Here is a 56,306-nt window from a genome sequence, read left to right on the forward strand (position 1 = left end):
CACCACGGTCACGCTGCGCGCGCTGTAAGATCGAACGGAAAGGGCGGGGCAACCCGCCCTTTTTCGATCGGATTGGAAGAGAATAAAGGGTGCGAGGCATCGGCGCATCTGGGTTGCGAACATCGGTGCAAACGCAAGGTTCATCGGACCATTCAGAAGAGGAAATGTTATCATGAAGACCGCACTCTACCTCGCTGCCGCCTCGGCCGCCCTGATCGCCACCGGCGCCCAGGCCCAGACGCACCAGACGACCAACGTCGCCGAGTACGCCAGCGTTGCGCCAATCAACGGATCGCCGACGACCTATAACGCTGCTCCCGGCGCCGATCGCGCTGCTGCCGATGCCGTCCTGGCGGAGGGTAACAACCCCACCGTCGCGCTCGGCACCCGCATCACGCTGACCTCGACTGCCGCCGACGACACGGAAGCTGCCACTCCGACCGTCGCCAATACCTTCACGCTGACCGGCACCGTGAGCCGCGACTGCTCGTTCTACGCCGGCAACACCGCTGCCGCGCGCACGATCGACTTCGGTACGATCGGCGTTCGCACCGGCAACAACGAGAACGTGAATGCCGCGTTCGAGATGGCCGGTAATGCCACCGCTACCGTTCAGACGCTGACCGCGGGCTGCAACACCAACAACGCCGTCGAACTTAGCAAGGACGACATCCGTGGCATGGTGAACGCCAATCCGGGCGGCTACGATACCGACGAGTTCCAGGCGAACATCCCTTACGCGGTGTATGCCACCTGGACCGGCGTCGGCCTCAATGCCGTGACTACCGGCACGCAGCAGGCCGTGTATGTCGCTCCGCAGGCCAATGCCGCCACCCTGCAGCAAGGTGCCTGGCGCTCGGCAATGCGCATCGACTTCAACGCGCCGGCAATCTCCGACCGCGGCCTGGTCGCCGGCACCTACACCGGCACCACCACGGTCACGCTGCGCGCGCTGTGAGGCACAAGGGAGAGGGCGAATTCGCCCTCTCCCTTTCACCCTTTCTTGATAATGCTGGTTGCGTGGCACCGTCGCGACCCGCGTCGTAAATGCTCGGTGCATTTTTCGGGCTCCAACGAGAGCCTTGCAACGGAGGGAAAATCATCATGAAGACTGCTCTTTACATCGCTGCCGCTGCGGCCGCGCTCGTCGCGACCGGCGCACAGGCGCAGACCCATCAGACGACCAACCAGCGTCATTACAGCGGTAACGTTTATCACGCACCTGCGACGAACCCTGGCCCGAACGACACCTACTTCGGCCAGAACCTTGCCGATCATCTCGATGCTGACATCACGTTCCTCCAAATCGGCACCCGTTACACCGCTACGTCTATCGCCGCCGATGACACCGAATTGGCCACGCCGACCGTCGCCAACACCTTCACGCTGACCGGCACCGTAAGCCGCGACTGCTCGTTCTACGCCGGCAACACCGCCGCCGCGCGCACGATCGACTTCGGCACCATCGGCGTTCGCACCGGCAACAACGAGAACGTGAACGCCGCGTTCGAGATGGCCGGTCCGGCCAATGCCACCGTCCAGACGCTGACCGCGGGCTGCAACACGAACAATGCCGTCGAAGTCGCCAAGAATGACATCCGCGGCATGGTGAACGCCAACCCGGGCGGCTACGACACCGACGAGTTCCAGGCGAACATCCCCTACTCGGTCACCGCGAGCTGGACCGGCGTCGGCCTCAACGCCGTGACCACCGGCACGCCGCAAAGCTTCACCGTGCCCACCACCGGCAATGCCGGCTCGCTGCAGCAGGGTGCCTGGCGTTCGGCCATGGAAATCGCCTTCAACGCGCCCGCCATCACCGATCGCGGCCTGGTCGCCGGTTCCTATACCGGCACCACCACGGTCACGCTGCGCGCGCTGTAAGCCGACTGACTGGAGAAAGGGGAAAGTGGGATCTTTCCCCTTTCTTCACGTCTGACGGGTATCTAATTTTACAATCGACGGACGGGGTTGCAGATGCTGGTTAAACTATGGCGCCGAGGCGTAGCGACGCTGGGAGCACTCGCGCTGGTCATGGGGCCCACACCGGCTTCTGCAATGCGTGTTTCCCCGATGGTCGTCGAAATGGAATCGCAATCCGGCGCCGCTGTCGCTCGGATCGAAGTCCAGAATATAAATCAGGGCAGCCTTGCGTTCGAAACGCGCATCTATCGCATGACGCTGGATGCGGATGGCAATATCGTCGAGGAGCCTGCCGACGAGGATTTCCTCGTTTTTCCGCCGCAAGGCGTTCTATCGCCCGGCGCGCGCCAGGTGGTGCGGCTGCAATGGGCCGGTGCGCCGGACATCGCGGCCTCGCAGGCTTACTATGTCTCCGTCAACCAGTTGCCGATTGCCTTTGCGCCAGCCGATAGCGAGAACGTCGCGGCGCAGGTGCAAGTGGTTTACAACATGCGTGCGCTTGTCGTTGTCGCGCCCCCAGGGGCCACCCCAAACGTCAGTGCCCAGTCTGTCCGCCCGGTGACCTACACGCCCGATAGCCCTCCCGGTTCAACCGAAGTTGCGCAGAGCGTGCGGGGTCTGGAAATCACCTTGGCAAATACAGGTCGGCGTCATGCCATGATGTCCGGTTTCAATTGGCGCTTCGAAGGAACGGACACCGAAGGCCAGCCCCTGCGTGTCGACGTGTCGAGCGAGGAGCTCAACCGCGCGGTCGGGACGGGATACGTGCCCGCACTGGGCCAGCGTACATTCCGAATTCCCGTGCTCGGATTTTCGGATCAACCCGTCCGCCTCACCTTCTTCCAGTGAAGCGCCTGCTGCTGTCAACGGCAGCGCTGCCTGTAATCCTCGCGTCCGGCGCCGGGGCGCAGGTCGTCGTGCCGTTGCCGCAGCAAAATCCGGCGCCGACTACCGACCGCGAAGTCCCTACGCAGCAGACACAACCTCCCGGCGGTATCGTGGTACCCTTGCCCGGGACGACCCCTTCCGAAGAGGCTTTGCAACCTGCAGTGCCGATCGGCGTGCACGGGCGCCCGGACATCAACCCTTACGAGCGCGACATCGACATGACGGTGCCGCTTACCTTTCTCTCCCGCTCGCTCGGCGACATCCCAATGCGACTGACGGCGGACGACAGGTTCCTGCTCGATTCGCCAGCTTTTCTTCGACTGATGCGCACAGTCCTGAATGCCGAAGCGCATTCGGAGCTTTCGGCAACCCTTGCCCCGTTCGCGGTCTTCGGGCCGGAGGACCTGGCCGAAACAGGGGTCGCATTGACCTACGATCCTGCCTCACTGGCGGTCGTGGTCGTTCAGGTAAGGCCGGATCAGCGTGCGGTGGAGGACCTTTTTGCGCCCCCGCGCGATGACCTGAACGACGTGAATCTCGCGCCCGCCGCGCTGTCTGCGTATCTCAATCTCAACGCCTCGCAAACCTACGTTTGGGGTGCGGACGATCAACAACGCCCGACGATCAACATCGATGGTGCCGTTCGTTTCGGACGGGTCGTGTTCGAGGGGGACGCATCTCTCGGCGAGGAGTTCGGGCTGACGGATACGACCTACCGATTTGCGCGCAACTATGCCCGCTTCGTTTACGACCAACCTGAGGATTACCGCCGCTGGTTCCTGGGCGATCTCGACCCCGAGGTGCGCGGACAGCAGTCTTTCGTGCAGATGGGCGGCATCGGTGTCGCGCGCCAGCAGCGCCGTTTCAACACGTTCCGTGCCGCCGTGCTACAGGGCAACCGACAACTGGTCCTGCAGCGACAAGCGACGGTCAGATTTTTTCGCAACGGCAGCCTGTATCGGGAATTGCGCCTGCAACCCGGACGCTACGATTACAGCTCGCTACCACTCCTTGCTGGCAGCAACGATGTTCGGGTCGAGGTGCAGGATATTACCGGTGCTGTGCAGGACTTGTCCTATTCGCAATATCTCGATCCGATCGACCTAGATCCGGGCGATTACGAATACGGGGCTTATCTGGGCGCGACGAGCCGGCAACTCGGCCGAGCTCCGGACTACCGCGGTCCTCTGGCTTTCACGGGGTTCTTCCGAAAGGCATTTTTCGGTCGACCCGCCATCGGGATAGGCGTTCAGGCGAGCGCGAAGGTTCAAAGTCTCACAGGCCAGACCCAGTTTGTCCTGCCGAACGGCGCACGGTTGCTGCTGGATGCCGGCGCAAGTCGCTCGAACCTGGCCGGCGCGGGGTATGCCGCGGGTATTGCCTATGACCAGTTTTTCGATCGCGGAGGTCTTGCGGACAATTTTTCGCTCAGGGCCGACTACGTATCTCCCGATTTTGCCAATCTCTCCAATCCTGAGGGGTTCAACCTTACCGCTCTCTCCGTGACGGGGCAGTATACCCGGCAATTCAGCCAGAGCCTCCTTGCGACGGTCAGCGGGTCGTATCTGAAAGGCCGAGAAGAAACCGGCGATACATATCGTATAGGCGCCACGGCTTTTTACCGCATCAACGAACGCTGGACCGTGCGAGCCGGTGTCGATTACGCTGGCTTCCCCCGCGAATTTGCCATTGGCAGCGGGTTCAGTGCCAATATCGGCCTTGTTTTCCAGCCCGATTACCGCCGCCGCGCCGAAGCTCGATACGAATCGCGCGATAATCTTGCAGAACTGTCTTACACCCAGAGCGGTCTCAACGAACTCAACAGCGTCGGCTTCGGCGGTGTTCTCACGCATCGCGAAGATTCTGTACAAGCGCAGGGTTTCGCCAGCTACGCAGGCAATCGGTTCGACGCATCGGTCAGTCACGCGGCATTCGGCCCATCCCTGTCGTCGATCGATCAATTGCAGGCCACATCTGTCCGGGTAGGAACGACCATCGCCTTTGCCGATGGTGTCGTCGGCATGGGGCGGCGGATCAATGACAGTTTCGCTCTCGTGTACCCGCACGAGACCCTAGGAGACCGCTCGGTCGTCGCGGGCGCTTCGCTGGCACAGAACAACTACCTCGGCAAAAGTGGAGGGCTCGGCGCCGCGGTTAACAATTTTCTCGCTTCCTACGTCACGCAATCGGTGCAGTATGATGTCGAGAATCCCCCAACTGGATATGACATCGGGCCCGGCGTGGTTCGGGTAAGGCCCCCCTACCGCAGCGGCTATGCAGTGCGTGTGGGCACGGAAGCCTTTATCAGCGCGACCGGAACTCTTGTAAGGGGCGGGAGCCCGGTTTCCCTTGCTGGGGGGCGAACAACTCTCCTCGATCTGCGTGATGGCGAAAACCCGCAGCCCATGCCCTTCTTCACGAATACGGTCGGGCGTTTCGCGATTTCCTCGCTACTACCGGGGCGTCGTTATCTCGTTGAAACCTACGGCAACAACGGGACCACGGAGCGCAGTTTCGAGTTTACCGTTCCCGCAGATAATGATGGGCTTGTCGACCTCGGCACCGTGGTTGCAGGCGTGGCCAGATAAAAGGATTCTTGATCGTGCGTCTTGCCCCTTTCCCTGTCGCATCCGCTCTTGCGCTGGTTTGCTCGTTAATGTCGGCCCCCGCAAGCGCTCAGGGCGTGCCATCAGGATCTGCGTCCGGCGGAGCGCAGACATCCCCTCTTGCCAATTGCCAACTCCGGATAAACGCGACGCCGACGGCTTGGATTATCAGTGGTTACGATGCATACGAAACGGCTCCGCCCGAAGCAGTATTCAGCGCCACCTTCGTCAACGATGGTTCTGCCGAGTGCCGGTTCACGCCGACGTTCGAACTGGGTCGGCCTCCCTTCGGGCTCTCTTCGGGAATGGGCCGCCCGATCGGCTATGCCCTTATCAACCTTTCCGATTCGCAGGACGTCACCCCGCGAACCGGAAGAACGGTGCGTAACTCTTCCGAGCAGCGCACGCTCGTTTTGGCGGCCAACGAACAGCGCACGATCACCTATCGCCTCGTCGCGTCGCCCGATGAAGTGAGCGGTTCTGGGACCTTTACGCAGGATGTGACGCTCGAGGCACAGGATCAGGCAATGCGCGTGCTCGGCGGTGCGCGTATCGTCCTGGGGCTAGAGGTCCTTCCCTCTGCCAGGATCGGCTTGGCCGGTGCATATCGCATTTCCGACGGGCAAGCACTCGTCAGCCTCGGGGAGCTGCGCGAAGGGCCTGCACCTGTTCCGCTGCAACTGCGCGTCAGCAGCACGGGTCGGTACGATCTTGATGTAACGTCCCTCAACGCCGGCAACCTTCGCCTAGCCGGTACGGAATGGACGGTTCCCTACTCGCTGACCATTGGCGGCAGCCGCGTGAATCTGTCGGGAATGGACCGTGTCTCAGGCCCGGTAGAAACCGGAATGTATCGTGCCGCTCTCCCGATCCAGTTTTACATAGGCGATGTCTCACGCAGGCGAGCAGGAACCTATTCGGACCTCATTTCGATCTCGGTCACGGCACGCTAGGACCGACTTAACCAAACGCCAAACTTTCGCCGCTATCCACTCCCCTCGCAATCGAAGCGATGTGTGGGGTGACAATTATGCGTGTGGCAGCGGCAATCTGTATCATGGCCTTAGCGCTCTCGTCGGTTCCGGCTGCTGGAACGGACGCATCCTTTTCGCTTCGCGCGGTTGTCCCGGTCTATTGCGAGGTGCAGTACCGGGGTACAGGCAGCATCGGCACCGGCGGCCAATCCGTATCGCTCGGTTCTTTCCGCGAATACTGCAATGCGCCAGGCGGGTATTCCTTGGTCGTCCGCTATGCCCCCGGTACACTCACAGGGACGGTGATCTCCGCAGACGCGGACATGGTGGTGCTCGACGGCTCCGGTGAAGCCGTGCTGAGTCGAACTCAAGGCCCCCGATTTCGGAGCCGAACATTCATCGCAACTCCCGGCGCACGCGGCTTCGATACCGATCGCGTATATTTCGACCTGCGGCCGATCATTTCAGCTTGATGAAATGTAATTTTTCTTCGCGACGGCATTTTGCTGCAAGGATCTACAATACTTCCTCGAGTTGGCCGGGGCGGGCCGCTTTGCCGGGGGCGTGGATTCGCTCAGCTATGTTCCGGCCATGCGCGGCGAGGCCTTTGCCCCGCAGCGGCCGGTCTACTGGTACAGCTCGCGCCCGCGCCCAAGTCAGACGGGCGACACCGCCGGTCTCGCCTTGCGCGACGGCGACTGGAAGTTCATCCGCCGCTTCGACCCGCAAGAGGCGGACGAACTATTCAACCTCGCCGCCGACCCATACGAAACCACCAACCTTGCCCAGCGGGAACCCCAACGTGCCAGCGCAATGCGCGCACGCATCGAGGCTTGGATGACCGAGATCGACGCGGTGGCCCCGCAGTTTCAGCGCGGTAACCGGCGCAAGCGTGGAGAACGAGACCGGGATCGTAGGCGTGATCGGAATAACGGAAGGGAGCGCAACCGCGATCGGAGCCAGTAGCAGCCGATAATGTTTTATGGCGGAGTTTGAAAACGATATGCCTTCGAATGCGCAGGCCTATCGACTAGAAGGCTGACGCCTGTCAGACTTTCACGGGTTTTCGAAAACAACGCCCCCTGCCCTCGCCAGCCGCCCGTCGGTCACTCGCATGAGATTTTCCTGCGCGACGCTCGCCACCAGCGCGCCGTCTGCGGCGAAAAAGTGACCGCGGCTCAGGCCGCGGGCGTGGCCCGCCCAAGGGCTCTCTCCGGCGTAGAGGTGCCACCGACCGAAGTCGGGCTCCTCGTGAAACCACATGGCATGGTCGAGGCTGGCGATCTGGATGCCCGGCTCGCCCGGCCGCACGCCGTGGGGCAGCAGCGCGTTCCTGAGGAACAGCATGTCCGAGGCGTAGGCCATGGCGGAGCGCTGCATGGCGATGGTCATCCCTTCAGGCTTGCGCACGCGCATCCAGCAGGCAGAACGCGGCGGGCGCGGGGTGTCGCCGAAGGTCGCGGCGACATCGATGGGCACAACGTCGACGGGGCGCGCGGTGAGGCGGCCGATGATCGGCAGCGTCTCGAAATCGGCCTGCGCGCGCTGCCAGTCCTCCAGCGCGCGGCGGGCGGCGGCGAGATCGGCCACCTGCGGCATTTGCGCGGCATGGGCGAACCCTTCTTCCGCCACCTGTGCGGAGACGGTCATGGTCAGCACGGTGCGCTCGCCCTGCAAGGCATCGATGCGCAGGGTGCTGAAGCTGCGCCCTTCGCGCAAGGTTGCGACACGGTAGAGCGTCGCCGCGTCCGCCCCGCCGGGTGCGAGGAAATTGACGTGCAGCGAATGCGGATGGCGGTCCTCAGGCAAGCTCAGGCCCGCCGCCATCAGCGCCTGCGCCAGCGCGTGACCGCCGAACATGCGCGGGCCGATGCCGGGTCCGGGCATGCCGGTGAACGTTTTCTCGTCCACTCGCTCCAGGGCGAGCAGGGCGGGAAAGGCGATCGGTTCGCGCGCGGTCATGCGTCACACGCGAAAAGGGCCGGGGCATCGGCCCCGACCCTTCGCGTCCCCTCCCGTGGACGTATCAGAAGCGGCCGCGCACGGTCAGGCCGTAGGTTCGCGGCTCGGCCAGGAAGGTCGAGAACGTCTGCTGCGGCGCCACGAACGGCGTGTTGAAAGCGACCTGGGTGTAGTCGACATCGAACAGATTGGCCGCCCATGCCTCGATCGACCAGGCATCGTCCGGTCCGACCAGTCCGACGCGCCCGTTTACCAGGATGTATGCGTCCTGTTCCTTGCCGTAGAGCAGGTCCGAACCGGTGTTGTAGCTGTCCGTCACGCGGGTGTTGACGAAGAACAGACCCGACAGGCCGGAATTGCCGAGCGGCGGGGTCCAGCTGAACGAGGCGGTGTAGGTCAGTTCCGGCGCGTTCGAGAGGTTGTCGCCCGGCAGCAGGCGCAGCGCCGGATCGAGCGGGGCACCGCTGTCGTTGCCGATCAGGTTGTCCTCGTACTTGGTGTCGGCATAGGTCAGGCCGACGGTCGCGACGATGTCGCGGATGGGCGAGATCGTGGTTTCCAGCTCGATGCCCTGCGCGATCACGCCGGGCCGCACGTCGTCGGGACTGCACGATCCGGTCGTTGCGCTCGCATCCCTGTCCGCACCGTTTAGGTCGGTGCCGCAGGAATTGATATTCTGCACCAGGAAGACCGAGCCGTTGAAGGTGTTGAGCTGGAAATTCTCGAACTCCTGCCGGAACGCCGCCACGCTGACCGAGAAGGGCCGGGTGGAATACTTGGCACCGATCTCGAAGGCATCGACCGTCTCTTCCTCGAACTGCAGCGCGGCGGGGTTGAGCGCGTTGACGTTGAAGAGCACTGGATTGGCCAGCGCCGAGCGGTCGAGGTTGAAGCCGCCCGCCTTGTAGCCGCGCGAATAGCTGGCGTAGAACAGCAGGTCCGGGTTGGGCTGGTAGCTGAGCACCGCGGTACCGGTGAACTCGTCCTCGTCGCGGGTATCCGACAGGCTGACGCCGTCGAGCTCCGAGGTCGAGTTGCCCTGGCACGAAAGCGCCAGCAGGCCGCCCGCGAGACCCGCCAGCGCGGCATTGCCGAGCAGCGGCGAGAGCAGCGCCCTGTTGCGCGGACAGAACACGTTGTCGTTGCCGAAGGTGGCGTCGAGATCCTTGGTCTCGGTGGTGTAGCGCAGGCCCAGCGTCAGATCGAGCTGATCGGTCAGGTGGACGATGTTGTGCGTGAACAGCGCGAAGTTCTCGCTCTGCTGGTTGTACACGTCGCCCGTGCTGCCGCGGTCGCGCACCTGCGCCAGGTTGCCGATGGCACCGATAATCAGCGGTGTGGCCGGACCGAAGGCACCCGCGCCGCCGTTGGCAAAGCGTAGTGCATTGATGTTGGCGCCGAAGCAGTCGCTGGCCGCCGGATTGGCGAGCGCCGGATTGATGGCGAGGGCGATGCGGCAGTTGGCAAAGGTTCCGTATTGGGTGCCGAAGCGCAGGTTATCCTGCACCCGGAGGTCCTCGTTGGCGTAGTAGCCGCCCACCAGCCAGTCGAGCCGGTCATTGAACAGCGTGCCGTTGAAGCGGATTTCCTGGGTGAAGGTCTCGAAGTAGCGGGCGAGGCCGAATTCGTTGGGGGCGCGGTAGAGAAGGTCGACCGTGGTGTAGTCGGTGTCCGAACCCTGGAAGTTGCCGTACTCCCGGTAGCCGGTGATCGAGGTCAGGGTGACGTTGCCGAAGTCCCAGTTGAGCTCACCCGAAATGCCGTAGTCCTCGGTCTCGCCCTCGTAGGAGCGGCCCGCGGTGGGATAGATGTCGCGGTCGAAGGTGCTCTGCGTCAGGCCGTCGGGGTTCTGGCCGAGCGCGCGCAGGATCGGGATAATCGGATTCGCATTGCTGGTCAGCGAAGGCGAGCCGGGCAGCGGTCGGCGGAAGGAATCGAGGCCCGGGCTGACGCGCGAGAGCGGCGCGAAGTCGGCCTGCACGAAGGTTGCCGCGCAGCACGCCTCCTCCTTCTTCGAATAGTCGCCGACAAGGCGGAAGCTGATGTCGGGCGTCGGCTCGAACAAGGCCTGCGCGCGGACCAGGAAGCGATCGCGATTGTTGACATCGGTGCCGTTGACGAGGTCGTTGTAGAAGCCGTCGCGCTGGAAATAGACGCCGTCCACGCGCGCCGCCACGGTGTCGCCGAAAGGCACGTTGACGCCGCCCTCCACGCGGATCGCGTCGTAATTGCCGTAGGTAAAGGCGCCGTAGCCGCTGAAGTCGAATTCCGGCGGCGCGGTGTAGATGTTGATGAGGCCGGCCGACGAGTTGCGACCGCCGAGCGTGCCCTGCGGCCCGCGCAGGATCTCTACCCGATCGATCGGGCCGAGTTCGGAGAGCGCGTTGCCCGAGCGCGAGCGATAGACGCCGTCGACGAAGACCGCGACCGAGCTTTCCAGGCCCGGATTGTCGCCCACCGTGCCGATGCCGCGGATACGCGCCGAGCCGTTGGCCTCATTGCCGGTCGAGGACACCAGCAGCGAGGGAACGACCTGATTGAGGTCGCGGATGTCGTTGGTGCCGGACTGCTGCAGGGCCTCACCGGAAACGGCCGAAACCGCGATCGGCACGTCGGCCAGCGACTGCTGGCGGCCCTGCGCGGTGACGATGATGGTGTAGGGATCGTCCTCGGGAGAGGCGGGCTCCTGCGCCTCGCCATTCACGTCGCCGCCTTCGGCCAGGCTGTCCTGGCCCACGGGCGCCTGCTGCGCCGCGGCGAGCGAGGGGGTGCAGACAAGGGCGCATGCCAGCGCACCGCGAGCGATCGTATTGTGCAACACCGACTTCATAGCTCTCTCCCAGCTAACGGTTATTCCTGCCGAGAGTATGCCCTGCGCCGCGCGCGGTGCGTCGGAGCGGTCAGCGTCTTGCGCGCTGCCTTGCGCCCCTTGTGCGGCAATCTCCCTGCCTTGTTGCCTGTCATACCGTTCGCGCGGCCTCGTGCAAGCAATTTGAACATTGGGTATCCTCGTGTGCCCAATTGGCACCAGCTTCAGCCACGGCTCTCTTCCAGCGCGGCATAGATCATGGTCTTTAGCTGGCGACGGATGGGGTAGGCGCTGGACGGGTAGAGCTGGGTCATGAAGACCATCGACACGCCCTCGACCGGGTCGATGAAGAAGGCAGTGGAGTAGGCGCCGCCCCAGTAGAACTCGCCGCGGCTCGCCGGCATCAGCGTGCGCGCCGGGTCGATGACGACCGCGAAGCCCAGGCCGAAGCCGGTGCCGGCATTGCTCGCTTCGGAGAACAGCGCGTCGCTCGTCTGCGCCAAGTCCGCGCCGCCGGGCAGGTGGTTGGCGGTCATCAGCGCCAACGTCTTGGGCGAGACGATTCGCGCATCGCCCAAGCGTCCACGCCCGATCAGCATGGCGCAGAAGCGGTGATAGTCGGCCAGCGTCCCCACCAGTCCGCCCCCGCCGCCGTGAAAGGCAGCGGGGGTGAAATGCACGCTATCCGCCCCGCGCTCTATCCGCATGGGCTTGCTGCCGGGCACGAAGGCGTAGCTGTCGGCGAGGCGGCCGCGCGCGCTGTCGTCCAGGTCGAAACCGGTGTCGTCCATGCCTAGCGGGGCGAAGATGTGTTCGCGGAAATAGTCGCCCAGCCGCTGGCCGCTGAGGCGTTCGACCGCGACGCCCAGCACGTCGGTGGCGACCGAATAGGTCCAGCGCTCGCCCGGCGCGTGCTGCAACGGGATCTTGGCCAGAGCTTCGAGATATTCCTCCGGCGAGTGCGAGCGCGACAAGTCGAGCTTGCCTTCGCGGTAGGCGGCATCGACGTTGGTGCGGTTCTGCAACCCGTAGGTCAGCCCGCTCATGTGCGTCATCAGGTCGACGAAGCGGATTGGCGGCGCGGCCCTGCCCGGAAAGAACGGCATGCCGCCGCCCCCGCCGGCGAAAACGCGCATCTCCGCAAGTTCCGGCAACACGCGAGCAATCGGGTCATCGAGCGCCACCTTGCCCTGCTCGACCAACTGCATGAAGGCGATCGAGGTAACCGGCTTGGTCATCGAGGCGATGCGAAAGAGCGCGTCGTCCACCAGCTCCGCGCCCTCCTGCGTCAGCGTCCCCGCCTTGGCGTGGTAGACCGGAGTGCCGTCGCGCGCGACGAGCAGCTGCGTATTCGGCAGGCGGCCCGGCTTGACGTAGCTGTCTTCGAGGAAGGCACCGATGCGCGCGAGCCGCTCGGGGTTGAAGCCCAGGGTGGCCGGGTCGGCGCAGTCGATCATTCGTATGTCTCCCATTTTGGCATACCAGTCGTTTGACGCCTATCCATACCGTCAACCGTGCCGCGTGCAAACGCGTCATACCCGACTTTCAGTTTTCTGCCTCGACCCTTGCGCGTTCCAAGCGTGTGGGTATTCTGCGCGGCAGGAGAGAAAGCCGATGGCCGAGAATCACGACGTCGAAAGCGCGCCTGCGCGCTGGACCCCGCCACCGGGATGGCCCGCAATGACGCGCGATCAGGTTCGCGCCGCGCTAACCGCGCCGGGCATGCCGTTTGAGATGGAGACGGTCGTCATCGACGGCCGCCCCACGCGCACCTGGAAGAATGCGCCAGCCAGTTTGCGCGCGATCATCGAGGCGAGCCGTGCGCACGGCCACGCCACCTGCGTCGTCTACGAGGACGAGCGCGTCAGCTACGATGCCGTGCATCGCGCCACCGCCGCTCTGGCGCATCACCTGAAGGCGCAGGGCGTGGGCAAGGGCGACCGCGTGGCGCTGGCCATGCGCAACCTGCCCGAATGGCCCGTCGCTTTCTTCGCCATCACCGCGCTCGGCGCGATCTGCGTGCCCCTCAATGCCTGGTGGACGGCGGACGAGCTGGCCTTTGCGCTCGCCGATTCGGGCAGCCGCGCGCTGATCTGCGACGGCGAGCGCTGGGCGCGGGTGGCGAGCGTGCGGGGCGACCTGCCCGCGCTCGAGGCCTGCATCGTCTCGCGCATCGACACAGCGCCCGATGGAGCCGAGCGGCTGGAGGACCTGATCGGCCCCAGCGCCGCGTGGAAGAATCTGCCCGAGCGCGACCTGCCGCCCGCCGACATCGTGCCCGAGGACGAGGCGACCATCTTCTACACCAGCGGCACGACGGGCAGGCCCAAGGGCTCGCTCGGCACGCACCGCAACATCTGCACCAACGTGCTCTCCAGCACCTACAACCTCGCCAGCGCCCCCCTGCGGCGCGGGGAGATGCCGCCCGAGCCGAGCCGCAAGGTCATCCTGCTCGTCATCCCGCTGTTCCACGTCACCGCCTGCTCGGCGGCCATGGCGGGCTACTTCGTCTCCGGCCACACGATGGTCTTCATGCACCACTGGAATGCGGGGGAGGCCTTGGCACTGATCGAGCGCGAGGGCGTGAACCTGACGGGCGGGGTGCCGACCATCGCCTGGCAGCTACTCGACCACCCGGAGGCGGAGAAGCACGATCTCTCCAGCCTCGAGCTCGTCAGCTACGGCGGCGCGCCCGCCGCGCCCGAGCTGGTGCGCCGCATCGACAAGGGCCTCGGCGCCGCGCCCGGCAGCGGCTGGGGCATGACCGAGACCATGGCCACCGTCACCGGCCACGTCGCCGAGGACTACTTGAACCGCCCCGACAGCTGCGGCCCGCCCGTGGCTGTGGCGGACCTCAAGATCATGGACGCGGACGGCACGCGCGAACTGCCGGTGGGCGAGGTGGGCGAGCTCTACGCCTTCGGACCGATGGTCGCCAAGGGCTACTGGAACCGCCCGGAAGAGAGCGCTGCCACCTTCGTCGACGGCTGGGTCCGCACCGGCGATCTCGCCCGGCTGGACGAGGAAGGCTTCTGCTACATCGTCGACCGCGCCAAGGACATGGTCATCCGCGGCGGCGAGAACATCTATTCCAGCGAGGTCGAGAACGTCCTCTACGAACACCCCGCCGTCACCGACGCCGCCGTGATCGGCCTGCCGCACAAGCAACTGGGCGAGGAACCCGCCGCCGTGGTCCACCTTGCCGAGGGGCAGGAGGCGAGCGAGGCGGAACTGCAGGCCTGGGTGGCCGAGCGGCTGGCGCACTTCAAGGTGCCGGTGCGGGTGGTGTTCACGCCGGGGATGCTGCCGAGGAACGCGAACGGGAAGATTTTGAAGAAGGAGCTGGGGGCGTTGTTCGGCTGAGGATTCCGCCGTGCAAGGCCTTTGAGCGTGCTCTGATTAAATCCGATTGAACCGTTGATCGGTAAGCGCATCGGCATTTGCGATCAACGCATACACCAAAATCGGTTGGTGCGATTACCGACCTGGTGGTAGTCGCAATGGCATGGCGCAAGTCTCCACATGTCAGACGACTTGGCCGCGCCGCAATCGACCAGACGGCGTCTGCATTCCGAAGGCGAAAGCAAGATGATGAAACGAAAAGTAGAGGCGATGCGTGAGTTTCGCCGGACGATGGCGTGGATCATAATTCTCGCTGTAATTGTTGTGATAGGCGCGCTTGTGTTCCTCGGATCGATGGGCGAATTGCATCTACACATGGTTGTCGCCACGATCTTGGGCGTTTTCATCTCGATGCTGCTAGGCTGCGGTCTTTTCGCACTCGCGTTCTTCAGCGACAAAAGTGGGCATGACGATGTCGTCACGGACGCATCGAACAGCAGAGATTTGTCGCGCAACGGGACCGATTAAAACGGCTCTGGCGCGCATCGAGCAAGCACGACCTGTAGACATCGCGCTACTCGAAAGTGATAACCGACCGCGCGATCTGGCCCTTCTTCATCTCGGCAAACGCCTCGTTGACCTCGTCCAGCCGAATGCGGCGGCTGATGAGTTCGTCGAGTTTGAGCCGTCCGTTCATGTAGAAATCGACGAGGCGCGGGATGTCGAGGGGGAACTGGTTGGAGCCCATCATCGAGCCGCGCAGCTGCTTTTCCTGCAAGAGCTCGTAGCCGTTCAATGTCACCTTCTGACCGACCGGGATCATGCCGATGACCGTGGCTATGCCGCGGCGGCGGAGCATGCGGAAGGCGTCGCTGGCGGTATCGGCAAGGCCGATCGCCTCGAAGGCGTGGTCCACGCCGCCGTCGGTCAGGCCGAGCACTTTCTTCCACACGTCACCCTCTGAGGCGTCAATGAAGTCGGTGGCGCCGAAGTCGCGCGCCAGCGCCTCTTTTTCCGCCACCCGGTCGATGGCCACGATGCGCCCCGCGCCGGCGATCTGCGCGGCGTTGAGGGTGGCAAGGCCCACGCCGCCGCAGCCGATGACCGCCACGCTCTGCCCGGGCCGCACCTCGGCGGTGCGCACGACCGAGCCGTAGGCGGTGATGGTCGCGCAGCCGAGCAGGGCGGCGCGGTCCAGCGGCATGTCGCGGCGAATCTTCACGCAGGCGTTCTCGTGCACCAGCAGCTGCTCGGCAAAGGCGGAGAGGTTGAGGAACTGCGCCATGGGAGCCTCGGCGGTGCCGAGGCGCGGCTCGGCTTCCTTTGCGCGGCGGGTGTCGGGCTCGTTGCACAGCGACAGGTGGCCGCCGACGCAGAACTCGCAGTGGCCGCAAAAGGCGGAAAGGCAGGTGACGACGTGGTCGCCCGGCGCCAGCCCGTGCACCTCGCTGCCGACCTGCTCCACCACGCCCGCGCACTCGTGGCCGAGCACGGTGGGCATGGGGGTGGGGTAGTGACCTTCCACGAAATGCAGGTCCGAATGGCACACGCCGGTGGCCGCAGCGCGGATGAGCACCTCGCGCGGGCCGGGCTTGCCGATGGCGACGTTTTCGATCTCGAGAGGGCGGCCCACTTCGCGCAGGACGGCTGCTTTCACGTTACTTGCTCCGGCTGACTGCTGATGTGCGCGCAGGGTCGCGAAAAATGCACCGCTTGCCAAGCGGCATTTTGCTCTTTTAGAAAAATGCGTATGGTGACGGCGGCTCGAAAAGCGGCCACTGCATTACGAGAATCGAACGCGCGGTGAGGATGAGTACATGAATTTCGACCTGAGCGACCGCCAGCGCGCCATGCGTGACCGGGTCAAGGCCTTCATCGACGAGAAGATGCGCCCCCGCGCAGGCGATTACAAGGCGGCGGCCAAGGCGCAGGACGCGGCCGGCAATCGCTGGCAGCCGAACCCGGTGATCGAGGAACTCAAGCCCGTCGCGCGGGCCGAGGGGCTGTGGAACCTCTTCATGCCGCCGCACTCCGGCCAAGACCACGTGGACGACAGTTTCGAATTCGACGGGACACAACTTTCGAACCTCGAGTATGCTCTGTGCGCAGAGGAAATGGGCCGCGTCTACTGGGCCAGCGAGGTGTTCAACTGCTCGGCGCCCGATACCGGGAATATGGAGGTCATCCATCGCTACGGCACGCGCGAGCAGAAGGACCGCTGGCTCGCCCCGCTGATGAACGGCGAGATCCGCAGCGCCTTCCTGATGACCGAACCCGATGTCGCCTCGTCCGATGCGACCAATATCGAGGCGAGCATCATCAAGGACGGCAACGGCTGGCTTATTAACGGCCGCAAGTGGTGGAGTAGCGGCGCGGGCGATCCGCGGTGCAAGGTCGCCATCCTCATGGGCAAGTCCGATCCCGAGGGCTCGCGCCACGGCAGCCAGTCGATGATCCTGCTGCCGATGGATACCGACGGCGTGACGGTCGAGCGGATGCTGAGCGTCTACGGTTACGATCACGCGCCGCATGGCCATGCGGAAATCAGTTTGACGAACGTGCGCCTGCCCGCCGATGCCATACTGCTGGGCGAAGGGCGCGGGTTCGAGATCGCGCAGGGGCGACTCGGGCCGGGGCGCATCCACCACTGCATGCGAACCATCGGCGTCGCGGAAGAGGCGCTGGAGGCCATGTGCCGCCGCCTCACGGCCCGCGTGGCCTTCGGCAAGTACATCTACCAGCAGAGCGTGTGGGAGGAGCGCGTCGCGCGCGCCCGCATCGACATCGAGATGAGCCGCCTCCTGTGCCTCAAGGCCGCCGACATGATGGACCGCGCGGGCAACAAGGCGGCCAGGAACGAGATCGCCATGATCAAGGTGCAGGCCCCCAACATGGCGCTCGCCATCCTCGACGACGCGATCCAGGCACACGGCGGCGGCGGGGTGAGCAGCGACCACGAACTTGCCGCGACTTGGGCGAGCGTTCGCACCCTGCGCTTCGCCGACGGTCCGGACGAGGTCCACAACCGCGCCATCGCCCGCAACGAATTCGCCAAGTACACCGACCTGAAGGCGAAACCCGGAGAGCCGCGTGGGGCCGTTCCCACCGGCGCAGGAGCCAACATATGACCCGCGAAGCCGCCATCGTTTCCACCGCCCGCACGCCCATCGGCAAGGCCCACCGCGGCGCCTTCAACGCCACCATGCCCGACCGGCTCAACGCCCATGTCATTGACGCGGCGCTGGAGCGAGCGGGCGTCGACCCCGAAAGGATCGAGGACGTCTATTGGGGCTGCGGCAACCAGTACGGGCCGCAGTTCTACAACGTGGGCCGAATGAGCGTGCTCTGCAGCAGCCTGCCGCAGAGCGTTCCGGCCATGAGCCTCGACCGCAAGTGCGCCTCCGGCCTCACGACCGTGGCCATGGCCGCGCGCGCCATCATGGCGGGCGATGCCGACGTGCTGCTGGCGGGCGGGGGCGAGTCGGTGTCGCTGACGCTCGTGCCCGGAATGGTCGGCGACGACTGGCGCTCGCCTAACGTGCTCGAGCACGAACCCGACGCCTACATGGCGATGATCGAGACCGCCGAGATCGTGGCCGATCGTTACAATGTTTCGCGCGAGGTGCAGGACCGCTTCGCCGCCGAAAGCCAGCAGCGCGCCGCCGCCGCGACCGCAGCCGGGCGGCTGGCCGAGGAGATCGTGCCGCTCGAAACCGAAAAAGTCATTCGCGCCAGGGACGGTACCGTCCAGGGCCACGAGACCGTCACGCTCCAGCATGACGAGGGCATTCGCGGCGATACAACCTACGAGGCGCTGGCCGGTCTTAAACCCGTCTTCCGCGACGGTGCGAAGGTGAAGGAAGGCCGGCACATCACCGCCGGCAACGCCAGCCAGCTATCCGACGGCGCGGCAGCACAGGTGCTGATGGACCGCGCCACGGCCGAGGCGGAAGGGCTTGAGGTGCTGGGCGTGTTCCGCGGCTTCCAGGCGGCGGGCTGCGCGCCGGACGAGATGGGCATCGGCCCAGTCTTCGCGATCCCCAAACTGCTCGAGCGCGCTGGGCTATCGGTCGCTGATATCGGGCTGTGGGAGATCAACGAGGCCTTCGCCAGCCAGGCGCTCTACTGCCGCGACACGCTCGGCATCGATCCCGAGAAGCTCAACGTCAACGGCGGCGCCATCGCCATCGGCCACCCCTTCGGCATGACCGGCTCGCGCCTCGTCGGCGCGGCGCTGCTGGAGGCGCGGCGACGCGGCGAGCGGTACGCAGTCGTCTCCATGTGCGTGGCGGGCGGCATGGGCGCCGCCGGCCTGTTCGAAATCGTTTCCTGAGGAGCTCCACCATGAACCTCGACTACACCGCCGAAGAAGAAGCCTTTCGCGAGGAAGTGCGCGCCTTCCTGCGCGACAAGCTGCCGAAACGCCTCTCGGACAAGGTGCGCCAGGGCAAGAACCTGACCAAGGCCGATATGGAGGAATGGCACGCCATTCTCAACGAGAAGGGCTGGCTCGCCCCCCACTGGCCGGAGAAATATGGCGGCACCGGCTGGTCCGTGATGCAGAAGTTCATTTTCGAGACCGAGGCCGCCGAGGCGCACGCCCCGCGCATCATTCCCTTCGGCCTTTCCATGCTCGCGCCCGTGCTGATCAAGTACGGCACCGAGGAGCAGCGCCAGCACTACCTGCCGCGCATTCTCGACGGCACGGACTGGTGGTGCCAGGGTTACTCGGAGCCGGGCGCGGGGTCGGACCTCGCCAGCCTGAAGACCAGCGCGGTGCGCGAGGGCGACCACTACGTGGTCAACGGGCAGAAGACCTGGACGACGCTGGGCCAGCACGCCGACTGGATTTTCTGCCTCGTGCGAACGGACAACACTGGCAAGAAGCAGGAGGGCATTTCCTTCCTGCTGATCGACATGAAATCACCCGGCATCGAGGTGCGTCCGATCAAGCTGCTCGACGGTGATTACGAGGTGAACGAGGTCTTCTTCACCGACGTGAAGGTGCCCGTCGAGAACCTCGTGGGCGAGGAGAACAAGGGCTGGACCTACGCCAAGTACCTACTGACCTACGAACGTACGAACATCGCCGGGGTGGGCGCGAGCATGGCGGCGCTCGACGAGCTCAAGCGGATTGCCCGCACAACCAAGCGGAACGGCAAGCTGCTGATCGAGGATCCGCTGTTTGCCCAGCGCCTTGCCCGGCTGGAGATCGACCTCGAGAACATGAAGACGACCAACCTGCGCGTGCTCGACGCGGCGGGCAAGGGCGGGGCGCCGGTGGCCGAAAGCTCCATGCTGAAAATCCGCGGCACCGAGATCCGCCAGCAGATCGGCGACCTGATGCGCCGCGCGGCGGGCCGCTATGCCCAGCCCTTCGTCGAGGAATCGTTCGAGGAAGGCTACAACGGCGCGCCCATCGGGCCGCAGTGGTCGGGCACGACCTCCTCCGAGTACTTCAACATGCGCAAGCTCTCGATCTTCGGCGGGTCGAACGAGGTGCAGCGCGAGATCATCACCAAGGCCATCCTGGAGCTCTGACATGGATTTTTCGATCGGCGAAGACCGGCAGATGCTGGCCGACACGCTCCGGCGCTTCCTCTCGAACGAGGCGGACTGGGAAAAGCGGCTGAAGGTGATCGAGACCGAACCCGGCTTCGACCGCGAGACCTGGCGCTCCATGGCGGAACTCGGCGTGCTGGGCGCGCTGTTCGGCGAGGAGGCGGGCGGCTTCGGCGGCACGGCCTTCGACGTGGCGGCGGTGTTCGGCGAGGTCGGACGATCCATCGCCACCGGGCCGTGGCTCGCCACGCTGATGGCCGGGCGGCTGCTGGCGGCGGCGGGAGAGAGCGACGCGCTCGGCGCCGTGATCGCTGGCGACAAGGTGGTGACATGGGCGCACCTGCCCGCGCACGATTCCGACAGCGGCGAGGAGCACGATGTCACCGCGTCGCAGGACGGCGACGGATGGACGCTCACCGGCGCCAAGGGCGTGGTCGACTATCTCGGCGCAGCGGATTTGGTCGTGGTGACCGCGGGCGAGCGGGCCTTTCTCGTCGAGGCGGACGCCGCGGGCGTGGCGCGCGCCGGGTACAAGATGGTCGACGGCGGATCGGGCGGCGAGCTGCGCCTGTCGAACACGCCGGCGCGCGAGCTGTCGGGCGTGGGCGCGGAGGACATCGCCGCAGCCGAGGCCATGGGCGTCGTCGCGCTCGCTTGGGAGGGCGTGGCGGTCATGGACCAGTTGCGCGACCAGACGCTCGAATACATGCGCACCCGCAAGCAGTTCGGCGTGCCCATCGGCAAGTTCCAGGCGCTGCAGCACCGCATGGCGACGCTCGCGCTGGAGATCGAGCAGGCCCGCAGCGCCGCGATCAACGTCGCCGCCCGCTTCGACAGCGCCGAGCGCGCGAAGAGCGTGGCGGCGGCCAAGTACACCCTTGCGCGCGTCGGCTCGCTGGCGGCGGAGGAGGCAATCCAGATCCACGGCGGCATCGGCATGACCTGGGAACTGCCGCTCTCGCACTATGCCAAGCGCATGGTGATGCTGGGCCACGTGCTGGGCGACGAGGACGAACATCTCGCCCGGTATATCGAACTGATGCGCGAAGGGGACTAGGGCCGGCCTAGTATCCCTCCATCCGCGCCAACAGGTCCGCGTGGTAATCCGTGTCGCCGAACATCTCGGCGAGCACGCGCTGGCGCTTCATGAAGAAGCCGACGTCGTATTCGTCGGTCATGCCGATGCCGCCGTGCATCTGCACCGCCTCGCGCACCGCGAGCCCGCTCGCCATGCCGGCCATGGCCTTGGCGACGCTGGCGTCGCGGTCGGCGGTGTCGCTGCCGGCATCGAGCGACTGCTGCGCCTTAAGGGTCGCGGCGCGGGCGACCTCCAGTTCGGAATAGAGGTGCGCGGCGCGGTGTTGCAGCGCCTGGTAGCTGCCGATGACGCGGCCGAACTGCTTGCGCTGCTTGAGGTAGTCGAGCGTCATGGCGCTTGCCCCCTCGGCCACGCCCTGCAATTCCGACGCCGCCCCGGCGCGCACGCAGGAAAGGACGCGGTTCAGCACCGCCCGCCCGCCATCGACCTCGCCGATCACTGCGCTGCCGTCGAGCTCCACTCCGTCGAGTTCGACGCGCGCGGCCATGCTGACGTCGGCCAGCCGCTCGGCGCTGACTGTGACGCCGGCCTGCGTGCGCGGGAGGGCGAAAAGCGTCACCCCGTCCTCGTCCGCCGCGCCGCCCGACGTGCGGGCGGAGACCACCAGCAGGTCTGCCTCGTGGCCGAAGGCGACGAACTGCTTGGCGCCCGAGAGGCGGAAGCCGTTGCCGTGCCGCTCGGCTTTGAGTGCTACCCGTTCGGGCCGATGCCGCGCGCTCTCGTCGAGCGCCAGTGCCGCGACCACCTCGCCGCTCACGATCCGCGGCAGCCAAGAGCCTTGCATCGCCTCGTCCGCATGCCGCAGCGCCTCGACCGCGCCGACCGCGGTGCCGAGGAAGGGCGAAGGCGTCAGGTTGCGGCCAATCTCTTCCAGCACGATGCCCGCCTCGACCTGGCCGAGGCCGAGCCCGCCATGCGCCTCGTCCACCAATACGCCGGTGAAGCCCATCCCGGCAAAGGCGCGCCAGACCTTGCGGGAGAAGCCCGCCGGGTCGTCTGCATCGCGAAGCGCGCGTAGGTGCGCGACCGGCGCGGTCTCGGCGATGAAGGGGCGCACGGTGTCGGCGAGCATTTCCTGCTCGGCGTCGAGGAACAGCGGCATGTCAGGCCTCCGGCAGTTCGAGGATGCGCTTGGCGACGATATTGAGCTGAATCTCGCTCGTTCCGCCCTCGATGGAATTGGCCTTGGTCCGCAGCCAGGCCCGCGCCGCCGCGCCGCCGTGCGAGGCCTCGCTGTCCCATTCCAGCGCCTCACTGCCGCCCGCCGCCATTAGCAGCTCGTGGCGGTCCTTGTTGAGCTCGGTGCCAAGATATTTCATCATCGAGGCCTGCGCCGGGTGGACGCTGCCCGCCTTCAGCCTGTCGAGAAAGCGTTCGCTCATCGCGGCAAAGGCGTGGCTCCTCACCTCGAACAGCGCGATGCGCGCGCGCAGGACGGGATCGTCGAGCCTGCCATGTTCGTCCCGCCCCGCGCGCCGCAGCGCCAGTTCGGGGAGCGAGGGGCCGAGCGAGCGCCCGCCCATGCCCGAGATCATCTCGCGCTCGTGCCCGAGCAGGTACTTGGCGACGCTCCAGCCATCGTTGACCGCGCCCAGCACCTGGTCCTTCGGCACCACGACGTCGTCGAAGAAGGTCTCGCAGAAGGGCGAATTGCCGCTGATGAGCAGGATCGGCTTGGTCGAAACGCCGGGCGTTTCCATGTCGAACAGCAGGAAGGAGATGCCGCCCTGCTTGGCCGCCGGATCCGTCCGCACAAGGCAGAAAATCCAGTCGGCCTGGTCGGCGTAGCTGGTCCAGACCTTCTGGCCGTTGACGAGGAAGTGGTCGCCCTTGTCCTCCGCCCGCGTGGCGAGGCTGGCGAGGTCGGACCCGGCGTTGGGCTCGCTGTAGCCCTGGCACCAGCGGATTTCGCCGCGGGCGATCTTCGGCAGGTGTTCCTGCTTCTGCTCTTCCGTGCCATATTTCAGCAGCGCCGGGCCGAGCATGGAGATGCCGAAGCTCTCGAGCGGCTTGCGGCAGCCGAGCGAGGCCATCTCCTGCCGCAGCACCTTGGCCTCGGCCGGCGAGAGGCCGCCGCCGCCGTATTCGCGCGGCCAGTCGGGCACGGTCCAGCCGCGCTCCGCCATGATCTCCAGCCAGCGCCGCTGCGCCTCGCTCTGGAACGTCCACTTGCGCCCGCCCCAGCAGATGTCCTTTTCGCTGCGGACGGGTTCGCGCATCTCGGGCGGGCAGTTGGCCTCCAGCCAGGCGCGGGTGTCGCGGCGGAACTGCTCCAGATCGTCAGCCATTAAAGCGCCCGCCGCTCGCCGCCTTGTCGCGCAGCAGCTGGCTGATCTTGACGTCCGGCATCCGCTCGGCATGGCGCTCCAGTCCGGCGAGAACCTTGTCCAGCCCGATGGTGTCGGCCCAGAACATCGGCCCGCCGGTGTGCGGCGGCCAGCCGTATCCGTTGACCCAGACCGTATCGATATCGCCCGCGCGCTGGGCAATGCCTTCCTCCAGGATCAGAGCGCCCTCGTTGACCATGGGGTAAAGCAGCCGCTCCCGGATCTCGTCGTCGGTTATGTCGCGCTGCTCGTTGCCCGATCGCGCGGCGAAGTCCCTGATGACGGCGTTCGCCGCCTCCGACGGGGTGCGCTGGCGATCCTCGCCGTAGTCGTAGAAGCCCCCGCCGGTCTTCTGCCCGCGCCGACCCTGCTCGCACAGCACTTCGCGCACGGTGGAGCTGCTGGTCTTGTCCGGGTCCCAGCCGATGTCGAGCCCGGCGAGGTCGGCCATCTGGAACGGGCCCATCGGGAAACCGAAGTCGAGCAGCACCTGGTCCACCTGCGCGGGCAGCGCGCCCTCCATCAGCAGGGCATTGGCCTGATCCTGCCGCGCGCCGAGCATGCGGTTGCCGATGAAGCCGTGGCAGACGCCGGAAACTACCGCGACCTTGCCGATCTTGCGCGCGAGATCCATCGCCGTCGCCAGCACCTGCGGGCTCGTCTTGTCGCCGCGCACGACCTCCAGCAGGCGCATGATGTTGGCGGGCGAGAAGAAGTGCAGGCCCAGCACCTGTTCGGGCCGGCTGGTGCAGGCGGCGATTGCGTTCACGTCGAGGTAGCTGGTGTTGGAGGCGAGGATGGCCTCCGGCTTGCAGATAGTATCGAGCTGGCCGAACACGTCCTTCTTGATCTCCATCAGCTCGAACACCGCCTCGATCACCAGATCGCAGTCGGCCAGCGCCTGCATGTCGAGCACGGGAGTGAGGCGGCCCATCGCGGCCTCTACCTGTTCACCGGTCATCCGACCCTTGCGCGCGGTCGCCTCGTAGTTCTTGCGCATGATCGCCGTGCCGCGATCGAGCGCGTCCTGCTGGCGCTCGACCATGACGACGTCATAGCCGGCGGTGAGGAAGTTCATGGCGATGCCGCCGCCCATGGTGCCCGCGCCGATGATCCCGACCTTGCGCACGGGCAGCGGCTGCACGTCCTTGGGCAGCCCGTCGATCTTGCCCGCCTGCCGCTCGGCGAAGAAGACGTGGCGCAGCGCCTTGGACTGGTCGCCGTTGACCAGCTCCATGAAGAACTCGCGCTCCTTGGCGATGCCCTCATCGTAGGGGAGCCGGGTGGCGAGTTCGACCGCCTCGATGCACTTCGCTGGCGCGTCGAGCCCCTGCAGGCGGCGGGCGTGCCGGGCGCGGAACTGGTCGAAAACGGCGGGGTCGCTGCCTTCGATCCGGTCCGTTCGGCGGCTGGAGACGGGATGCTCGGCGCGGCCCGCAACCTCGCGGGCGAATGCGATCGCTTCCTCGCGCAAGGCTTCGGGTGCGACTATCCTGTCGACGAGGCCGATCTCTTCGGCCTTCTGCGCCGAGACGGGATTGCCGGTGACGATGATGGGCAGCGCTTCCTCCACGCCGACGACGCGCGGCAGGCGCTGGGTGCCGCCCGCACCGGGGAGGATGCCGATCTTCACCTCGGGCAGGCCGATCTTCGCGCCCGGCACGGCAATGCGGTAGTTGCACCCAAGCGCGATCTCGCACCCGCCGCCGAGCGCCGTGCCGTTGAGCGCGATGACCACGGGCTTGTCCAGGTCCTCGATGGCATCGATCAGTTCGGGCAGGGTGGGGTGGACGGGGGCCGAGCCGAACTCGGTGATGTCCGCGCCGCCCGAGAACATGCGCCCCTCGGCGCGGATGACCACGGCCTCTACCGTGTCGTCCGCCGCAACCTCGCCCACGGCATCGGCCATGGCGTTGCGCACCTCGGTGGAGAATGCGTTGACCGGGGGGTTATCGAGAGTGACGACGAGGACGTTGCCCTCGCGCTGGGTGGTGACCTTGGACATGCTGGCTCCTGCTCCGGAATGGCGGTCACGCGACTGACGGAAAAGGTCTCGGCGCGACTCTCTCAAGGGCCAGACCTATTGCATACCGGATTTTCAGACAAGCGGCTTTGCCAATTGCACGCGGCGTGGTCCTATGGGGCGCATCGCGGGCGTGGGCAGGGTCCAATTGGCGACCTCGCAAGTACGCCGATGCCCCAGAGCCGTCCCTTGCCGTACCCTTGCGCCTCGTCACTATGTGGGCGTTTTCAATCCCGCTTGAGCCCCGGCGGCCTGGTGACCGGGTGGGAGGTGGAAAGGCCGCCGTCGACGACCATCACGTGGCCGTTGACGTAGCTCGCCGCGTCGGAGGCGAGGAACAGCGCGGCGCGCGCGATCTCCTCCGGCTCACCGCCGCGGCCCAGCGGATTGAGGAGGCCGATCTGATCCTCGAGCCCCTTGGCGCGGGCGTTCTCGTAGAGCGGCGCGGTCATGCCGGTCTCGATCAGGCCCGGCGCCACGCCGTTGACGCGCACCCCGGTGCCGGCGAGCTGCTGCGCGGCGGTCTGCACGAGGTTGGCAACCCCGGCCTTGGAGGCGGAGTAGGGCGCCGGGCCCGCGCCCGAACGCAGCGCCGCGACCGAGGCGGTGCACACGATGGCTCCGCCGCCCGAGGACTCTATTGCTGGCGCGGCGTGCTTCACCGCCACGAAAGGGCCGACGAGGTTGACCCGCAGCACCTCCATCCAGTTCGCCGCGTCGCTGTCGAAGAACCCGCCGCGAGCGGTGCCGGTAATGCCGGCGTTGGCGAAGAAGACATGCACCGCGCCAAACTCGGCCTGAGCCTTGGCGACCAAGCCGGCCACGTCCGCCTCCTCGCCCGCGTCGCCCGTCATGGCGAGCGCCTCGCCTCCGGCGGCGCGCACGGCCTCGGCGGTCGCTTCTACCGCGTCCGAGCGGTCGAAGCAGACAACCCGCGCACCATCGGCGGCGAAGAGCAGCGCGCTCGCCCGGCCGATGCCGCTGGCCGCCCCGGTGATGCAGGCGACCTTGCCTTGCAGAACTTCGCTCACGCACCGCCCCCGATGGTCATGCCGCCGTCGATGACCAGCTTCTGCCCCGTCATCCAGGCCCCCGCCTCGCTGGCGAGATAGACCGCGGCCCCGGCGATGTCGCGCGGTTCGCCCAGACGCTTCATCGGGGTCATGGCGGCGGTACGGTCGTGGACCTTCTGGTCCTCCCACAGCGCGCGGGCGAAGTCGGTCTTCACCACGCCCGGCGCGATGGCGTTGATGCGGATGTTGTCCTTGCCGACCTCGACCGCGTAGTTGCGCACCAGCTGGAAGTCTGCCGCCTTGGAGACGTTATAGGCCCCGATCATTGCCGATCCGCGCAGGCCCCCGATGCTGGAGACGACGATGATGGCCCCGCCGCCGCTTGCGCGCATGTCCGGCAGGGCGAGCTGGATCAGCCAGTGGTTGGAGAGCACGTTGTTGTCGAGGATCTTGCGGAACTGCTCGTCGCTGATGCCGTCCATCGAGCCGTAGTAGGGATTGCTCGCTGCGTTGCAGACCAGCACGTCGATGGGACCGAAGACTTCGCGCGTCTGCGCGGCTAGGTTCTCCAAGGCGGATTTCTCGGAGATGCTGGCGGCGATGGCGACGGCGGTTCCCTCCCCGTGCTCGGCATTGATCGCGGCGGCCACTTCCTCGCAGGCGTCCTGCTTGCGGCTGGAGATGACGACGCGGGCGCCGTGGGCGGCCAGCTCCTCGGCGATGGCGCGGCCGATCCCGCGCGAGGACCCGGTGACGACGGCGACCTTGCCGGTCAGATCGAACAGCGACATTAGCTCAACTCCTTGTGAAACGGTATGAATTCAGGCGCCGGCCCGCTCTGCGAACCTAAGCGCTTCGGTGGCCAGCGGCTCGACCATGGCGGCCTTGGCGGCGGCGGCGCTGCTCGAGGCATTGCCGTCGATCATGCGCTTCTTGATGCCCTGCAGGATGCCGACGAGGCGGAAGAGATTGTAGGCGAAATACCAGTTCATGTCGGGCACCGCGCTGCGTCCGGTCGCCTCGCAGTACTGCTCGGTCACCGCCTCCAGCGACGGGATGCCGAGCGCCGGCAGGTCGAGCCCGCCGAGCTGCGCGTTCGGCCCGGTGCGCGGCAGGGCCCAGTTCATCGCGAGATAGGTGAAGTCCGCCAGCGGATCGCCGAGCGTCGAGAGCTCCCAGTCGAGGATGGCGCGAACCTGCGGCCGGTCCGGCGCATAGATGAGGTTGTCGATGCGGTAGTCGCCGTGAATCACGCTCGTGCGCTCCTGCACCGGCACGGTGGCGGGGAGCCATTCGATCAGCCGCTCGACCGCGGGCAGATCGTCGGTCTGCGCGGCGCGGTACTGCTTGGTCCAGCGGGCCACCTGCCGCTCGAAATAGTTGCCCGGAGCGCCGTAGTCCGCCAGCCCCGCCTCCACCGGATCGACCGCGTGCAGGCGGGCGAGGGCATCGACCATGGCGCGGTAGATCGGCGCGCGCTCCTGCGTCGAAACCTCGGGCAGCGCCCCGTCCCAGAAGGTGCGACCCTCGACCAGTTCCATCACATAGAACGGCGCGCCGATGACATCGGCGTCCTCGCAAAGCGCGAGGGGGCGCGCGACGGGCAGGCCCAGCGGATGCAGCGCGCCGATCAGGCGGTACTCGCGCTCGACCGCGTGGGCGCTCGGCAGGATCGGGCCGAAGGGCTTGCGCCGCAGGACGTAGTTCCGCTCGCCGAGGCGAAGGCGGTAGGTCGGATTGGACTGGCCGCCGGCAAACTTTTCGAGAGCCATTGCCGCCGTTTCAGCTTCGACGTGGGCGGACAGCCATGCGGCCAGCCGCTCGCCGTCGAGATCGGCGAAACGCCCTGCATCGCCCGCTTCACCCATAGTGTCCGGTCCGTGTCATCAGGATACCATACGTTCGAAAGCCGAGATCGTACAACCGGAAACATCGCTTGGCGCGCGGGCGCGAATGCGGCATGGGGCTGCCATGGACGGCACAATCGCAGACCCCGTCGCCGACAGCGAACAGATGGGCCGCCGCGCCCGGTACGAGCGCAAGCGCGACGCGCTGCTGGATGCGGCGACCACGCTCATCAACGATCGCGGCGCCAAGGCGACGACACTGCAGGCGGTGTCCAAGGCTGTCGAGCTCAGCACCACCAGCGTCACCTACTACTTCCCGCGCAAGGACGTGCTCGCTGCCGCCGTGTTCGAGCGTGCGATGGAGCGGCTGCGGGCCATGGTGGACGAGGCCGCGCAGGAGGCCACGCCGCAGGACCGGGTCTCCGCGCTCCTCGGCCTCCACGTGCGCCTGCGCGCCGACGTGCTGCGCGGGCGCGACGTTCCCATCGCCACCCTGTCCGAAGTCCGCACGCTGGAAGAGGACGTGCGCCGCCCGCTGCTGGACCAGTACACCGAGCTGTTCCGCGCCACCCGCTCGCTGTGGGGCGACTTCGCGCCCGAACACAAGCCGCTGATGACGGCGCGCGCGCACCTGTTGCAGGAGACGATCTTCTGGATGCCGGTGTGGCTGGCGCGCTATCCCATCGACGAGTTCCGCCGCGTCCACGCCCAGCTTTTCGACCTGCTGGCGAACGGTCTTGCCGTCCCCGGCACCCGCTGGTCTCCGCCGACCCTGCCGCCAGGCAGCGACGGAAGCGACGAGGATGCGACGGGCGTTCCTAACTTCCTCGGCGTGGCGACGCGGCTGATTAACGAGGCGGGCTATCGCGGCGCGTCGGTGGTGAAGATCGTCGACGAGCTCGAGGTGACCAAGGGCAGCTTCTACCACCACCTGGATGCCAAGGACGACCTCATCCTCGAGTGCTTCCGCCGCAGCTTCAAGCGCATCTCCAGCGTCCAGTATGCCGCGCGCGAGGCGGGGACGAGCCAGTGGGAGCATCTGGAGGCGACCATGGCCGCGCTGATGGAGCTGCAGTTCGAGGGAGAGTTCCCGCTCACCCGCACCTCCGCGCTGCAGGCCCTGCCCGCCGAGGTGCGCGCCGAGGTCGTCGCCCGGTCGGACCGCACGGCGCTTCGCTACGGCAACACGCTGATCGAGGGGGCGCAGGAGGGGTCGATCCGCCTCGTCAACCCGCTGATCGCCAGCCAGACCATCGCCGCCATGCTGAACTCCGCCTACGACCTCAGGAACTGGGCGGCGACCATGCCGCGCGCGGAGGCGATCCGGCTCTACGCCTCGTGCCTCGTCCACGGCATGTTCGCCGATCCCGCCGCGATCATGGGCGAGGCATGAGCCTGACCGCCGCCGACCGCGAGCGGCTGCTCGGGCTGGCGGGCGCGCCCAACTTTCGCGACTTCGGCGGCTATGCGGTCGAGGGCGGGGGCAGGGTCAAGCGCGGCCTGTTGTTCCGTTCCAACCGGATGTCGCTGCTCAGCCCGGAAGAGACGGCGCGGCTGGAGCGTATCGGCATCGCCACGATCTTCGATCTTCGCACCCCGCCCGAGCGGGCCGCCCACCCCTGCGCCTGGGAGGCGCCGCATCTCGCCACGCACACTTGGCCCTCGGGCCACAAGCGGCGGCTGGTCGACATGGCCCGCGACTACCCGCGCACCGTGGAAGGGGCACGGCAGGTCATGCTCGATTTCTACGCCGAGCTGCCGCGCGTGCTCGGCCATGCATTCGGCGACATCGTGGTAAAGATCGCCAACGGGACGGTGCCCTGCGTCATCAACTGTTCGGCGGGCAAGGATCGCACAGGGATGGCGGCGGCGCTGGTCCTTACGGCGCTCGGCGTCTCGCGCGCGGATGTGCTGGACGACTACGCGATGACCGGCCGTGTGATGGCGAGCGCGGAGGGCATGGCGGAGGCCGTCTTCATCGGCACCGGCGGGGGCGAGAAGGGGCAGACCGTTTTGCGCGAGGGCTTCGCGCCCGATGCCGTCGCCATGCTGCGCTCGTCACGCGCGGAGTTTCTCGAAAGCGCCTTTGCCGGGATCGATGCCGACTACGGCTCGCTGCCCGCTTATTTCGCCGCCATCGGCGTGGACGAGGGCGTGCGCGCCCGGCTTGCCGCGCTGCTGGTGGAACCCGATTGAAGGAGATCTGAGACGATGAAAGCCCTGCTATCGAACGCACCCGGCGGCCCCGACACGCTCGAGCTCAGCGAGATTGACGCGCCCGTGCCCGGCAAGGGCCAGCTCGGCGTGCGCGTACTCGCCTGCGCGATCAATTACCCGGACGTGCTCATCATCGAGGACAAGTACCAGATGCGCCCGCCGCGCCCCTTTGCGCCGGGCGCGGAGATCGCGGGCGAGGTGACAGAGGTGGGCGAGGGCGTCGAGGGCTGGCAGGTCGGCGACCGGCTGATCGCGGTGATCGGCTTCGGCGGGATGGCGGAGAACGCCGTGGTCAATGCCGCCAGCGCGGTCCGCCTGCCCGAGGGCGCGGATCCGGTGCCAGGCTCCGCACTGCTGCTGACCTACGCCACCACAATCCATGCGCTGAAGGATCGCGGCGACTTGGCCGCCGGGCAGACGCTGCTGGTGCTGGGTGCGGCGGGGGGCGTCGGGCTGGCGGCGGTCGAGATCGGCAAGGCCATGGGCGCCCGCGTGATCGCCGCCGTCTCCAGCGAGGACAAGGCCGAGGCCGCCTGCGCCGCCGGGGCGGACGAGACGATGCTCTACGGCCGCGCGCCCTTCGACAAGGAGGCGAGCAAGGCGCTGGCCGAGGCGTTCAAGCAGGCGGTCGGGCCCGGCGGGGCGGATGTGATCTACGATCCCGCGGGCGGCGACTACTGCGAGCCGGCGCTTCGGAGTATCGCGTGGGAAGGGCGCTACCTCGTGGTCGGCTTCCCGGCGGGCATCCCGAAGCTGCCGCTCAACCTGACGCTGCTCAAGAGCTGCGATGTGCGCGGGGTGTTCTGGGGCGGGTTCGCGGCGCGCGACCCGGCGGCGAACGCGGCGCATGTGCAACAGCTTATCGAATGGTGGCAGGCGGGCACCATCACGCCGCGCATCGACCGAACCTACGCCCTGTCCGAGGGCGGCGAGGCCATCCGCCATCTGGCCGAACGGCGCGCCGTGGGCAAGGTCGTGGTGACGATGGGGTGACATACTAAGCGTTCGGCTCGGGCCGTGGTGCCCCACGGGTGCCGACCATGCCGGATTTTCAGAAACGCCGGTTGCCGCGCAGCCGGTCGTAGGGAATGATGCACCGCCACGCGAATCGCGGGAATGCCTTGGGAGAGGTCATGCACAATCGCTTCACGCAGATGTTCGGCATCGAACACCCGATTATGATGGGCGGCATGCAATGGGTCGGCCGCGCGCCGCTCGTCGCCGCCGTGGCCGAGGCGGGCGCGCTCGCCGTGCTGACCGCGCTGACCCAGCCGACGCCCGAGGACCTGGCGCGCGAGATCGCCAATGTGCGCGAGCGGACGGACAAGCCCTTCGGCGTCAATCTCACCATCCTGCCGACGATGAAGCCGCCGCCCTACGCCGAGTATCGCCGCGCCATCATCGAGGCCGGGATCACGATCGTGGAGACCGCCGGCCACCGCCCGCAGGAGCACGTCGACGACTTCAAGGCGCACGGCGTCAAGGTCATCCACAAGTGTACCGCGGTGCGCCACGCGCTTTCCGCTCAACGCATGGGCGTGGACGTCGTCTCCATCGACGGGTTCGAGTGCGCGGGCCATCCGGGGGAAGACGACATCGGCGGTCTGGTGCTGATCCCGGCGGCGGCCGACGCGCTCGACATTCCCATCATTGCCAGCGGCGGGATCGCCGACGGGCGCGGGCTGGTGGCGGCCATGGCCCTGGGGGCGGAGGGCGTGAACATGGGCACGCGCTTTCTCGCGACGCAAGAATGCGCGATCCACGACAACGTAAAGGACAAGATCGTCGCCAGCACCGAGCGCGACACCAATCTCATCTTCCGCAAGCTGCACAACACCGCGCGGGTGGGCCGCAACAGCGTGTCGGACGAGGTCGTCGCCCTGCTCGACCGGCCCGAGGCCGAGTTCGCCGACGTCGCCCACCTCGTTGCGGGCGCGAAGGGGCGCTCGGTGATGGAGAGCGGCGACATGGACGAAGGCCTCTACTGGGCGGGCATGGCGCAGGGGCTGATCCACGACGTGCCCACGGTGGCGGAACTGGTCGAGCGCATCATGAACGAGGCGCGCGAGGTGGCCGCCCGCCGCCTGCCCGCACTGCTGGAGACTGCCGCATGACCGACTTCAAGACGCTCGACCTGGCGATGGACGGCGGCCTTGCGGTCGCGACCTTCAACCGCCCGGACCAGATGAATACCTTCAACCCGGCGATGATCGCGGACCTGCTCGCGCTGTTCGACCTGACCGATGCCGACGACGCGGTGCGCGCGGTGATCCTGACGGGATCGGGCCGCGCCTTCTGCGCCGGCGCGGATCTGTCGGGCGGCGAGGACACCTTCGATTACGACAAGCGGGGCGGCAACCGCGACATCGGCGGGCCGGACCGCGACGGCGGCGGACTCGTCACGCTGCGCATCTTCCGCAGCCTGAAGCCGGTGCTCGCGGCCTCGAATGGCGTGGCTGTGGGCATCGGGGCGACGATGCAGCTGGCGATGGACTGGCGCATGGCGGCCACCGATTCGCGATACGGCTTTGTCTTCGCCCGGCGCGGGGTGACGCCGGAGGCCTGCTCGGGCTGGTTCCTGCCGCGGCTGGTGGGCCTGCCCAAGGCGCTCGACTGGACCTATTCGGGCCGCGTGTTCGGCGCGGAGGAGGCGCTGGCGGCGGGCCTCGTGCAGTCGCTCCACGCGCCGGACGCGCTGCTCGACGCGGCCAAGGACAAGGCGCTGGAGATGACCGCCAGCTCCGCGCCCGTGTCCGTCGCGCTCGCCCGCCAGTTGATGTGGCGCGGCATGACCATGGCGCACCCGATGGACATGCACCGCGTCGACAGCCGCGTTTTCGCCGCGCGCGGTCGCGGGAACGACGTGCGCGAGGGCATCGCGGCCTTCAAGGAGAAGCGCGAGGCCAGCTATCCCGATGCTGTCAGCGAGGACCTGCCGCCGATGGACTGGGCCGCGGAGCCCGCGTTCCGATGAGCGCCGGAACCGCGCCCCCGGCGACCACGCGCCAGACCCCGCTGCCCGGGGCGAGCCTCGTGATGGCCATGCTGCTGCTGGTCTACATCTTCAACTTCCTCGACCGCATGATGCTGTCGATCCTCGCCGCGCCGATCCAGGCGGAGCTGGGGCTATCGGACGGAGAGATGGGGCTGCTCGGCGGACTGGCCTTTGCCGTCCTCTATTCGACGCTCGCGGTGCCGCTCTCCGCGCTGGCGGACCGGACGAGCCGCAGCTGGGTCATCACGATCGCGCTGGTGTTCTGGAGCGGCTTTACGGCGCTTTGCGGCATGGCGCAGAGCTTCCTCCACCTCTTCCTCGCCCGCGTGGGCGTAGGCGTGGGCGAGGCCGGCGGCGTGGCGCCGAGCTATGCGCTGGTGGCGGACTACTTCCCCCCGCGGCGCCGGGCGACGGCGCTGGCGATCTACTCGCTCGGCGTGCCCATCGGCAGCGCCATCGGCGTGCTGGGCGGCGGCTACATCGCCTCCACCGTGGACTGGCGGACGGCGTTCTTCGTCATGGGCGGGCTCGGCATCCTCATCGCCCCGCTGTTCAAGCTGGTGGTAAAGGATCCGCCGCGCCCAGTATCTGTGACTGGGCCCGTCGCCGGCGCGCCCGCGCGGCAGTCGATCTGGCAGGTGGCCAGGCTGCTGGCGAGGAAGCCGACCTTCTGGTTCCTCGCTTTCGGCGCGGCGAGCAGTTCCATGCTCGGCTACGGCATCGGCTTCTGGAAGCCGAGCTACATCCTGCGCACCTTCGACATCGGCCTTTGGGAGACTTCGCTGTTCATCGGCGGCGTGCTGCTAATTGGCGGGGTATCGGGCATGTTGGCGGGCGGCGCGATCGCCGACCGGCTGGGCGGCAACCGCAAGTGGTACGCCCGCCTGCCCGCCATCGCCTTCATCCTCGGCGCGCCGATCTATGCGGCGGGTGTGCTGACCGACAACCTGTGGCTGGCGTTCGCGCTGTTCATCGTGCCGCAGGGGCTCGCCTACGTGTGGTTCGGGCCCGTGCTGACGGCGGTGCAGAACCTCGTCGAGCCGCCGGCGCGCGCGACGGCTTCGGCGCTGTTCCTGCTCATCAACAACCTCATCGGGCTCGGCGGCGGCATCTACGCGCTCGGCCTCATCTCCGATGCCTATGCCCCGGTCTACGGCGACGAATCGCTTAGGATGTCGATCCTGACGGTGCTGCCGATCTACGTGCTCGCGGGAATCCTCATGCTGCTGGCCGCTCGCACGATCGAGCGCGACTGGGTGGAGGAGGCCTGACACCACGACCAACCTCGCACGGCAGGTCCCAAGGTCGATTTCGCCGGTGGGGTACGGGCCCTGTGTCACTCAACTCTGGGACAGTAGGCCAGCGAGCTTTCTAGCATGATGCAGGCCTCGGCGAGCCCGCCCTGCCCCCGACTATCGCGACTCTGACCAATGCGCTGTTCGCCTAGGTCAGCGTCACCACCTGCTCGGCCAGCCGCTCCACCTCCTCGGCGGAGTGGCTGACGAGCAGGATCGGCACGGAGATCTCGTCGCGTATGCGTTCGATCAGCGCGGCGAGGCGCTCGGCCTTTTCGGCGTCGAGCGAGGAGAGCGGCTCGTCGAGCAGCAGGAAACGCGGGGCGCAGAGCAGCGCGCGGGCGATGGCCACACGCCGCACCTCGCCGCCCGAAAGCGTCGCCGGCCAGCGATCGAGCAGGTGGCCGATGCCGAGAAGGTCCACGACCTCGTCCCGCCCGATCCACCCCGCCCGCCGCGCCAGCTTCTCGCCGTAGGTCAGGTTCGCCAGAACCCGGCGGTGCGGGAACAGCCGCGCGTCCTGGAAGACGTAACCCGCCCCGCGCGCCTCGGGCGGCAGGTCCACGCCCGCCGCGCTGTCGAACAGCACCTCGCCCGCCGCCACGATCCGGCCCGAGATGGGGTGCAGCGTCCCGGCGATGGCGTTCAGCACGCTGGTCTTGCCCGCCCCCGATGGGCCGACCAGCGCCGTCAGCCGCGCGTTCGAGGAGAAGCTGGCGCGAATGGGCCGATCGCCCGGCTGGACCGTACAGTCGAGGTCAAAGGACATGGGCGCGGCTTCCCTGCGAGCGGCGAACCAGCCATTCGGACACCAGCAGCGCGCCCAGCGACAGCACGATGGAGATGACCGCCAGCCGCGCCACCGCGCCCTCGCCGCCCGGCAGTTGCAGCCCGGTGTAGATGGCAAGCGGCAGCGTGCGCGTCTGCCCGGCGATGTTGGCGGCAAAGGTGATCGTCGCGCCGAATTCGCCCAGCGATCGGGCAAAGCCCAGCATGGCGCCCGCGGCAATGCCCGGCGCGCTGAGCGGAAGGGTGATGGTGAAAAAGGCGCGGCCCGGGCTCGCCCCCAGCGTGCGCGCGGCATCGACGAGGCGGCGATCCACCGCCTCGATGGAAAGGCGCATGGCGCGCACCATCAACGGGAGTGCCATCACCGCCGCCGCCACCGCCGCGCCGGTCCAGTGGAATACCAGCGTCACACCGAAGGTCCTGTCGAGCCAGCCTCCAATCGGGCCGCCACGTCCCAGCAGCAGCAGCAGCAGCCAGCCCGTCACCACAGGAGGCAGCACCAGCGGCAGGTGGATCGCCGCGTCGAGCAGCATTCGCCCCGGAAACCGCCGCCGGGCGATCAGCCAGGCCAAGGCGTAGGCGAGCGGCAGGGTCAGCAGCACCGCGACGATACTAACCCTCAACGACAGCAGGATAATGGACCACTCGGCCGGGGTCAGCATATATGCCTTATGGCGAACCGAAGCCGTAGGTGGCAACACGCCTGCGTGCCGCATCGCTGCCGAGGTAGGCGGCGAACGCCTCGGCCTCCCGCCCCTGCGAACCCGCAACCAGTGCGCCGAAGTAGAGGATTCGCGGGTGGCGCGAACTGTCGATGCGCTCGATCACCCGAACACCCTGCGATGCCTGGGCATCGGTGGCATAGACCACGCCCAGCGGCACCTCGCCCCGCTCGACCAGTGCCAGCGCCGCGCGCACGTTCTCTGCCGGGACCACGCGCGGGGCGAGCGCCTGCCACAGGCCGAGATTTTCCAGCGCCGCGCGGGCGTAGCGGCCGGCGGGCACGCTCGACGTCTCGGCGAGCGCGATGCGGCCAGCCTCCGCGTCGCGCGCGAAGGCGGCGAGCGAAACCGGGGTGGTGGAATCGCGCGGCGCGACCGCCACGAGGCCGTTGCTTGCGACGGGGAACGGCTCGCCCGCCAGCAGCCCGCGCTCCTCCAGCCAGTCCATCCACTCGCGATCCGCCGTCAGCACGAGGTCGGCAGGCGCACCGGATTCGACCTGGCGGGCGATGGCGGGGGTCGCGGCGAACGAGAGGACGGGGCGGGGATGACCGGTGGCGGCCCAGTCGTCGGCGACGGCCTCGAGCGCTTCCTGCGTTGACGAAGCGGCGAGCACGGTCGGACCCTGATCGGGTTCCGGTGCACAGGCCGCCAGCACCAGCAGAGCGAGCAGCGCCGAAAGTTTCGGCAGGCGCATTAGTAATCAGGCCTCCGCGGCTTCGGCCCGTCCCGCGCGCAGGACGAAGTCGGTCGCCCGGCGAACCGGGATCAGCAACACGCAGCGCACGCCCGCCGGGTCGAAGTCGAGCTCGACAGGGTGCTTCAGTTCGTGCGCCACGATCCGCTCGATAAGGTCGGTGCCGAAGCCGCGATTGCGCTGCTGCTTGACCGGCGGCCCACCGCGCTCGAGCCATTCGACCCGCACCAGCGACTCGGTCACGGTCTTCCACTTGACCGAAACGCTGCCGCCCGGCTGGCTGAGCGAGCCGTACTTGGCGGCATTGGTCGCGAGTTCGTGGATGGCCAGGCCGAGCGAGAGCGCGTCGTTGGGAGCCAGTTCGACGTCCGGGCCCTCGAGCTGCACGTCGTGGTCGCCGCCGTGGGCATAGGGCAGCAGCTCTGCATCGACGACGGCGCGCACTGGGGTCGATCCCCAGTCCGACTGGGTCAGCAGGTCGTGCGTCGCGGAAAGCGCACGGATGCGCCCGTCGAGGCCATCGGCGAATTCATTGATGTCGTCGGCGCGGCGGCGGGTCAGCGCGATGATCGAAAGCACGTTTGCAAGCGTGTTCTTGACCCGGTGATTGAGCTCGCGCGTCAGCGAGTTGCGGATCGAGGCCTGCTCCTCGAACCAGGCGAGCGAGGCCTCGTCCTCCTGCGCCTGCTGGGTCAGCATCCGCACCAGCAGCATGAGCAGCGCGCCGACCAGCAGGCCGAAGATCAGCGTAGCGACCGACAGGCCGGAAAGCCCCGCCTCCTCGCGTGAGGTGATGACGAGCTGCCACGGGTTGTTGGCGATGGTGACCACCTGCGACACGCTGCGCACCGACGGTCCTTCGTCGGAATTGACCTGCGCGAGCATCTCACCCTCCCGCCGGTCGCCGTCGTAGAGCGTGATGCCGTAGGAGCCTGCGCCTTCCAGCTCCAGCGCGCTCTGCAGGAAGTCCTGCGCGTTGAAGGGACTGAAGATGAAACCCTTGAGCGAGCGTCCGCCGGCGGACGCCTCGAACACCGGCATGTAGATGAGGAAACCCGCAGCATCGTCTTCCCCCTCCTGCACCAGCACGATGCGGTCGGTGGCGGTGGGGCGGGCGGTTCGCTCGGCCTCCTGCATGGCGGCGCGGCGGATCGGTTCGGAATACATGTCGAAGCCCAGCGCGCGGCGATTGCGCTCGGTATCGGGCTGCAAAAAGGTGACCGGCACGGCAAAAGGGCTGTTGCCCGAAGGGCGCGGATGAAGCTGCGCGTTGCCCGACCCTTGCGAGGAGACGAGCGCGTTGAACGCCTCCTCCTGCGAGGGCCGCACGACCTGTGCCCAGCCGATGCCGTCGGCGCCGCGGTAGTCGGCATCCAGGCGCAATTCGGAAACGAAGCGGCGGAATTCGGAGGCCGGGATGTCCTCCATCGTCGAGAGCAAGGCGGCGCCCGCGCGCAGATAGGCGCTGGAGGAATTGGCGCGCCGCTCCAGCGCCGAAGCGACCGTGGTCGCCCGCGCGCTGAGCTGGGCGGCCTCGCGCTGGCTCTCGCCCCGCTCGATGGCAAAAATGCTGAGCACGGTGATCGCGGCGATCAGCACGAAGATCCCGAGCGGCATGCCGCGCGGGTAGCGCATCAGCCACCGCCTCGTGCTGCTTCGCCGGGTTAGCTGCTGCTGCAATTCAACTCCTGTGCCGCCAGCGCGGCCACCCCTGTCAGCACGGCCCATCGCCCGGCTGTTGCCGGTTTGCAACTGTTACCGCGCGCACGTATCTACTAGCGGGGAACCGGACGGGCCCGGTTTCGTTCCAAGCCCACGCAATATCGCGCACCAAGCCGGGCGCCGCGTGCCCGGCGTAGGGCGCTGGCACCGTTACGGCAGCGGGGACGGGAAAATTTTACAGACGATGTCTTCACCTGAAAACGACAAGAAGGTTGATAAGCCGGTGTCGAAACCCGATGTTGCCAAGGAAGGCGAGCCGGAGTGGACGACCGGGCTGAGGCGCCTTTACGACAGCGTGCTCGACGAGCCGATGCCGGATGCATTCGCTGACCTGCTGGCCAAGCTGGACAAAGACGGGGGTCGATGACCAAGGGGTCCCAGACACGCGAGCTGCCCGTGCGCAGCGACGACGACAAGCGCGATTTCAAACGGGAGCTGACGCAGGTCGTCCCGCATCTTCGCGCCTTCGCTCGTGGCTTGTGCGGCCGTCCCGACATGGCGGACGACCTGGTGCAGGAAACGCTTCTCAAGGCCTGGGCGGCGCAGCAGCGCTTCGAGCCCGGCACCTCCATGCGCGCCTGGACCTTCGTGATCCTCAGGAACGCCTATCTCACCGACATGCGGCGCAACCGCTTCCGCGGCGAGTATGACGAGACCGTGGCCGAACGCATCCTGACCGCGCCCGCCGGGCAGGAAGAGCCGATCCACCTGTCGGACCTGCACCGTGCGCTCCTCACCCTTCCGCCGGAACGGCGCGAAGCCTTGCTGCTGGTGGGGGCCGGAGGCTTTTCCTACGAGGAAGCGGCCAACATCTGCGGCTGCGCGGTCGGCACGATCAAGAGTCGCGTGGGCCGGGCCCGCGCCGCGCTTTCCAGCATGATCCAGGATGGCAACATTCCCGATCGCGCCATCGACGACCCCACCGCCCATCGTGCCATCCTCGAGGAGCTCGACGAAGTCGCTGCCGGCCGGGGTGAATCCGCGGCCACGCGATAGGGCGATGGCGCGGCGATGATCGCGGCCGACGAGGGGCAGGGGAAGTCAGACGCGACCGGTTCGCCGGCCGAGACGGCGTTCGCCAGGCAGGAACTGCGGCTTATCTCGGCCCTCGTCGTCCTGCTGGCGATCGGCCTGTTTCTTGCCCTGCCCTTCGTGCTTTCGATCGGCTCGGTGGTCTTCCTGCCGCTGGTGGCCGGGCTGATGGTGACCATCATCCTCTCCCCGCTGGCGGACAAGCTGGCGAGCTGGGGCCTGCCCAACTCCCTTGCCTCGATCCTCGCCCTGCTGCTGATGTTCGCCGTGCTCGGCCTGGCGCTGACCGCGGTGATCACCCCCGCGATCTCGCTCTACGACCGGGTGCCGGCCATGTTCGCGCAGGTGCGCGACCATTTCAGCGACCTGCGCCTGGCCTTCGCCTGGGTCGATCAGCTCAACGAGCAGATCGCCGAAATGAGCGGCGACAAGGGCAACGAGGTGACGCTCGCCAATCCGTCCATGCTCGAACAGCTGGCCTTTGCCACGCCGACCGTGCTGCTGGAGACGCTGCTCACCTTCCTGCTCGCTTTCTTCATGATTGAGGCGCGTATCCGCCTGCGCCGGCGGCTGCTGCTCGACCGTGCCGAGGTCGGCTCCAGCCTCAAGGCCGCACGCGCGCTGCGCGACGTGCAGGACAGGGTCGCCGCCTACATCATCACCGTCGGGCTCATCAACACGGGCGTGGGCGTGGTGACGGCACTTGGCGCCTGGGCGCTGGGGCTGGAGGCGCCGATCATGTGGGGCGGCCTCGCCATGCTGCTGAACTTCGTGCCCTATGTCGGGCCGCTCGCCATGATGGTGCTGCTCGGCCTGTTCGGGCTGGGGACGGCGGATTCGGTTTTCGTCGGCATGATCCCCGCTGCCGCCTACCTCGCCTTGCACACCGTGGAAGCCAACGTCATCACGCCGTCCATTTTGGGCGCGCGCTTCACCATGAACCCAGTGATGATCCTGCTGGCGCTGAGCTATTTCGGCTGGATCTGGGGCGTGGTCGGCGCGCTGCTGTCGGTGCCGATCCTGCTGACGCTGACGGCGCTGGTCGACCACCTTGGGCGACCCAACTTCATCGGCTTCCTGTTCGGCGAGCCATTGTTCGGCGACCACGGGCCCAAACTGGGCGTGCCGGACGAGATCAAAACCTGACGGCCAATCAAAAGGCCCGCCCCTCGCATGGAGGGGCGGGCCTTTATGTTATCGGCGAGTGGCCGGATCGGGTCGGGTTAGCCCGGATAGGTCCAGGCGCTGCCGCGGGCGAGGTTCTCGGCCGCGAAATCCCAGTTGAGATGGCCATCCACCACCGCGTCGAGATAGCTCGGGCGGGCGTTCTGGTGGTCGAGGTAGTAGGCGTGTTCCCACAGGTCGATGACCAGCAGCGGGTTGGCATCGCCATCGGCCATGGTCTCGGCGTCGTGGCTGTCCTCGACGGAGAGCTTGCCGTCCTTTTCCACCAGCCACACCCAGCCGCTGGCGAAGTGGCCCGCGCCCTTTTCCTTCAGCTTGTCGCCCAGTTCCTTGAGGCTGCCGAAGCTTTCCTCGATCTTGTTGGCGACATCGCCGCTCGGGCCGACGGCCGAGGGGGCGAGCGAGTGCCAGAAGAAACCGTGGTTCCACACCTGCGCGGCGTTGTTGAACAGGCCCTGGTTGCTGCCGCGGGCCGACTTGATCACCGAGATGAGGTCCTTGCCGTCCATGTCGGTACCCTCGATGGCGGCGTTGGTCTTGTCGACATAGGCCTTGTGATGCTTGCCGTGGTGGTAGCTGAACGTCTCGGCCGAGATGGCGGGCGCGATCGCCTCGTCATCGAAGGGCAGGGGGATGAGGGTGAAAGCCATGGGGTGGTCCGTCCTTCCTGTTGTACGGGGTCTGTCTGTCAGACCAATGCGCGAGCACGCCATGGGTTGCAACGCACGCCGCCTTTTTCGCCCGCCGCAAGGGACGTGACAACGCAGGGCGGAGGCGGCATTGAGCTTCAAGAGCCTTGCGACAAAGGGACAGCAATGGGACGCGAATTCTTCGGCACCGACGGCATCCGCGGCCGCGCCAACGGCAAGAAGCTGAATGCCGCGATAGCCATGAAGGTCGGCCAGGCGGCGGGCCGGCACTTCCTGCGCGGCGACCACAAGCACCGCGTGGTGATCGGCAAGGACACACGGCTGTCGGGCTACATGATGGAGAACGCGCTGGTCGCGGGCTTCACCAGCGTGGGGATGGACGTGGTGATGACGGGGCCGCTGCCCACGCCCGCCGTCGCCATGCTGACCCGCGAGATGCGCGCCGACATCGGCGTGATGATCTCGGCCAGCCACAACCCCTACGACGACAACGGCATCAAGCTGTTCGGCCCCGACGGCTTCAAGCTCTCCGACGAGGACGAGGAAGCGATCGAGGCGGCCATGCACGCCGAGCCCGTACTGGCCGAGGGCGACCACATCGGCCGCGCCCGGCGGATCGAGGATGCGCGCGGGCGCTACATTCACGCGGTGAAGCGCGCGCTGCCTTCGGACCTCCGGCTCGACGGCCTGAAGATCGTCGTCGATTGCGCCAATGGCGCGGCCTACAACGTCACCCCGACCGCGATCTGGGAGCTGGGCGCGGAAGTCGTGACGATGGGCGTCACCCCCAACGGCCTCAACATCAACGACGGCGTGGGCTCCACCTCGCTCGATGCCATTCGCGCGAAAGTGGTGGAGGAGGGTGCCGATATCGGCATCGCGCTGGACGGGGATGCCGACCGGCTGATCGTGATCGACGAGAAAGGTGAGGTGGTCGACGGCGACCAGATCATGGGCCTTATCGGCAGTCGCTGGAAACTGAAGGGCTTGCTGAAAGGCGACGGCATCGTCGCCACGGTCATGTCGAACCTCGGGCTCGAGCGCTTCCTGCAGGGCGAGGGGCTGAAGCTCGTGCGCGCCAAGGTGGGCGACCGCTACGTGCTCGAGGCGATGAAGGCGGGCGGTTACAACGTGGGCGGCGAGCAGTCGGGGCACATGATCCTGCTCGACCACGCCACCACCGGCGACGGCACCATCGCCGCCATGCAGGTGCTCGCCGCCATGGTCCGCACCGGCAAGCGGGCGAGCGAATTGCTCCACCTTTTCGACCCCGTGCCGCAGTTGCTCAAGAACGTGCGCTACGAAGGCGGCGATCCGCTCGCGGCCGAGAGCGTGAAAGCCTGCATCGCCGAGGCGGAGGCAGAACTGGAAGGCAAGGGCCGCCTCGTCATCCGCAAGTCCGGCACCGAGCCGCTGGTGCGCGTCATGGCCGAAGGCGACGACGAGGCGCAAGTGCGCCGGCTGGTCGACGCGATCTGCGCCGAGGTGCAGGCGGCGGCGTGAACGGGCGTTAGAGCAATGACCGCCGATCCCAATCGCCCGCCCCGCGTGCTGGTCATTGCCGGGTCCGACAGCTCGGGCGGCGCGGGGATCCAGGCGGACATCAAGACTGTCACCATGCTCGGCGGCTATGCCATGACCGCCATCACCGCCGTCACCGCGCAGAACACGCGCGGGGTGCGCGCGGTAGAGACGCTCTCGCCCGATTTCGTCGCCGCGCAGATCGACGGCTGCCTGGAAGACATCGGCGCGGACGCGGTCAAGGTGGGGATGCTGGGCAGCGCCGACATCGCCGAGGTGGTGGCGGACCGGCTGGAGGACCTGCCCTGCCCCATCGTCTTCGACCCCGTCATGGTCGCCACCAGCGGCAGCGTGCTGGCCGACCCGGCTACCGTCGAGGTGTTCGACTGGCTGATGGAGCTGGCCGCGCTCACCACCCCTAACGTGCCCGAACTCGCCGCGCTCGGCGGCCCGGAGGGCATGAAGGCCAGAAACGACGGTGGCGGCGTCGCCTACCTCGCCAAGGGCGGCGATGCCGAGGGGCCGATGGTTGAGGACCGCCTCGTGCGCCCCGGCATGGAGGACGTGGTCTGGAGCGAGGCGCGCATCGTCACCCGGCACACGCACGGCACGGGCTGCACCTTGTCGAGCGCGATCGCCACCCACCTCGGACGCGGGCTGCGGCTGGAGGATGCCGTCGCGCTAGGCCGCCGCTTCGTGCGCGAGGCGATGATGCAGGCGCCGGGCTTCGGGCTCGGCAACGGCCCGCTGGGGCATCAGGCGGTGAGCCAGGCCGGCCAAAACTAACCCAGGAATTTGGCCAGCAACCTACGCAGTTCCTCGACCTCGTCGCTTTCCAGCTTTTCGCGCAGCCGCTTTTCCGCCTCCGCCGTCTGCATTTCAAAGGCGGCAACCAGGTCTTCTCCCGCAGGAGTAACGAACAGACCGCGACTACGGCGGTCCCCTGGCACTACGCGCCGCTGCATGCAGCCACGCTCCTCCCAGAAATCGATCGCGAGCGTCGCGGCTGGGCGCGACAGGCGCAGCGCCTCGCCGATGCGGACCTGCGAGGCGCCGGGGTTGGCGGCCACCAGCGTCAGCACCGACATGCGCTGCGATGTAAGCGCCTTGTCCGGCATTTCCCCCGCGAGGTGCGACAGGTTCATCACGCTGGCAAGGCGCAGCAGAAACCCGGTGCGTCGGGACAGGAAGCTGTAGTCGAGCTCGGCGTCACTTTCGTCCGCCGGTATAATCGGCGCCATGGTCACGCTCTCCCCGTGTGACTTTTCCGACACGATAAACAGGCCGCCACTATGCGGCAAGCGACGCGATATTGTCGGCATATGTTATCGATGATAACAAATTTCCAAGACCGCGTACGATCGGTCGTTTTTGGGAGAACAGTCATGCACATCTTCGGCCTGTCCGCTTTCCGTTGCGTCGTCCTCTCCGGCACGGCTCTCGCGGCGCTTACTTCGGCTCCGCCCGCCGCCGCGCAGGTGAACCCTGCCGACACCGGCGCATCGGCAGAGGAAGCCCGCCAGAACGAGCAGGCGGGAGACGTCATCCTTGTCACCGCGCGGCGTCGCGAAGAATCGCTGCAGGACACCCCTATCGCCATCTCCGCCTTCAGCGCCGAAACGCTGGAGGATCGGCAAATCGTGCAGACATCCGACCTCGAGCGGATCACGCCCAGCCTGCAGTTCAAGCCTGCCGGTCAGCTGTCCGGCAACAGCGCCTCGTCCGTCGTTTTCATCCGCGGCATCGGCCAGCTCGATCCCACGGCGGCAGTCGATCCGGGCGTCGGCATCTACATCGACGAGGTCTATGTCGGTCGCGCTGCGGGTGGCACAATCGAGTTCGGCGACATTGCCAGCGTCGAAGTGCTGCGCGGACCGCAAGGCACGCTGTTCGGCCGCAACACCATCGGCGGCGCAATTCTGGTCCGCACCCGCGAACCGGAATTCGGGGAATTTTCCGGCCGGGCGCGGATGCGCTTTGGCCAGTACGACCTGTTCGAAGGCTTCGCCGCATTGAACGTGCCGCTTGGCGACACGCTGGCGGCCCGCATTTCGGGCGGAATTCGCGAGCGACAGGGCTACGTCATCCGCGAGTTCGACAATCGCGACCTTGGCAACGAGAGCGTGCGTTCGGGCAATGCTGCCCTGCGCTGGGAGCCCTCGCCCGCCTTCGAGGTGAACCTGCGTGCCGATTACACCCGGCGCGACGAGAACGGCGCGCCGTTCGTTTTTGCCGGCATAAACGAGCGGGCCCCCGTGCCTGCCATCGTCAGCGTGGCGGCGGGCTGTCCCGGCGCGACCATTCCCTTCGCCCCGCTCGCCCCCGGCAATCCGCGCTTCGGCGCCCCCAACGTGCCCTTGATCGACGACGCGCGCTGCGCCAACGATTTCCAGGCACGTGGCAACTTCGTCAACGGCGGGACCGCGCCCGTACTGAGCGAATCCGAGGTCTGGGGCGTATCGGGCACCGCCACCTACGAACTGTCGGACGCTTTCACCGTGAAGAGCATCACCGCCTATCGCTCCACGGAATCGCGCGGCATCCGCGATGCCGACAACACGCCGTTCGAGATCCTGACTACCGATGTCGGCTCGCAGTCCGACCAGTTCAGCCAGGAGCTGCAACTGCAGTACAACTCCGATCGTGTGAGCGCGATCATCGGCGGATACTACTTCGACGAGGACACGACCGAGCGGGCCACGGTGTTCCTGGCGTTTCCGCCCTCGCCGCCCGTCATCGGCTCGGTATTGAACGGCGGGCCGGGAAGCCGCGACCTGCAATTTTCCGATCTCGAGACACGCTCGCTTGCAGCTTTCGGCGAAGTTTCGTTCGAAGTGCTCGAGGGCCTCGAGCTGACCGGCGGCCTGCGCTACACGGAAGATCGCAAGACCTATGCCGGCACGGTGTTCAACCTCTTTCCCTCGACGCTGCCCGACCCCGATCCGCTGCCGGTATTGGCCATTCCCGAAGGCGGCCCCCTGTTTATCTACAGCCGCCCGTTCGAGGATACCTTCACCGCTCTCACCGGCTCTGCCAGCGCGGCCTACACGTTCACCGATTGGCTCAACGCCTACGTCTCCTACGCGCGCAGCTTCAAGTCCGGAGGATTCAACACCCGCTACAACGCACCGCCTGCTGGCTTCGTCCCGGTGCCTTTCGACGAGGAGAGCGTAAACAGCTACGAAGTCGGAGCGAAGATGGATTTCGGCGATCTGCGCCTGAACCTCGCCGCCTTCCAGGCCAATTACACCGACATCCAGCTGGTCTTCCGCCAGGGCCCTGTGCCGCTGCTGTTCAACGCCGGCGAGGCACGGATCCGCGGGTTCGAGGCGGAGGCAACCTACAATCCCTACGGCAGCGGTCTGCGGATCGATGCCGGGCTCAGCGTGCTCGACGACGAGATCCGCACGATCACGCCTGTCCCCGGCACCACGGCCACCGTGGCGCCAGGCGACGACCTGCCTCTGACCCCGTCGTTCCAGGGTAATATCGCCATCGGTTACGAGATCGACGTATCTCCCCGAGTCACCGTGACCCCGCGCGTGGACGGGAGTTATACATCCAGCCTCACCTTCATCACCGGCAGCGTGCCGGAGATTGAGCAGGACGGGTATTTCGTGGGCAACGCTTCGATCGAGGTGGAAATCGACGATACCTATCGCATCCAGGCAGGTGTCATCAACGCGCTGGACGAGGAATACCTGATTCAGGGCAACGCCTCACTCGGCACGCTCGGCTACGCCGAGAAGATCTTCGCCCGCCCCCGCAACTGGTACGTGCAGGTCTCGACCGAATTTTAGGAGAGGGTTCGGGGGCGCGGCTCAACGCTGCGCCCCCGCCCGGATTTCAATTCTTGATCTTGTAGAAGCCCGCGATCGCCGCCCAGGCATCCTCTGCCGTCTCGCACCAGGTGATGAGATCGAGGTCGCGGCGCGAGATCACGCCTTCCTCGGCCAGCGCGTCGAAATCGACCACGCGGGTCCAGAAGTCCTTGCCGAACAGCAGGATCGGCAACGGCTTCATCTTGCCGGTCTGCACCAGCGTCAGCAGTTCGAAGAACTCGTCGAAGGTGCCGAACCCACCGGGGAAGACCGCCACCGCCCGCGCGCGCAGCAGGAAGTGCATCTTGCGAAGCGCAAAGTAGTGGAAGTTGAGCGACAGGTAGGGCGTAACGTAGGGGTTGGGCGCCTGCTCGTGCGGCAGGATGATGTTGAGACCGATGCTTTCCGCCCCCGCATCGCTCGCGCCCCTGTTGGCCGCTTCCATGATCGAGGGGCCGCCGCCGCTACACACGACGAACTGGCGCTTGCCGTCCTCCACGATCGACTTCTCGCTGACCAGCCTGGCGAGCTTGTGCGCCTCGCCGTAGTACTTGCTCTTGGCCGCGAGGTTGCGGATCACCAGCGCCTCGTCCTCGGGCAGGGTCTCGGCCTGCTTCAGCGCCGCCTCGGCGGCCTCGGGCGGGGGAATACGGGCGGACCCGTACATGACCAGCGTGGAGCCCACGCCCGCCTCGTCCAGCAGAGTCTCGGCCTTCAAGAGCTCGAGCTGGAAGCGCACCGGGCGCAATTCCTCGCGCAGCAGGAAGTCGGTGTCCTGGAAGGCCAGCTTGTAGGCCGGGTGCCGCGTCTGCGGAGTGGAGGGGACCGCCTTCTCGGCGAACTGCGCCTCGGTATCGGCGTGATAAAACTTGTGGTCGGTCAATTCGTCTTCGGGGCTCACGCCGTCATCCTCTCGCAAAACAGCACACGGCCTTAGAGACCATGGTCAGTATTGGAAAGGGCCGGGAAAACGCTGGATGCCCCGCAAGGACTCGAACCTTGATTGACGGAGTCAGAGTCCGCTCTCTTACCATTAGAGGACAGGGCACTGCAGCGAGGGCGGGCGTTTATAACGGGGTTTGGATTCGGTCAACCCTTGCAGTCTGGGCAATTACGCGGCGGGCCAAGTGACCGTGCGGCAGACGATGGAGAGGCAGCCCTGCACGTCGAGCGCACCGTTGCGGCCCGGGCGCACCACGGCGCGGTAGGTGCCGCCGTCCTCGGGGTTGTAGACCTGCCCGCGCCAAGCCCCGTCGCGCCAGGAAAGGGCGCTCAGCACCCGCACGCCGACGATGGGCCGGTCCCGCAGGGCGGGGTTGTCGTTGTGGCGGTCGCGGTTGGTCTCGCCCGGTTTCATGCGGATGATGCGGGTGATGGTCCCGCAGCGCGTGTTGCCGCATGGGGCCACCGTGATTTCCACGTAACCGCCTTGGTCGCGGTAGGTGCCGTCGATGCTGCGCTGTGCCAGAGCATCATCAGGCGCAGCCGTGGAGGCGAGCGCGAGGACGGTGGCGGCGGCGAAGATGGTGCGGATCATGACGAACGAACGCATGACACGCCGGAATGGTGCCTAGGCTGAACAACTCGCCCCGCCGAGCACGCAGAAGCGCGCGCAGTGCGGGTGGTTGAGCATGACCGGGCGGCTCGCCTCGGCAACGGTCGCGCCGAGATCGAACTGCGGATCGTAGGGCAGCAGCGTGCAGGCGACGACACGCGCGGCGGGCTCGCCCTTGCGGTGGACGACCATTCGGCTCGAGGCGCACATGATGTCGTCCGGGGACTTGCCGAGGATGCCCCAGCACGCGGTGGTGATCTCGGGCACGTCGGCGCTCGCGTCCATTTCCGGGAAGAGCACCAGCTGCGCGGGATCGGCGGCGTCGATGGCGATACCCTCGGCGGCGAACAACATGGCGTAGGCATTGCGGGCCAGTGCCTCGCTTTCCCCGCCCAGCCTGCGCCCGGCGGCGGCGAGCGAGAAGCCGTTGGCGCTGAGCCAGCGCAGCCCGTCCAGCATGGGCGCCCAGCTTCCCGGGCCGCGCTCCTCCTCGTGCACGTGCTGGGTGTGGTGATCGATGGAGACGCGGATCGTCAGCCGGTCGCCGTAAGCCTGGCGCAGCCGCAACAGTTCGGCTTCGTGGCGGCGCAGCGGCTTCATGGCGTTGGAGAGGACGAGCACCTCGTGCCCACGCGACAGCGCGTCCTCGATCATCGCCAGGATGTGCGGATTCATGAACGGCTCGCCGCCGGTGAACCCGATCTCGCGGACCCCTTGTGCCTCGATCTCGTCGAGGAAGCGCGTCACCTCGGCAGCGGTCAGGTAGATCAGCGCATCGTTGGTCGGACTGCTCTCGATGTAGCAGTTGGCGCAGGCGAGATTGCACAGCGTGCCGGTAGCGAACCACAGCGTGTCGAGGTGCGTCAGCGCCACGCTCGCGCGCTCCGAGCCGTCGGCGGTAACCAGCGGATCGGCGAATTTTTCGCGCGGCAGGGCCGTGGCATCGACCGCGAAGGGCGAGGGGCCGGTGGGGGCGTTCCTGCTGCGGCTTGCCATCAGAACGCCCGCCGCATCTTGGCCACCAGCCGCGCCCAGCGCTTGGGCCATGCGCCGAAGACCATCGGCTCCCACGCGGCAAAGGCGGCGGCCTTCACGATTTCGGCGCGGGTGGGATAGGCGATGACCGCGCCGCCGAGCGCAAAGGTCGATGTCTTGCCGGTGATGGCCTGCCACAGCGGCAGCAGCAGTTCGCCCGCTTGCTCTCCGCAGACACTGGCGCCGACCATCTTCTTGCCCTTCAGCATCAACTTCAGATGGCCGGCGGGGCGACCTTCCGCGACCGCACGATCGTTGTGGTCGAAGTGCTCGGTGACGACGACTAGCGCCTCACCGTATTTTGCCCGCGCCTGCTGTTCGGTCAGCCCCACCTGCCCCACCTCGGGCGAAGTATACGTGCACCACGGCAGCGCGGCGTAATCCGCCTTGGTCGGCAGGCCGAGCGCGATCTCCATCACCACGTTCGACCCCTCGTAGCCCGAGACGTGCGTCAGGCGCGGGCCTTCGTTGCAGTCGCCCACGGCGTAGATGTGCTTGACGCTGGTGCGGCGGCGGGCGTCGACGGCGATGCCGTTCTTCCCCAGCTTCACGCCGGTTTTTTCCAGCCCGTAGCCTTCGGTACGCGCCTTGCGGCCCGTCGCCACCAGCAGGTGCGAGCAGGCGATTGTCTCTCCGCCGTCGGTTGTCACCTCGATGGCCCCCGCCTCGCCCGAGACGCTGGCGGCCTTGCCCTTCACGAAGCGCACGCCCTCGTCCTTCATCGCCTCCACCAGCAGGTCCACGCTGTCGCGGTCGTCACGGGCGAGCAGGTCGTCGGGTTCGATCAGCGTGACCCGGCTGCCGAGGCGGCGAAAGGCCTGCGCCATCTCCATGCCAATGTTGCCGCCGCCGAGCACCGCGAGATGGGCGGGCAGTTCGTCCAGCTCGAACAGGTTCTCGTTGGTGAGGTAGGGCACGCCGTCCAGCCCCTCGATCGGCGGCACGGCGGGGCTGGAGCCGGTGGCGATAACCACGCGCGGCGCGCTCAGCGTGCGCCCCGCCACCTCGACCGTCTTCGGCCCGGTGAATTTTGCCCAGTCGCGGAAAACCTCGCAACCCATCCCCTCGAATCGCTCCTGCGAATCGTGCGGCGCGATGGCGGCAATGGCACCCTGGACGTGGGCGCGCACGCCCGCCCAGTCGACCTGCGGAGCCTCCAGCTTGACCCCCATGCAGCTGGCCTCTCTCCCCTCGGCTGCCCGCGCCGCCGCGGCGATCAGCGCCTTCGACGGCACGCAGCCGTTGTTGAGGCACTCGCCGCCCATTTCGCCGGCCTCGATCAGCGCGACCTTCAGCCCGAACAGCGCGCAGCCGCCCGCCGCGGTCAGCCCCGCAGCGCCGCCGCCGATCACGATAACGTCATGCGTGTAATCCATTGCCCATGGGGCCTAGCCCATTGCGGGCGGCGGGCGAAGCGCTATCGGGTTGGGCGACACCAAGGGATGCAGCGCATGAACCTCCAGAACTCGCAGGACTATTACGGCAAGGTGCTCTCGGGCTCGCAGGATTTGCGGACCGATGCCTGCTGCACCTTCGAACGGCCATCGGACCGGATCCTCGCCGCGCTGAAGAACGTCCACCCTGAGGTAAAGGCGCGCTACTACGGCTGCGGGCTGGTGGTGCCGCAGGCGCTGGAGGGGTGCCACGTGCTCGATCTGGGTTCGGGCAGCGGGCAGGACGCCTACTTGCTCGCACAGCTCGTCGGACCTGAGGGCAGCGTCACCGGGGTCGACGCCACGCCCGAGCTGCTCGCCGTCGCGCGCGAGCACCAGGGCTGGCACGCCGAGCGTTTCGGCTATGCCAACACCCGCTTCGTGGAAGGCGACATCGAGAAGCTGGGCGAGCTGGACCTTGCGCCCGAAAGCTTCGACGTCATCGTCTCCAACTGCGTCATCAACCTCGTCGCCGACAAGGCCGCGGTCTTTGCCGCCGCGCACCGTCTGCTGAAGCCGGGCGGTGAGCTCTATTTCTCCGACGTCTATGCCGACCGCCGCGTGCCGGAGGCGCTGCTGGCGGACCCGGTGCTGCACGGCGAGTGCCTGTCGGGCGCGCTTTACTGGGGCGATTTCGACCGGCTGGCCAAGGCCGCGGGCTTTGCCGACCCGCGCCTCGTCACCGACCGGCCGATGGGCATCAACGATGCCGAAATCGCGGCAAAGCTGGACGGCATCAATTTCGTCTCGGCCACCTGGCGCCTGTTCAAGCTCGACGGGCTGGAGCCGCAGTGCGAGGACTATGGCCAGGCGGTCGTCTACCATGGCGGCATTGCGGGCGAGGAGCGCGTGTTCATGCTCGACGCGCACCACGCGATCGAGGCGGGGCGGGTGTTCCCGATCTGCGGCAATTCGTGGCGGATGCTAGCTGATACGCGCTTTGCCCCGCACTTCGACTTCATCGGCGACTTCTCGCGGCACTACGGCGTATTTCCCGGATGCGGGACGGCCATGCCGTTCGGTCAGGGCGAGCAGACGGCAGCGACCGGCGCGGCCTGTTGCTGAGGGTCCTCGTTACCGGCGCGGCCGGGCTGATCGGGGGCGAGGTCTGCGCCCGGCTGGCGGCGCGCGGCCACGCGGTGACCGCCATGGTCCGCCGCAATCCCGAAGTTCGCGGCAACGATGGGGCATTGGTCGATGGCCTGCGCGTGGTGCGGGGCGATGTCACGCTGCCGCTGATGGGCCTCGCGCCGGAGCCGCAGGACGTGGTGATGCACTGCGCGGCGCATCTGGACTTCGACGCACCGGAGGCGGAGCTTCACGCGGTCAACGTGGCCGGTACGCAGAACGCGCTCGATCATGCGCGGGAGGCGGGAGCGGCGTTCCTGCACGTCTCCACCGCATACGTTTGCGGCGACCGCGATGGCCACATCGTCGAAGGCCCTGTGCCTGAGGGCACGTGCTTCACGAACCGCTACGAGGCGAGCAAGGCGGCGGGCGAGCGGGTGGTCGAGGCGAGCGGCCTGCGCTTCGTGATCGCCCGCCCGTCCATCGTGCTGGGCGACAGCGCAACCGGGGCGATCCGCGACTTTCCTTCGCTCTGCAACGTGTTCCGCCTGATGGCGCGCGGCAAGGTGACGCGGCTGCCGGTGGCGGGCGGAGCGACCTTCGACTGCGTGCCCATCGACCATGTCGCCGAAGGGCTGGTGGCGCTGGCGGAAAGGATGGACGAAGCGGCGGCCGGGCATTTCCACCTCGTCGGGGACGAGCCGATGCCGGTGGCGGAGCTGGCGGCGGGGGTGGCGCGGGTGCCGCACTTTCCCGACCCTGAGATTGTCCCGCCCGAAGGCTACGAACCGGAAGGCCCGCTCGCCCAGCGCATGATCGCGACCTTCGGCCCCTACTTCACCCGCTCGCCGCGCTTCGACGACAGCAGGTTTCGCGCCGCGACCGGCCTCGCCTGTCCGCCGACCGACCGCGCCTGGCTCGACCGGCTGATCGCCTACGGCATCAAGCGCGGGTACCTCCCCTCACCGCCTGCCTAGCGCACGTCAGGGTAGTGCTCGTGTAGCCGCTCGCGTGCGCCCATGGCCCAGAGCAGCCCGACCTTGAGATAGATCCAGTTCGCCTTCAGCGCCCCCCATTCGGCGATGCGGCGGTCCGAAGTCTCGACGGTGCGGGCGAGCAGCTTCACGCGGCCGAAGCGGTTGAGGCGAATGCACAGGTCCGCTTCCTCCATAACCCGTGCCGCCGGGTCGCAGCCGCCAACGGCGAGGAACTGGTGGCGGCGGAAGAACATCGCGTGATCGCCGAACAGCAGGCGGCAGCCGCGCATGAACAGGTGCGGGCGGAACAGCAGGGGCGCGTACCAGGTCTTGGCCCAGTTGTGCGCTGTGGTACCCCAGCGGGTCTTCTTCGGCCCACGGATGATCGGGGTGAAGCCTGCGAGCGCAGTCTTCGGGTCGGCCAAGGTCGTGGCGATCACCGCCACGATGTCGGCCGGCGGCACAGTGTCGGCGTGCAGCACCACCACAAGTTCGCCCCGCGCCGCGGCGACCCCGGCGTTAATCTGGCGGCCCCGGCCGCGCTCGGTCTCCACCACGCGCCAGCCCGCAGCCCGTGCGATCGCGACCGAGGCATCCGCGCTGCCGCCGTCGACCGCCACCACTTCCAGCGGCGCGGGATCGAGCGCCGCCAGATGCGAAACAATCGCGGGGAGCGCCGCCTCCTCGTTGAGCATCGGTACGACGATGGAGACTTTGTTCACCGCGTCAGGTCCGGCCAGCGGGTGAGATCCTCAGGCCGGTCGCAATCGGCGAGCGTTTCGAGCAGCCGGTAGGCCGTGCCCGAGCCGCGAAGACGCGCCACTGTCTCCGCCAGCACCCGGTCGGTACCCCATGGCATGTCTGCGAACAGCTCCGGCATCGGCTGCCGGAAGCCGAGCAGATAATAGCCGCCGTCCTCCGCCGGTCCAACGACGACGGGCACCTCGGTCAGCGCCGCGGCCGCGGCTGTCAGGTGATGCGGCCGCAGGTCCGGAATGTCCGCGCCCAGCAGGATCCCGGGCGCGGGAACGCGGGCCAGCCGCGCACCAAGGTCGCCCTCGCCCTGCGCCGCCAGCGGCACGTCCTCGCCCAGCCATTCGCGAAAGTCCGCGTGCGGCGCGCCCGTGGTCCACACCGTGACGGCAAGCCCGCTCGCGCGCACCGTTGCCAGCGTGCGCTTGACCAGCCGGCGGTGCAGCATGGCCGCGCCCTCGGTCCCCAGCGCCGGGATCAGCCGCGTCTTCGCCTCTCCGGCGCGCGGATACTTCGCGAACAGGGCGACGGTGGGCGGGACTGGCGACACGGACAAAGGCCTAGCCGCGCGCCAACTTGTGTCAAACGGGCATTGGGTCTACCTTGAGGTCAAGTTCCGCCCGGCACGGGCGGTGAAATCGAAAGTACGATGACGATGGCGGACCATATTCCGCCGGTTGGACGCGACAGGGCCGGTGGGCCGACGGCAGGTGACAGGAGCCGCGACCACCATGCGAGCAGGGGCCCGCAGCGCGCTCCCGGCGATTCCCGGCAAAACGAGCATGGCAGCGGGCGGCCCGGCAACGGCTGGCGCCGACCGCCGCATCAGAAGAGTTTTCGCCAGTCCTATGCCGCGATCGATCTCGGCACCAACAACTGCCGCCTGCTGATCGCCCGCCCCTCGGACGAGAACTTCGTCGTGGTCGACGCCTTTTCGCGCGTGGTGCGCCTCGGCGAAGGGCTGGCGCAGACGGGCCGCCTCTCCGACGAGGCGATGGACCGGGCGCTCGGCGCGCTCAAGGTGTGCTCCGACAAGCTCAGGAAGCGCAACGTCCACCTAGCCCGCTCGGTCGCCACCGAGGCCTGTCGCCGCGCCACCAATGGCGAGGCCTTCATCGAGCGCGTGTACAGGGAAACCGGCATCGCGCTCGACATCATCAGCGCGCAGGAGGAGGCCCGCCTCGCGGTGCTGGGCTGCCACATCCTGCTTGAAGATGGCGTCGGCCCCGCAGTCATCTTCGACATCGGCGGCGGCTCGACCGAGCTGGTGCTGATCGAGCCCGGCGCTCCCGTTCCGCGCATCATCGACTGGCAGAGCGTGCCCTGGGGCGTCGTCTCGCTGACCGAGACCGTGGGCCGCGAAAACGGCGGGCTCGAGCAGCGCCTGCGCCGGTACGAGACCATGAAGCAAAAGGTGCGCGACAGCTTTGCCGAGTTCGCGGAGCGCATCGCGCCCCATTCCGCCCCCGACCAGCGCCTGCTCGGCACCAGCGGAACGGTGACGACGCTGGCGAGCGTGCACCTCGAGCTGCCCCATTACGACCGCAAGCAGGTGGACGGGCTGATAGTGCCCGCCAATGCCATGCTCGACATCTCGCAGCGCCTGTCGCGCATGTCGCCAGCGGAGCGCAGCGAACTCGACTGCATTGGCAACGAGCGCGCCGAGCTGGTCGTGGCGGGCTGCGCGATCCTCGAGGTGATCCTGGAGATCTGGCCCGCCGACCGGCTGGGCGTTGCCGACCGCGGCATCCGCGAGGGCATCCTGCGCAGCCTGATGAGTGCCGATGCCGAGGGGGCCGAGGCGCAGGCGGCGCTTCGGCGCCTGAAAACGGGCGGAGCCAGCGCGAGATGACCCGCGCCGGACGCGAACCCGACCGCAAGCTGAAATCGGGCAAGAAGCGGAAGGAGAGTTCCAAACGCTGGTTGCAGCGGCAGCTCAACGACCCCTACGTCAAGCGCGCCAAGGACGAGGGATGGCGCAGCCGCGCGGCCTTCAAGCTGATCGAACTCGACGACCGTTTCGGCCTCGTCAAGGGCGCCCGGCGCGTGATCGACCTCGGCGTGGCGCCAGGCGGCTGGGCCCAGGTGGTGCGCAAGCGGGCGCCCGGCGCGGCGGTCGTCGGCATCGACCTGCTGGAGGTCGAACCCATCGACGGCGTCACCATCCTGCAGATGGATTTCATGGCCGACGAGGCCCCCGCCGCGCTGGAGGAAGCGCTGGGCGGCAGGCCCGATCTCGTGCTGTCGGACATGGCGGCCAACACCGTGGGCCACAAGCAGACCGACCACCTGCGCACCATGGCGCTGGTGGAGGCCGGCGCATGGTTCGCGGTGGATGTGCTGGAGGATGGCGGTGCTTTCGTCGCCAAGGGCTTTGCCGGGGGCACCGACAAGGAACTGCTCGACCTGCTCAAGCGGCACTTCGCCAGCGTGAAGCACGCCAAGCCGCCCGCCAGCCGCAAGG

51 protein-coding genes and 1 tRNA gene (1 of these 52 running past the window's edge) are annotated in these 56,306 nt (G+C 67.2%); 29 read left to right on the forward strand and 23 right to left on the reverse strand.

Features of this window, described 5'->3' with window-relative positions; all coding sequences use genetic code 11:
* The first annotated feature begins 172 nt into the window (after positions 1–172).
* From AAW00_RS06400 to AAW00_RS06425, 7 genes are all read left to right on the forward strand, one after another.
* Entirely contained in the window at positions 173–958 is a 786-nt protein-coding gene (locus tag AAW00_RS06400) for a hypothetical protein (protein WP_047003599.1), read from the forward strand.
* Positions 959–1,104: 146 nt separating this feature from the next.
* Positions 1,105–1,884, forward strand: a complete 780-nt coding sequence (locus AAW00_RS06405) for a hypothetical protein (protein ID WP_047003600.1) — start codon at positions 1,105–1,107, stop codon at positions 1,882–1,884.
* A 93-nt stretch (positions 1,885–1,977) separates the two neighbouring features.
* Positions 1,978–2,772, forward strand: a complete 795-nt coding sequence (locus AAW00_RS06410) for a fimbrial biogenesis chaperone (RefSeq protein WP_156169984.1) — start codon at positions 1,978–1,980, stop codon at positions 2,770–2,772.
* Positions 2,769–5,399: a fimbria/pilus outer membrane usher protein gene (locus tag AAW00_RS06415; protein ID WP_241461658.1), complete on the forward strand. Its 2,631-nt coding sequence runs from the start codon at positions 2,769–2,771 to the stop codon at positions 5,397–5,399. Before AAW00_RS06410 ends, AAW00_RS06415 begins: the two co-directional genes overlap by 4 nt.
* 68 nt (positions 5,400–5,467) lie before the next feature.
* Positions 5,468–6,370, forward strand: coding sequence for a hypothetical protein (locus AAW00_RS15390; protein WP_241461659.1), 903 nt, complete (start codon positions 5,468–5,470; stop codon positions 6,368–6,370).
* Positions 6,371–6,474: 104 nt separating this feature from the next.
* Positions 6,475–6,864 carry a hypothetical protein gene (locus AAW00_RS14600; RefSeq protein ID WP_082125036.1) on the forward strand — a complete coding sequence of 130 codons (390 nt, stop codon included), beginning with the start codon at positions 6,475–6,477 and terminating at the stop codon, positions 6,862–6,864.
* A gap of 91 nt (positions 6,865–6,955) precedes the next feature.
* Complete coding sequence (locus AAW00_RS06425) at positions 6,956–7,357, forward strand: alkaline phosphatase family protein (RefSeq protein WP_156169985.1); 402 nt, start codon at positions 6,956–6,958, stop codon at positions 7,355–7,357.
* A 90-nt stretch (positions 7,358–7,447) separates the two neighbouring features.
* Here the strand turns inward: AAW00_RS06425 and AAW00_RS06430 are convergent, their stop codons facing one another.
* The 3 genes from AAW00_RS06430 to AAW00_RS06440 all read right to left on the reverse strand — a co-directional run bounded on the left by AAW00_RS06430 (position 7,448) and on the right by AAW00_RS06440 (position 12,619).
* Positions 7,448–8,353 (reverse strand): acyl-CoA thioesterase, encoded by a 906-nt coding sequence (locus AAW00_RS06430; RefSeq protein WP_047003604.1) that lies wholly within the window; start codon positions 8,351–8,353, stop codon positions 7,448–7,450.
* A 64-nt stretch (positions 8,354–8,417) separates the two neighbouring features.
* Entirely contained in the window at positions 8,418–11,183 is a 2,766-nt protein-coding gene (locus AAW00_RS06435; RefSeq protein WP_082124967.1) for a TonB-dependent receptor, read from the reverse strand.
* A gap of 203 nt (positions 11,184–11,386) precedes the next feature.
* Entirely contained in the window at positions 11,387–12,619 is a 1,233-nt protein-coding gene (locus AAW00_RS06440) for a serine hydrolase domain-containing protein (protein WP_047003605.1), read from the reverse strand.
* 157 nt (positions 12,620–12,776) lie between these two features.
* Between AAW00_RS06440 and AAW00_RS06445 the strand changes: the two genes are divergently transcribed.
* Complete coding sequence (locus AAW00_RS06445; RefSeq protein ID WP_047003606.1) at positions 12,777–14,525, forward strand: class I adenylate-forming enzyme family protein; 1,749 nt, start codon at positions 12,777–12,779, stop codon at positions 14,523–14,525.
* Positions 14,526–14,684: 159 nt separating this feature from the next.
* Positions 14,685–15,032, forward strand: coding sequence for a hypothetical protein (locus AAW00_RS06450; RefSeq protein ID WP_052761809.1), 348 nt, complete (start codon positions 14,685–14,687; stop codon positions 15,030–15,032).
* Between the two features lie 46 nt (positions 15,033–15,078).
* Here the strand turns inward: AAW00_RS06450 and AAW00_RS06455 are convergent, their stop codons facing one another.
* Positions 15,079–16,161, reverse strand: coding sequence for a Zn-dependent alcohol dehydrogenase (locus tag AAW00_RS06455; RefSeq protein ID WP_047003607.1), 1,083 nt, complete (start codon positions 16,159–16,161; stop codon positions 15,079–15,081).
* Between the two features lie 160 nt (positions 16,162–16,321).
* Between AAW00_RS06455 and AAW00_RS06460 the strand changes: the two genes are divergently transcribed.
* Genes AAW00_RS06460 through AAW00_RS06475 form a run of 4 tightly spaced genes read left to right on the forward strand, consistent with a single transcriptional unit; the run spans position 16,322 to position 21,123 of the window.
* Positions 16,322–17,632, forward strand: a complete 1,311-nt coding sequence (locus tag AAW00_RS06460) for an acyl-CoA dehydrogenase family protein (RefSeq protein WP_047003608.1) — start codon at positions 16,322–16,324, stop codon at positions 17,630–17,632.
* The gene (locus AAW00_RS06465; protein WP_047003609.1) at positions 17,629–18,837 is read left to right on the forward strand and encodes a thiolase family protein; all 1,209 of its coding nucleotides are present in this window, start codon (positions 17,629–17,631) and stop codon (positions 18,835–18,837) included. The genes AAW00_RS06460 and AAW00_RS06465 overlap by 4 nt, the downstream gene beginning before the upstream one ends.
* Positions 18,838–18,848: 11 nt before the next feature.
* On the forward strand, positions 18,849–20,045 hold the full coding sequence (locus AAW00_RS06470) for an acyl-CoA dehydrogenase family protein (protein ID WP_047003610.1): 1,197 nt from the start codon (positions 18,849–18,851) through the stop codon (positions 20,043–20,045).
* A 1-nt stretch (position 20,046) separates the two neighbouring features.
* Positions 20,047–21,123: an acyl-CoA dehydrogenase family protein gene (locus tag AAW00_RS06475; protein WP_047003611.1), complete on the forward strand. Its 1,077-nt coding sequence runs from the start codon at positions 20,047–20,049 to the stop codon at positions 21,121–21,123.
* 7 nt (positions 21,124–21,130) lie between these two features.
* Here the strand turns inward: AAW00_RS06475 and AAW00_RS06480 are convergent, their stop codons facing one another.
* The 6 genes from AAW00_RS06480 to AAW00_RS06505 form a co-directional block, all read right to left on the reverse strand.
* Positions 21,131–22,267: an acyl-CoA dehydrogenase family protein gene (locus AAW00_RS06480; protein WP_047003612.1), complete on the reverse strand. Its 1,137-nt coding sequence runs from the start codon at positions 22,265–22,267 to the stop codon at positions 21,131–21,133.
* A 1-nt stretch (position 22,268) separates the two neighbouring features.
* Complete coding sequence (locus tag AAW00_RS06485; protein ID WP_047003613.1) at positions 22,269–23,453, reverse strand: acyl-CoA dehydrogenase family protein; 1,185 nt, start codon at positions 23,451–23,453, stop codon at positions 22,269–22,271.
* A complete protein-coding gene (locus AAW00_RS06490) occupies positions 23,446–25,497 on the reverse strand; it encodes a 3-hydroxyacyl-CoA dehydrogenase NAD-binding domain-containing protein (protein ID WP_047003614.1) in 2,052 nt (683 codons plus the stop codon). Before AAW00_RS06490 ends, AAW00_RS06485 begins: the two co-directional genes overlap by 8 nt.
* Before the next feature lie 245 nt (positions 25,498–25,742).
* Entirely contained in the window at positions 25,743–26,546 is an 804-nt protein-coding gene (locus AAW00_RS06495) for an SDR family NAD(P)-dependent oxidoreductase (RefSeq protein WP_047003615.1), read from the reverse strand.
* Entirely contained in the window at positions 26,543–27,319 is a 777-nt protein-coding gene (locus AAW00_RS06500; protein ID WP_047003616.1) for an SDR family NAD(P)-dependent oxidoreductase, read from the reverse strand. The genes AAW00_RS06495 and AAW00_RS06500 overlap by 4 nt, the downstream gene beginning before the upstream one ends.
* Before the next feature lie 30 nt (positions 27,320–27,349).
* Positions 27,350–28,396, reverse strand: coding sequence for a phosphotransferase family protein (locus tag AAW00_RS06505; RefSeq protein WP_047003617.1), 1,047 nt, complete (start codon positions 28,394–28,396; stop codon positions 27,350–27,352).
* Positions 28,397–28,499: 103 nt separating this feature from the next.
* Here AAW00_RS06505 and AAW00_RS06510 point away from each other — a divergent pair, with 103 nt between their 5' ends.
* The 6 genes from AAW00_RS06510 to AAW00_RS06535 all read left to right on the forward strand — a co-directional run bounded on the left by AAW00_RS06510 (position 28,500) and on the right by AAW00_RS06535 (position 34,858).
* Positions 28,500–29,768 carry a TetR/AcrR family transcriptional regulator gene (locus AAW00_RS06510; RefSeq protein ID WP_047003618.1) on the forward strand — a complete coding sequence of 423 codons (1,269 nt, stop codon included), beginning with the start codon at positions 28,500–28,502 and terminating at the stop codon, positions 29,766–29,768.
* Positions 29,765–30,571, forward strand: coding sequence for a tyrosine-protein phosphatase (locus tag AAW00_RS06515; RefSeq protein WP_052761810.1), 807 nt, complete (start codon positions 29,765–29,767; stop codon positions 30,569–30,571). Before AAW00_RS06510 ends, AAW00_RS06515 begins: the two co-directional genes overlap by 4 nt.
* 15 nt (positions 30,572–30,586) lie before the next feature.
* Complete coding sequence (locus AAW00_RS06520) at positions 30,587–31,585, forward strand: NADPH:quinone oxidoreductase family protein (protein ID WP_187331011.1); 999 nt, start codon at positions 30,587–30,589, stop codon at positions 31,583–31,585.
* Between the two features lie 140 nt (positions 31,586–31,725).
* The gene (locus AAW00_RS06525) at positions 31,726–32,706 is read left to right on the forward strand and encodes an NAD(P)H-dependent flavin oxidoreductase (RefSeq protein WP_047004444.1); all 981 of its coding nucleotides are present in this window, start codon (positions 31,726–31,728) and stop codon (positions 32,704–32,706) included.
* Positions 32,703–33,566, forward strand: coding sequence for a crotonase/enoyl-CoA hydratase family protein (locus AAW00_RS06530; RefSeq protein ID WP_047003619.1), 864 nt, complete (start codon positions 32,703–32,705; stop codon positions 33,564–33,566). Before AAW00_RS06525 ends, AAW00_RS06530 begins: the two co-directional genes overlap by 4 nt.
* Positions 33,563–34,858 (forward strand): spinster family MFS transporter, encoded by a 1,296-nt coding sequence (locus AAW00_RS06535; protein WP_047003620.1) that lies wholly within the window; start codon positions 33,563–33,565, stop codon positions 34,856–34,858. The genes AAW00_RS06530 and AAW00_RS06535 overlap by 4 nt, the downstream gene beginning before the upstream one ends.
* A 172-nt stretch (positions 34,859–35,030) precedes the next feature.
* Here AAW00_RS06535 and AAW00_RS06540 read toward each other — a convergent pair whose 3' ends face one another.
* The 4 genes from AAW00_RS06540 to AAW00_RS06555 are packed head-to-tail and all read right to left on the reverse strand — an operon-like array spanning position 35,031 to position 38,725.
* Complete coding sequence (locus AAW00_RS06540; RefSeq protein WP_047003621.1) at positions 35,031–35,651, reverse strand: ATP-binding cassette domain-containing protein; 621 nt, start codon at positions 35,649–35,651, stop codon at positions 35,031–35,033.
* On the reverse strand, positions 35,641–36,333 hold the full coding sequence (gene modB / locus AAW00_RS06545; RefSeq protein ID WP_047003622.1) for a molybdate ABC transporter permease subunit: 693 nt from the start codon (positions 36,331–36,333) through the stop codon (positions 35,641–35,643). The genes AAW00_RS06540 and modB overlap by 11 nt, the downstream gene beginning before the upstream one ends.
* A gap of 7 nt (positions 36,334–36,340) precedes the next feature.
* A complete protein-coding gene (gene modA, locus AAW00_RS06550) occupies positions 36,341–37,090 on the reverse strand; it encodes a molybdate ABC transporter substrate-binding protein (protein WP_047003623.1) in 750 nt (249 codons plus the stop codon).
* A 6-nt stretch (positions 37,091–37,096) separates the two neighbouring features.
* Positions 37,097–38,725 carry a CHASE domain-containing protein gene (locus tag AAW00_RS06555; RefSeq protein WP_047003624.1) on the reverse strand — a complete coding sequence of 543 codons (1,629 nt, stop codon included), beginning with the start codon at positions 38,723–38,725 and terminating at the stop codon, positions 37,097–37,099.
* 271 nt (positions 38,726–38,996) lie between these two features.
* Here AAW00_RS06555 and AAW00_RS06560 point away from each other — a divergent pair, with 271 nt between their 5' ends.
* The 3 genes from AAW00_RS06560 to AAW00_RS06570 are packed head-to-tail and all read left to right on the forward strand — an operon-like array spanning position 38,997 to position 40,990.
* Positions 38,997–39,179 (forward strand): NepR family anti-sigma factor, encoded by a 183-nt coding sequence (locus AAW00_RS06560; protein ID WP_047003625.1) that lies wholly within the window; start codon positions 38,997–38,999, stop codon positions 39,177–39,179.
* Positions 39,176–39,808, forward strand: coding sequence for a sigma-70 family RNA polymerase sigma factor (locus AAW00_RS06565; protein ID WP_047003626.1), 633 nt, complete (start codon positions 39,176–39,178; stop codon positions 39,806–39,808). Before AAW00_RS06560 ends, AAW00_RS06565 begins: the two co-directional genes overlap by 4 nt.
* 15 nt (positions 39,809–39,823) lie before the next feature.
* Positions 39,824–40,990, forward strand: coding sequence for an AI-2E family transporter (locus tag AAW00_RS06570; protein WP_047003627.1), 1,167 nt, complete (start codon positions 39,824–39,826; stop codon positions 40,988–40,990).
* A gap of 77 nt (positions 40,991–41,067) precedes the next feature.
* Here AAW00_RS06570 and AAW00_RS06575 read toward each other — a convergent pair whose 3' ends face one another.
* A complete protein-coding gene (locus tag AAW00_RS06575) occupies positions 41,068–41,679 on the reverse strand; it encodes a superoxide dismutase (RefSeq protein WP_047003628.1) in 612 nt (203 codons plus the stop codon).
* Between the two features lie 165 nt (positions 41,680–41,844).
* Between AAW00_RS06575 and glmM the strand changes: the two genes are divergently transcribed.
* Positions 41,845–43,182, forward strand: a complete 1,338-nt coding sequence (gene glmM, locus AAW00_RS06580) for a phosphoglucosamine mutase (RefSeq protein WP_047003629.1) — start codon at positions 41,845–41,847, stop codon at positions 43,180–43,182.
* A 15-nt stretch (positions 43,183–43,197) separates the two neighbouring features.
* Entirely contained in the window at positions 43,198–43,986 is a 789-nt protein-coding gene (gene thiD, locus AAW00_RS06585) for a bifunctional hydroxymethylpyrimidine kinase/phosphomethylpyrimidine kinase (protein ID WP_047003630.1), read from the forward strand.
* Here thiD and AAW00_RS14245 read toward each other — a convergent pair.
* Positions 43,983–44,441, reverse strand: coding sequence for a MarR family winged helix-turn-helix transcriptional regulator (locus AAW00_RS14245; RefSeq protein ID WP_052761811.1), 459 nt, complete (start codon positions 44,439–44,441; stop codon positions 43,983–43,985). The genes thiD and AAW00_RS14245 overlap by 4 nt on opposite strands.
* A gap of 144 nt (positions 44,442–44,585) precedes the next feature.
* Here AAW00_RS14245 and AAW00_RS06595 point away from each other — a divergent pair, with 144 nt between their 5' ends.
* Entirely contained in the window at positions 44,586–47,000 is a 2,415-nt protein-coding gene (locus tag AAW00_RS06595) for a TonB-dependent receptor (RefSeq protein ID WP_047003631.1), read from the forward strand.
* A gap of 46 nt (positions 47,001–47,046) precedes the next feature.
* Here AAW00_RS06595 and AAW00_RS06600 read toward each other — a convergent pair whose 3' ends face one another.
* The 5 genes from AAW00_RS06600 to AAW00_RS06620 form a co-directional block, all read right to left on the reverse strand.
* Complete coding sequence (locus AAW00_RS06600) at positions 47,047–47,922, reverse strand: LOG family protein (protein ID WP_047003632.1); 876 nt, start codon at positions 47,920–47,922, stop codon at positions 47,047–47,049.
* 73 nt (positions 47,923–47,995) lie between these two features.
* Positions 47,996–48,069: transfer RNA gene (locus AAW00_RS06605), tRNA-Gln, on the reverse strand.
* A 63-nt stretch (positions 48,070–48,132) separates the two neighbouring features.
* Positions 48,133–48,558, reverse strand: a complete 426-nt coding sequence (locus AAW00_RS06610; protein WP_162199416.1) for a DUF2147 domain-containing protein — start codon at positions 48,556–48,558, stop codon at positions 48,133–48,135.
* 33 nt (positions 48,559–48,591) lie between these two features.
* Positions 48,592–49,572, reverse strand: a complete 981-nt coding sequence (locus tag AAW00_RS06615; RefSeq protein ID WP_082125038.1) for a radical SAM protein — start codon at positions 49,570–49,572, stop codon at positions 48,592–48,594.
* Complete coding sequence (locus AAW00_RS06620) at positions 49,572–50,987, reverse strand: dihydrolipoyl dehydrogenase family protein (RefSeq protein WP_047003633.1); 1,416 nt, start codon at positions 50,985–50,987, stop codon at positions 49,572–49,574. The genes AAW00_RS06615 and AAW00_RS06620 overlap by 1 nt, the downstream gene beginning before the upstream one ends.
* Before the next feature lie 75 nt (positions 50,988–51,062).
* Here AAW00_RS06620 and AAW00_RS06625 point away from each other — a divergent pair, with 75 nt between their 5' ends.
* Positions 51,063–52,109, forward strand: a complete 1,047-nt coding sequence (locus AAW00_RS06625) for a methyltransferase domain-containing protein (RefSeq protein ID WP_047004448.1) — start codon at positions 51,063–51,065, stop codon at positions 52,107–52,109.
* Complete coding sequence (locus AAW00_RS06630; protein ID WP_047004449.1) at positions 52,103–53,089, forward strand: SDR family oxidoreductase; 987 nt, start codon at positions 52,103–52,105, stop codon at positions 53,087–53,089. Before AAW00_RS06625 ends, AAW00_RS06630 begins: the two co-directional genes overlap by 7 nt.
* Here AAW00_RS06630 and AAW00_RS06635 read toward each other — a convergent pair.
* The gene (locus AAW00_RS06635; RefSeq protein WP_156169986.1) at positions 53,086–53,811 is read right to left on the reverse strand and encodes a glycosyltransferase; all 726 of its coding nucleotides are present in this window, start codon (positions 53,809–53,811) and stop codon (positions 53,086–53,088) included. The genes AAW00_RS06630 and AAW00_RS06635 overlap by 4 nt on opposite strands.
* Complete coding sequence (locus tag AAW00_RS06640; protein WP_047003634.1) at positions 53,808–54,392, reverse strand: TIGR04282 family arsenosugar biosynthesis glycosyltransferase; 585 nt, start codon at positions 54,390–54,392, stop codon at positions 53,808–53,810. The genes AAW00_RS06635 and AAW00_RS06640 overlap by 4 nt, the downstream gene beginning before the upstream one ends.
* A gap of 105 nt (positions 54,393–54,497) precedes the next feature.
* Between AAW00_RS06640 and AAW00_RS06645 the strand changes: the two genes are divergently transcribed.
* Positions 54,498–55,694: a Ppx/GppA phosphatase family protein gene (locus tag AAW00_RS06645; protein ID WP_047004451.1), complete on the forward strand. Its 1,197-nt coding sequence runs from the start codon at positions 54,498–54,500 to the stop codon at positions 55,692–55,694.
* Positions 55,691–56,306 carry the 5' portion of an RlmE family RNA methyltransferase gene (locus tag AAW00_RS06650; RefSeq protein WP_047003635.1) on the forward strand. Its footprint extends 50 nt past the window's final position, so 616 of the gene's 666 nt are visible here — the first part of the coding sequence; the start codon lies at positions 55,691–55,693; the stop codon falls past the right edge of the window. Before AAW00_RS06645 ends, AAW00_RS06650 begins: the two co-directional genes overlap by 4 nt.

Source organism: Aurantiacibacter luteus, assembly GCF_001010945.1.
GTDB classification, from domain to species: domain Bacteria; phylum Pseudomonadota; class Alphaproteobacteria; order Sphingomonadales; family Sphingomonadaceae; genus Alteraurantiacibacter; species Alteraurantiacibacter luteus.

Bases quoted from the DNA above. Each gene is read 5' to 3' on its own strand.
- AAW00_RS06400 (WP_047003599.1), top strand. From the start codon at position 173: ATGAAGACCGCACTCTACCTCGCTGCCGCCTCGGCCGCCCTGATCGCC.
- AAW00_RS06405 (WP_047003600.1), top strand. From the start codon at position 1,105: ATGAAGACTGCTCTTTACATCGCTGCCGCTGCGGCCGCGCTCGTCGCG.
- AAW00_RS06410 (WP_156169984.1), top strand. From the start codon at position 1,978: ATGCTGGTTAAACTATGGCGCCGAGGCGTAGCGACGCTGGGAGCACTC.
- AAW00_RS15390 (WP_241461659.1), top strand. From the start codon at position 5,468: ATGTCGGCCCCCGCAAGCGCTCAGGGCGTGCCATCAGGATCTGCGTCC.
- AAW00_RS14600 (WP_082125036.1), top strand. From the start codon at position 6,475: ATGGCCTTAGCGCTCTCGTCGGTTCCGGCTGCTGGAACGGACGCATCC.
- AAW00_RS06430 (WP_047003604.1), bottom strand. From the start codon at position 8,353: ATGACCGCGCGCGAACCGATCGCCTTTCCCGCCCTGCTCGCCCTGGAG.
- AAW00_RS06435 (WP_082124967.1), bottom strand. From the start codon at position 11,183: ATGAAGTCGGTGTTGCACAATACGATCGCTCGCGGTGCGCTGGCATGC.
- AAW00_RS06440 (WP_047003605.1), bottom strand. From the start codon at position 12,619: ATGATCGACTGCGCCGACCCGGCCACCCTGGGCTTCAACCCCGAGCGG.
- AAW00_RS06445 (WP_047003606.1), top strand. From the start codon at position 12,777: ATGGCCGAGAATCACGACGTCGAAAGCGCGCCTGCGCGCTGGACCCCG.
- AAW00_RS06450 (WP_052761809.1), top strand. From the start codon at position 14,685: ATGTCAGACGACTTGGCCGCGCCGCAATCGACCAGACGGCGTCTGCAT.
- AAW00_RS06460 (WP_047003608.1), top strand. From the start codon at position 16,322: ATGAATTTCGACCTGAGCGACCGCCAGCGCGCCATGCGTGACCGGGTC.
- AAW00_RS06465 (WP_047003609.1), top strand. From the start codon at position 17,629: ATGACCCGCGAAGCCGCCATCGTTTCCACCGCCCGCACGCCCATCGGC.
- AAW00_RS06470 (WP_047003610.1), top strand. From the start codon at position 18,849: ATGAACCTCGACTACACCGCCGAAGAAGAAGCCTTTCGCGAGGAAGTG.
- AAW00_RS06475 (WP_047003611.1), top strand. From the start codon at position 20,047: ATGGATTTTTCGATCGGCGAAGACCGGCAGATGCTGGCCGACACGCTC.
- AAW00_RS06480 (WP_047003612.1), bottom strand. From the start codon at position 22,267: ATGCCGCTGTTCCTCGACGCCGAGCAGGAAATGCTCGCCGACACCGTG.
- AAW00_RS06485 (WP_047003613.1), bottom strand. From the start codon at position 23,453: ATGGCTGACGATCTGGAGCAGTTCCGCCGCGACACCCGCGCCTGGCTG.
- AAW00_RS06490 (WP_047003614.1), bottom strand. From the start codon at position 25,497: ATGTCCAAGGTCACCACCCAGCGCGAGGGCAACGTCCTCGTCGTCACT.
- AAW00_RS06500 (WP_047003616.1), bottom strand. From the start codon at position 27,319: ATGTCGCTGTTCGATCTGACCGGCAAGGTCGCCGTCGTCACCGGGTCC.
- AAW00_RS06505 (WP_047003617.1), bottom strand. From the start codon at position 28,396: ATGGGTGAAGCGGGCGATGCAGGGCGTTTCGCCGATCTCGACGGCGAG.
- AAW00_RS06510 (WP_047003618.1), top strand. From the start codon at position 28,500: ATGGACGGCACAATCGCAGACCCCGTCGCCGACAGCGAACAGATGGGC.
- AAW00_RS06515 (WP_052761810.1), top strand. From the start codon at position 29,765: ATGAGCCTGACCGCCGCCGACCGCGAGCGGCTGCTCGGGCTGGCGGGC.
- AAW00_RS06520 (WP_187331011.1), top strand. From the start codon at position 30,587: ATGAAAGCCCTGCTATCGAACGCACCCGGCGGCCCCGACACGCTCGAG.
- AAW00_RS06525 (WP_047004444.1), top strand. From the start codon at position 31,726: ATGCACAATCGCTTCACGCAGATGTTCGGCATCGAACACCCGATTATG.
- AAW00_RS06530 (WP_047003619.1), top strand. From the start codon at position 32,703: ATGACCGACTTCAAGACGCTCGACCTGGCGATGGACGGCGGCCTTGCG.
- AAW00_RS06535 (WP_047003620.1), top strand. From the start codon at position 33,563: ATGAGCGCCGGAACCGCGCCCCCGGCGACCACGCGCCAGACCCCGCTG.
- AAW00_RS06540 (WP_047003621.1), bottom strand. From the start codon at position 35,651: ATGTCCTTTGACCTCGACTGTACGGTCCAGCCGGGCGATCGGCCCATT.
- modB (WP_047003622.1), bottom strand. From the start codon at position 36,333: ATGCTGACCCCGGCCGAGTGGTCCATTATCCTGCTGTCGTTGAGGGTT.
- modA (WP_047003623.1), bottom strand. From the start codon at position 37,090: ATGCGCCTGCCGAAACTTTCGGCGCTGCTCGCTCTGCTGGTGCTGGCG.
- AAW00_RS06555 (WP_047003624.1), bottom strand. From the start codon at position 38,725: ATGCGCTACCCGCGCGGCATGCCGCTCGGGATCTTCGTGCTGATCGCC.
- AAW00_RS06560 (WP_047003625.1), top strand. From the start codon at position 38,997: ATGTCTTCACCTGAAAACGACAAGAAGGTTGATAAGCCGGTGTCGAAA.
- AAW00_RS06565 (WP_047003626.1), top strand. From the start codon at position 39,176: ATGACCAAGGGGTCCCAGACACGCGAGCTGCCCGTGCGCAGCGACGAC.
- AAW00_RS06570 (WP_047003627.1), top strand. From the start codon at position 39,824: ATGATCGCGGCCGACGAGGGGCAGGGGAAGTCAGACGCGACCGGTTCG.
- AAW00_RS06575 (WP_047003628.1), bottom strand. From the start codon at position 41,679: ATGGCTTTCACCCTCATCCCCCTGCCCTTCGATGACGAGGCGATCGCG.
- glmM (WP_047003629.1), top strand. From the start codon at position 41,845: ATGGGACGCGAATTCTTCGGCACCGACGGCATCCGCGGCCGCGCCAAC.
- thiD (WP_047003630.1), top strand. From the start codon at position 43,198: ATGACCGCCGATCCCAATCGCCCGCCCCGCGTGCTGGTCATTGCCGGG.
- AAW00_RS14245 (WP_052761811.1), bottom strand. From the start codon at position 44,441: ATGGCGCCGATTATACCGGCGGACGAAAGTGACGCCGAGCTCGACTAC.
- AAW00_RS06595 (WP_047003631.1), top strand. From the start codon at position 44,586: ATGCACATCTTCGGCCTGTCCGCTTTCCGTTGCGTCGTCCTCTCCGGC.
- AAW00_RS06610 (WP_162199416.1), bottom strand. From the start codon at position 48,558: ATGATCCGCACCATCTTCGCCGCCGCCACCGTCCTCGCGCTCGCCTCC.
- AAW00_RS06615 (WP_082125038.1), bottom strand. From the start codon at position 49,572: ATGGCAAGCCGCAGCAGGAACGCCCCCACCGGCCCCTCGCCCTTCGCG.
- AAW00_RS06620 (WP_047003633.1), bottom strand. From the start codon at position 50,987: ATGGATTACACGCATGACGTTATCGTGATCGGCGGCGGCGCTGCGGGG.
- AAW00_RS06625 (WP_047004448.1), top strand. From the start codon at position 51,063: ATGAACCTCCAGAACTCGCAGGACTATTACGGCAAGGTGCTCTCGGGC.
- AAW00_RS06645 (WP_047004451.1), top strand. From the start codon at position 54,498: ATGGCGGACCATATTCCGCCGGTTGGACGCGACAGGGCCGGTGGGCCG.